This window comes from Neopararhizobium haloflavum, from assembly GCF_002750855.1.
GTDB lineage: Bacteria > Pseudomonadota > Alphaproteobacteria > Rhizobiales > Rhizobiaceae > Georhizobium > Georhizobium haloflavum.
Window position 1 is genome coordinate 169415 of the sequence record NZ_NWUC01000006.1, and the last position, 55935, is coordinate 225349.

Consider the following 55935-nt stretch of genomic DNA (forward strand, 5'->3'; position numbering starts at 1 on the left):
GCAACGAACGCCTTGCGCCGTGCCGCCCGGCCGGCCTGCTCGTCAATCTCGCGGTCCCCGTTCACCATCCGCTCAGCCCCGACCGCGCACGCGACGTACAAGCTGCGTTACATGGTCGGGATCGGCCTGAGGCGTAATCCCATGGCCGAGATTGAAGATCAGCGGTCCCCCGCCAAGCACATCAAGAATTACATCGATCCCCTCATCAAGCGCACGCCCCCCGGCAACCACGCGCATGGGATCCAGATTGCCCTGGATCGGCCCATCCTTCTGGAGGTCGCGCGCAAAGGACAGCGGCACCGACCAGTCAAGACCGATCGCGTCGGCACCTGTCGTCTGGCGGTAGGTCTTCAAGCGAATGCCGGCCCCTTTGGCGAACGCGATGATCTTTGCGGAAGGATGACGCGCTCGCACCGTGTCAACGATGCGTTTGACCGGCCGCGCGGCGAAGGCTTCGAATTCCGTTTCGCCGAGCACACCGGCCCAGGAATCGAAAATCTGGACCGCATCCGCTCCCGCTTCGATCTGGCCGCACAAATAGTCCGCCGACAGATCGGCAAGGATGTCGAGCAAGCGGGCAAAGGCCTCGGGCTCGCGATAGGCGAACAGGCGCGCCGGTGCCTGGTCGGGCGTGCCGTGCCCCGCGATCATATAGGTCGCGACCGTCCAGGGCGCACCACAAAACCCGAGAAGGGTGGTCTCTGCCGGCAATTCGTTGCGAAGCCGCCGCACAGTCTCCATCACCGGTTCCAGATGGCTGCTGACAGGGGCAGGATCAAGCGCTGCGATGCCATCCGCGTCGATCGGGCTCATCAGCGGTCCACGGCCTTCCTCGAACCGCACATCACGCTTCAGCGCGTCGGGGATCACCAGGATATCGGAAAACAGGATCGCCGCATCGAAGCCATACCGGCGGATTGGCTGCAGCGTCACTTCGACGGCGTAGTCAGGCGTGTAGCACAGGTCGAGAAAGCCGCCGGCCTGTTTGCGCACTTCGCGGTATTCGGGAAGATACCGACCGGCTTGCCGCATCAACCAGATAGGAGGCGGAGTGACCGTATCGCCTGCCAGCACTTTCATAAGCCTACGTTCGATCACGCGTTTTCCCTTCATCCCTTAAAATAGGAATCCTATTGAAAAGACTCTTGTTTCTATGAGTCGGTGTGTTCCATGGATCGTTTTTGGTCAACATTTGTTCCCCGCTTCGCCTGCTGGCGCGAAAAACGGGGGGTGAATTCAACGAAGATTGGGGATAGAACGCAAGGATTGAATTTACCATTTGATTTCAGCTAGATGCAGGAACTCCAAAATTTGGATCCTGTGGACAACCTGTCGATTGATTCAGAACAAAGGCAAGTTGTCACATCTGTCCACTGCCTGGGTAGAACATTGTGCCAGCGCACCGTTTTGTGGATAAGGCCTAGGGTTATACGCAGCCTCTGACGCCGCTAAGACGATCAATGCATGTCATGCACCGTCATCAACAGCCCCCGGTGAATCGTGTGGATCAGCCAAAAAACTATTTCCACCTCCACCTGATCTCGGACTCGACGGGCGAGACGCTGATGGCGGCGGGCCGCGCCGCGTCGGTCCAGTTTCAGGATGCCCAGGTCCTCGAACACGTCTATCCGCTGATCCGCAATCGCAAGCAGCTGGCCGCTGTCCTCGATGCGATCGACGGGGCGCCGGGAATCGTCCTCTACACGGTCGTCGATCCTGAGCTGTCGGACATGATCGATACGCGATGCCGCGAAATGGGCGTGCCGTTCGTGTCGGTGCTCGAGCCGATCATGGCGGTGTTCCAGTCCTATCTCGGTTCACCGTCCCGCCGTCGCGTCGGTGCGCAGCACGTCATGGATGCCGAGTACTTTCGGCGGATCGACGCGCTGAACTACACGATGGACCATGACGATGGCCAATTGATCACCGACTATGAGGAGGCCGACATCGTGCTTGTCGGCATCAGCCGCACGTCCAAGACGCCGACGAGCATCTATCTTGCCAATCGCGGCATCAAGACGGCGAATGTGCCCATCGTCATGGGCGCGACCGTCCCCTCCGCCTTGGAAAGTGCGGTCCGGCCGCTGGTTGTCGGCCTCATCGCAACGACCGACCGGATCGCGCAGGTCCGGCAGAACAGGATTCTTGGCGCACCTCAAGGTTTTGATGCCGGCGCCTACGTCGATCGTTCCAGCATATCGGAGGAGCTCAAATTCGCCCGATCGCTCTGCTTGCGCCACAACTGGCCCATGATCGATGTGACGCGTAAGTCGATCGAGGAGACGGCCGCGGCAATTCTTGCGCTCCGTGGGCGCGCACGGTAGCTCTCGCCATGGGCGAAAGCCTTGAATGAACAAGGAGACAGATCTTATGGCGGTGTCGATCGTGCTTGCATCCGCAAGCCCATTTCGGGCGAAACTCCTCAAGGATGCAGGCATCGCTTTTGAGGCGCGTCCGGCCGATCTCGATGAGCGCGCACTGGAAGCCCCGATGGCCGAAAGCGGGGCGGCGCCAGAGGATGTGGCGCTCGTGCTTGCAGAGGCCAAGGCAGTCGCCGTCAGCGAAGAAGCGCCCGGCGCGCTTGTCATCGGTTGCGATCAGACCCTGTCCCTGGGCGACGAGGTCTTTCACAAGCCCCTCGATATGGAAGCTGCCCGCAGCCATCTCCTCAAGCTCGCGGGAAAGACCCACCACCTCAACTCCGCCGTCGTGTTGGCCAGGGACGGTGTCGTTGAATGGCGTCATGTCGCGATGGCGGCGATGACGATGCGGCCGCTCGATCCCGGTTTCATCGGGCGCCATCTCGCGGCGGTCGGTCAGATGGCGCTATCGAGCGTCGGAGCCTATCAGCTGGAAGGTCGCGGCATCCAGTTGTTCGAAAGGATCGATGGCGATTACTTCACCATAATCGGTCTGCCGTTGCTGCCACTTCTGAAACAGTTGCGCGAGCGTGGGGTCATCGATGGATAGGCGGTCGCCGGGCGCCTTCGTCACCGGCTTCCCGATCAGGCACTCGCGCTCTCCGCTGATCCATGGGCACTGGCTCAAGGAACACGGCATTGACGGTCGCTATGATGCGGTCGAGGTTGCCCCGCAGGATTTCGCAGCATTCATCGATCGCCTGCGGCACGGTGAAAGCGCGTTCGTCGGCGGCAATGTGACCCTGCCGCACAAGGAGGCCGCCATCGCGCTCGTCGACGAAGCCGATGAGACCGCCCGCGAGATCGGCGCCGCCAACACGCTCTGGCTGAACGATGGGAAAGTCCATGCGACCAACACCGATGGCTATGGTTTCCTCGCCAATCTCGACGCCGCCGCCGCCGCTTGGGACAAGGATGCATCGGCGCGCTCCGCGGTCGTTCTCGGTGCCGGCGGGGCTAGCCGCGCGGTTATCCTCGCCTTGCGCGACCGCGGTTTCGGCACGATCCATGTGGTCAATCGCACGCCGGAACGCGCACAGGTCCTTGCCGATCGTTTCGGATCACGCATAGAGGCTCACCGGCTCGATGCACTTGCCGAATTGCTTGATGGTGGAGGCTTTTTCGTCAACACATCGTCGCTCGGCATGGATGGGAATGACGCGCCGCCGATCGATTTCACTACCATGGCTGGCGACGCGGTGGTGACCGATATCGTCTACGCGCCTCTCCACACCCCATTCCTCCGGTGGGCGACGGCGGCAGGGCTGCGAACAGTGGATGGACTTGGCATGTTGTTGCATCAGGCAGTGCCTGGCTTTGAGCGCTGGTTCGGTGTTCGCCCGAACGTCAGCGCGCAGCTGCGCCAGGTCATCGTGGATGATCTGGAGGGTGAGCGATGATCGTCATCGGTCTGACGGGATCGATCGGAATGGGAAAGTCGACGACGACGGCGATGTTCGCCGAACGCGGCATCCCGGTCGCTGATTCCGATGCGATCGTGCACGCGCTCTATGCCGGCAAGGCCGCGCCCGCCGTTGAAGCCGCGTTTCCGGGAACGACGGGCCCTGACGGTATAGACCGGGACAAGCTGTCGCGGCGCGTTCTGGGTGATCGTGAGGCGCTTCAGCGCCTCGAGTCGATCGTTCATCCGCTGGTGCGTGAAGCGCAGCGCGCGTTCCTTGATGATGCACGCGCCCAAGGGGCCGACATCGCGCTACTCGATATCCCGCTTCTCTTTGAGAGTAACGGCGCCGAGCGCGTCGATAGCGTTGTCGTCGTCAGCTGTGCTCCCGAAATCCAGCGCGAAAGGGTCATGGCGCGTGCCGGAATGAGCGAAGAAAAGTTCCAGGCCATCCTCGCCCGTCAGATGCCAGATGCCGAAAAGCGGCGGCGGGCCGATTTTGTTGTTGATACCGGCCATGGGCTGGAGGCAGCCAGGGCGCAGGTTGACCAGATCATCGCTAAGCTGAGATCCGGCGGCGAAAAGGACGGCTGAGACCATGCGCGAGATCATATTCGATACCGAGACCACAGGGCTCGACAGCCGCACCGACCGGATCATCGAGATCGGCTGTCTCGAACTGATCGATCACTTTCCGACAGGCCGGACCTTCCACGTCTACATCAACCCCGAGGGTCGCAGCGTACACCCGGATGCGCTGGCCGTTCACGGCATCACCGATGCATTTCTGGCCGACAAGCCGGTATTCTCGGGGATCGTCGACGATCTGATTGCCTTCTTTGAAGGGGCAACGTTGATCGCGCATAACGCGACCTTCGACATCGGCTTCATCAATGCCGAGTTCGACAGGCTCGGACACGCGGCGGTGGAGCGTGATCGGATTCTTGACACGCTGGTGCTCGCCAGGCGGCGGCATCCGATGGGGCCGAACTCCCTCGACGCGCTCTGCCGGCGCTACAGCATCGACAACAGCCATCGCACAAAGCATGGCGCTTTGCTTGATGCCGAGCTTCTCGCCGAAGTCTATATCGAGATGATCGGAGGTCGCCAGACGGCGCTCGGCCTGGAGGTGGAGATCGAGCGTGGTGCGGGCCATGCCGAGATCAGCGTCGAGGTGACCACCTTGAAGCGTCCGAGTCCGCTTCCTCCGCGGCTGAGCGACACGGAACGGGCAGCGCATGCCCGTCTTGTCGAGCGGATCGGCCAGAACGCACTCTGGCGCATATTGCGATAGACCGGCGGGACACCGTCCAGGCAAAAGGCCGGCTTCGAAGCCGGCCCTTCAATTCTGAGTATCGGATCGCGACTGCGATCAGTTGGCCGGCGTGGCGGGTGCCGCAGCTGTCTTGTTGCGCTCGGCGGCCATCCGCTGCTGAAACATCTGCGCGAAGTCGATCGGATCGATCATCAGCGGCGGGAAGCCGCCATTGCGAGAGGCATCGGCGATGATCTGACGTGCGAAGGGGAATAGCATGCGCGGGCATTCGATGAAGAGCAGTGGCAGCATGTGTTCCTTGGGGAAGCCGCTGAGACGGAAGACGCCGCCATAGACCAGCTCGACATTGAAGACGACAGTTTCGCCTTCCTTGGCCGTCGCGTTCAGCGTGAGCACCACGTCGTAATCGGTCTCCGACAGCGGGTTCGCGTTGACGTTCACGTTGATGTTGATCGCCGGCGACTTGTTGCGCTGCGTGATCGCGCGCGGAGCGCCCGGGTTTTCGAAGGACAGGTCCTTCATGTACTGCGCCAGGATATTGAGGCTTGGCGCCTTTCCGTTACTCGCTTTTTCGCCGGAAGCCTGGGCACCGGCGGCTGTATCGGGCGTCTTGTTGTCTTCGGCCATTGGAACTCCTCTCGAAAGCATGGATGCTCGGCCATGCCTGCGCAGGCCGCAAATTCTGCGCGTCGCTAGCATCTCGGCAGAAAAGTGACAACCTCCAAGGCGCGGTTCACCGCGCCGGCGGGTCCCCGTCGGTGCCGTTGCGCCATGGGGAATTTGCGGAAGGATGACGCTGGAAGTCTTCGTCATCGAGATCGATCACCGGTTCGCCGGGTGCTTGGCGGGGGCGCGCGCTTTCGTGGCGCGCGCCCCCGCCACTTGTCATCTGGGACGCGACGATCGTGATGCGTCCCTTGATCAGCTTCCAGCCGAAATCCCGCACGGCCGGAATGAAGAGCAGGAAGCCCATCGTGTCCGTCACGAAGCCTGGCGTCAGCAGCAGGACCCCGGCGATGAGGATCATGACGCCATGAATGAGCTCGCGGCTCGGGACGCGCCCTGCCTTCGCCTCCTCGCTGATGCGTTGGAGCAGGCCCAGCCCCTGTACCCGGAGCAGGATCGACCCCAGAACGGCGGTAAAGAGTATGAGCCCCAATGTCGCCAGCACGCCGATCTGGCTGCCGACCACGATAAACATGGCGATTTCGGCGAGCGGAATGCCCAGGAGCAGGAAAGGAACGAGCGAAAAGGCCATCAGGGTCTTTCTGTCGGTGTGGCGAAGCGTTGTCGGTGCCGCAGGTGATTGAGTTGCATTTCACCCAATATGGTATCGCTGCTGGCAAATTGAATGTTGTGTGTTTGAATGATCTGCGCGCCGGCCTTATATGGAAAGCCAGTGCAGCGACGTCCCGACCGGCAGCAGGGTGGCAATGGGCTCCTTCGATTTCGTAACATTTTTCTTCTTTGTGGCTGCGGTCATCATTTTTCTGCAATTGCGCAGCGTGCTCGGACGCCGCACGGGCAACGAACGTCCCCCCTACGACCCCTATTCCAAGCGTGAGAGCGCCAAGGCGCCTGTTGGCGCAGACGTGAAGGAGGACGGCAATGTCGTCACCCTGCCGCGACGCAATGGGCAGCCGCAGTCTGAAGGCGGCTTCGAAGCGGTCGATGCCTATGCCAAGCCGGGAACGGAACTGAACGCGTCGCTGCGCGAGATCGCAGCGGTCGACCAAAGCTTCGATCCCAAGCAGTTCGTCGAGGGCGCGAAGACCGCTTATGAAATGATCGTCACTGCCTTCGCCGATGGTAACCGCAAGACGTTGAAGAACCTCTTGTCGCGCGAAGTCTACGAAGGATTCGTCGCCGCGATCAACGAACGCGAATCGAAGGGCGAGGAGGTCAAGTCGTCCTTCGTTGGTGTCGAGAAGGCAGAAATCGTCCAGGCCGAGCTCAAGGCGAGCGAGGCTGCGGTAACGATCCGTCTGATCAGTCAGCTCATTTCCGCGACCTACGACAAGAGCGGTGCCGTCATCGACGGGGATGCGGAGAGTGTCGGCGAGGTGACCGATGTCTGGACCTTCGCTCGCGACACGCGCTCGCGCGATCCCAACTGGAAGCTGATCGCGACCGAATCCGACGGCTAGGCCTTTCGCAGAAACAGGAAAGGCTTGCGATGCGCCTGGGTCTTGAGCCAGCATCCTTCGACGACGTTCCGGGATGGTGGGAAGACGATGTCGCGCAGGCCGTTCCCGCACTCCTTCGGTGCGCGGTCCATCTCGCATCCGGTTCAAAGCCATATAACGTCGGCAGTCTCGGCATCACGCCCGACGACTTTGCCGACGCGTTCCGCGCTCTTGCGGCCGCATGTCCTATAGACGATCGGTCCGCCCGACAGTTCTTCTGCGACCATTTCCAGCCGGCGAGGTCTGCGGCCGATACCCCCTCCGGTTTCGTGACGGGCTATTACGAACCGGAGATCGAAGTTGCCGATCGCAAGGGCGGCGCTTTCCTGTACCCATTCTATCGCCGGCCGGACGATCTCGCTTCTCTCGATGCGCAAGGGGACGAAACCGGATTGGCGTCGCGTGGATTCGCTTTTGCAATGAAAACCGATAGCGGCTTTGCGGAATATTTCGACAGGGAGGCCATCGACCGGGGATGTCTCGAAGGCAAGGGGTGGGAACTGGCGTGGGCAAGGGATCGTATCGACGTGTTCTTCGCGCATATCCAGGGGTCGGCGCGTCTCATCCATCGCGATGGTCGCGTCCAGCGGATTGCCTATGCGGCCAAGACCGGACATCCTTTCACGGCGATTGGTCGCGTCCTCATCGATCAGGGCGAATTGGATGGTGGCACCGTCACGATGCAAGCCATCCGCGACTGGCTGGCCAATCATCCTGAACGGCAGGACGAGATCCTGTGGCGCAATCGGTCCTATATCTTCTTTCGGCCCACTAAGGGCGAAGGCCCGATCGGTGCGGCAAAGGTGCCCCTCAGTCCGGGCCGGTCGCTCGCAGTCGATCGCCACATCCATACCTTCGGCATGCCGGTCTTCGTCGATGCGCCTCGCCTGACGCATGTCGGCAATGACCGAGCATTCCAGCGCTTGCTGATCGCGCAGGATACCGGCTCCGCGATCATCGGCCCCTCGCGCGGCGATATATTCATCGGTTCGGGAAGGGATGCAGGCGATATTGCCGGTGCCATCAAGCATTCCGCTGATTTCTACCTGTTGCTCCCGAAGCGCGCTGCCGCGAGATGCCTGCCATGAGCCGCCGAAGGAAGGAACTCACGAACGAGGATCGCTCGCTTTGGGCGTCCGTCGCCAAGACGACCCGGCCTCTTCCCGGCCGAATGGAGCGCCTGATGGCCAGCAGCGCGTCAAGGCCATCGTCCAGCACCGAAGCTTCAGGCGCGGCGAAGGAAGATGCGCCAGCGCCTCTGACGGAAGCGATGCGCAAGGCGTTGGCGCAGTCGTTCCAGTCGCCCCGCGCCGACCAACAGACGTCGCTGGCAAAAGGACCATCTGCAAAGTCCGGTCCGAGCCCGATAGAGCGGCCCGTACAGCGCAAGCTCGCGCGCGGCCGTCTGCCGCTTGAGGCGCGCATCGATCTGCACGGACTCGACCAGGCGACGGCCCATGCCCGGCTGCTCGGTTTCGTCGAACGCGCTCATTCTGACGGCTTGCGCCATGTTCTGGTGATTACTGGCAAGGGCGCGTCCTTCGGAAGTGAAGGGGCATTGAAGCGAAGTGTGCCGCACTGGCTCGCCAAATCCGAATTCTCCCGGCTGGTATCCGGCTACGAACAGGCGTCCCGCGGCCATGGCGGGGAGGGGGCGCTCTACATTCGTCTGAAGAAGAAGCGGAGCGGAATCCGGTGACCCCCTTTGGCCAGGCCGTCCGCCGGCTGCGCGCCGAGCGGCGCATCTCGCAAAAGAAGATGGCGTACGATCTCGGCGTCTCGCCGGCGTATCTGTCGGCGTTGGAGCACGGGCATCGCGGACGGCCCAGCTGGGAATTCGTCCAGAAGGTGCTCGGCTATTTCAACATCATCTGGGATGAAGCGGAGGAATTGCAGCGGCTCGCGCTGGCGTCGAATCCCCGCGTCGAGATCGATACGTCCGGCATGACACCGGCGGCGACAGCCTTTGCCAATCGCCTTGCTTTGATAATTCGCCAGTTGGACGACGAGGCGATCGCACGCCTCGACGCAATCATCAATGAAGCCGATGACAATTGATCGGCCGCGTCGCCTTCAGCTTTCCGGGAAAAGGGCGCGCAGTTCGTCCAGGCGGTCGTTGACCAACCAGCCATAATAATTCTCTTCGGGAACAGCCTGCTTGCCGTTTCGGCTTTTCGAAGCAAGTACGGCGGCGCGCAGATCGGCGTCGCCCACATTGTAAAGCGTTGCCGTAAGACCCGGATTGCCGGAAATATCGAAGTTCGCGACCCGTCGATAAAGCTCGATCGCGTTCGAGATGATCGCCGCCATGTAGGCGAGCGACTGATCGGGGTCCATGATGGCCTGGTAGACCCCGATGGGGTCGTCGGCCGAAACGCGCTTGAACCCGGAAATCCGCGCGACGCGATCGGTCATCTTCAGGGCCGTCAGAGGATTGATCTGGCCAAGGCCGAACGTCTGCCCCGCGAAGAAGGGCTGGAAGAAGACGGCAGAGAACCGGTCATCGGGAAACCGCTGCCCGTTCACGGCGCGGCCACGGAAGGATGTGTCCCATACGCGTTCCCGGCATGACCAGAGCCGATAGGATCCATCGGCGTCGCCGCAGTTGGCGAACTCGCTGCGGGCGACGAAGGTAAGCACATTCTCGCCTTCGAAGCCGAACTGGAAGCGTTCGCCGGCATAGGCCACGGCCTTGACGTAATAGGCCTGCAATCGGTCGTAGGCATCGACATTGTAAGTGTGCTCGCCGACCAGTGCGCCGACCATGTGGATCGGTGCGATGCCGTATTGCCGGGCGACCTTGCGGATCTTGTCACGCAGCGTCTCGTCGCTGGCAAGCAACGCGACAATGCGCTGATACTTGCGCTCGAATGTCGTGTTCGATCCTGCGGTGCGTCGGCTCGATGCGCCGGGCACGGGTGGTTGTTCGGCGTGGCGGTTGCCCTCGGGAACCAGCCTCGGCGCCGCCTCGACCGTCATCACGGCGCTTGACAGGGCAAGCCCCAGGCCGAAGACGACCTTCAGACAGCGACTCAGCATCTCATGCTCCTTGTGGATGCGGAGCATTAGCCGTGGCGATCATCCGCTGTCGAGAGGTTCCGTGCCGCTTGAACCACCCGTTCCAGCAAAAGCCGCTCGGCGATGCGGAAAGATCACAGGATGTAGCGCGACAGGTCCGTGTTCTTGGCCAGATCGCCGACATGCTTGCGCACATACTCGGCATCCACCTCGAAATCGGTTCCGGACTTGTCGGGCGCCTCGTAGGAGATGTCGTCGAGCACGCGCTCCATCACCGTCTGCAGACGCCGTGCGCCGATATTCTCGACACTCGCATTGAGGTCGACCGCCACGTCGGCCAGCGCATCGATCGCATCTTCCGTGAACGACAGCTTCACCTCTTCGGTCGCCATCAGCGCGATGTACTGCTTGATCAGGCTGACCTCGGTCTCGGTCAAGATCCTGCGGAAGTCTTCCTTCGTCAGCGCGCGCAATTCGACACGGATCGGCAGGCGGCCCTGCAGCTCCGGCAGAAGGTCCGAAGGCTTGGAAACGTGGAAGGCGCCCGAGGCGATGAACAGGATGTGGTCGGTCTTCACCGGTCCGTGCTTGGTCGCAACCGTGGTGCCTTCGACAAGTGGCAGAAGATCACGCTGCACGCCTTCGCGCGACACACCGGCGCCCATTCCACCATTCTTGGCTGCGATCTTGTCGATCTCGTCGAGGAAGACGATCCCGTCGTTCTCGACCGCACGCACGGCTTCCCGCGCGATCTGCTCGTCATCGAGAAGCTTGTCGGATTCGTCGTCGATGAGCTGCTGGTAGGACTCCTTGACCGTGGTTTTCATCTTCTTGGTGCGCTGGCCCATGGCCTTTCCAAGCATGTCGGAAAGATTCATGACACCGATGTTGGCACCAGGCATGCCGGGAATTTCGAACGGCATGCCCGAAGATGTATCCGACACTTCGATCTCGATTTCCTTGTCGTCGAGTGTGCCCTCGCGAAGCTTCTTTCGGAAGGAGTCGCGGGTCGCGGGCGAAGCCGTGCTGCCCACCAGCGCATCCAGAACGCGTTCTTCGGCCGAAAGATGCGCCTTCGCCTTGACCTCCTGGCGGCGGCGCTCTTTGACGAGGCCGATGCCGATTTCCACGAGGTCGCGAACGATCTGCTCGACATCGCGGCCGACATAGCCGACCTCGGTGAATTTCGTGGCCTCGACCTTGATGAACGGTGCACCCGCGAGCTTGGCGAGTCGCCGCGATATCTCGGTCTTGCCGACACCCGTCGGCCCGATCATCAGGATGTTCTTGGGCATCACCTCATCGCGCAAATCTTCGTCGAGCTGCTGCCGGCGCCAGCGATTGCGCAGCGCAATGGCCACGGCTCGCTTGGCATCTTTCTGGCCGATGATGAAGCGGTCGAGTTCGGAGACGATCTCGCGCGGAGAAAAGACGGTCATGCAAATGTCCTGTTCGCGGGACTGCCCGCAGTTGTCAGTTCGAAACGGCCTTGAGGCCGATGATGGAGCCGATGAGCAGCGAGATGAAGAAGAGGCGCATCACGGTGGCTGGCTCCTTGAAGACGATCATTCCGAAAATGGCGGTTCCGGCCGCGCCGATGCCTGTCCAGACGGCATAGGCCGTTCCAACGGGGATGGCGACGAGGGCTCGCGACAGAAGATAGAAGCTGATGCCGCCGAAGACGAAGAAGCCAATGGTAGGCATCAACCGCGAAAACCCCTCCGAGGCTTTCAGCGTCAGCGCCATGGCGATCTCGAACAGGCCGGCGATGATGAGCAGGACCCATGCCATCGCGTCAGCTCGCTTCGTCCAGCGTCTCGACGACGACGTTCGCGTTTGTATAGACACAGATGTCTGCAGCAATCGCCATCGCGCGGCGCGCGACCTCCTCTGCGCTCTTGTCGGTGTCCATCAGGGCACGTGCGGCGGCAAACGCATAATTGCCGCCGGAGCCGATGGCCATGGTGCCGTGCTCGGGCTCCAGCACGTCGCCATTTCCGGTAATGGCCAAGGTGATCGAACGATCTGCGACGAGCATCATGGCTTCCAGCCGGCGCAGGTAGCGATCGGTTCGCCAGTCCTTGGCCAGTTCGACCGCAGCACGCATGAGCTGGTCGGGATACTGCTCCAGCTTGGACTCCAGCCGTTCCAGAAGTGTGAATGCGTCCGCCGTGGCACCGGCAAAGCCCGCGATAACGTCGCCCTTGCCGAGCCGCCTGACCTTGCGTGCATTGCCCTTCATGATCGTCTGGCCGAGGCTCACCTGCCCGTCGCCGGCCATCACGACCTGTCCGTCTTTTCGGACGGTGATGATGGTTGTGGCGTGCATGGAGCCGAATGGGTCGTGTTCACTCATGGGGCGGGTCCTGCGTGAATTGATACGGGGGGCGGAGGCGCGAGGATTCGAATTGGCTTGCGGTGTCTGTCCGCCGCTATGTAAGTCTTGACGGCGGCTTTGCAATCATCGGGCTGCTTTCGCTGTATTCAACCATTCTGGATATTTACCCGCCGCCCTGATATGCAGCCGGCGAAGCGAGTTCTGGAGACTGCCGGCATGGCATCGACAATGGCGACTGAGGGCGGTGCACGGCGCGCGGACGTAGCGCGCGGCACCAGTGAGACCGATATCAAGGTTTCAGTGTGCATCGACGGGACGGGGCAGGGCGAAATACGCACCGGCATCGGGTTTTTCGATCACATGCTGCACCAGTTGGCCCGCCACTCCCTGGCGGACATCACCGTCACTGCCGTCGGCGATCTGCACATCGACGACCACCACACGGTCGAGGACACCGGCATCGCGCTTGGCCAGGCATTCGCCCGCGCACTCGGCGAGCGCAAGGGCATCGTGCGCTACGCCTCGCTCGATCTGGCGATGGACGAGGCATTGACGCGGGCGGCGATAGACGTCTCCGGGCGTCCGTTCCTCGTCTGGAACGTACCGTTCCACACGCCCAAGATCGGCACGTTCGACACCGAACTGGTGCGTGAGTTCTTCCAGGCCTTCTCCCAGCACGCGGGCATCACGCTGCATGTGACCAGCCTCGCCGGAATCAACAGCCATCACATCGCCGAGACCTGCTTCAAGGCCGTTGCACGGGTTTTGCGGGTTGCGATGGAGATTGATCCCCGCATTGCGGGACAGGTCCCTTCCACCAAGGGAACGCTGGTCTGATCCCGTTCGCTTTCAGCGGAGACGGAGACTGAAATGGCAAGCTATGTTGTCCTCAAACCGCCTGGAGGCGACCCCGCCGGCGAGGACGCAGTCTTCATCAGGGACGGTTTCGCGTTCCTGGCGCTGGTTCTGCCGATCGTCTGGTTTCTTTGGCACCGCCTGTGGCTTTGGGCGCTGGTCTTTATCGCCCTGGCCATCGCGACCAGCATGATGATGATGACGGACGACTGGTACGCGGCAGGCTTCGCGCTGTCGGTTGCGACGTCCTTGCTCGCCGCGCTGGAGGGACAGAACCTGCGCATCGGCAAGCACCTGTCCAAGGGCTGGGAGCAGGTTGCCGTGATTGCGGCGGACGATGTTGGTACGGCCGAAGCCGTCTATTTCGCAGGCCACGAATCGTACGCGCCTGCCGTGCAAGCGTCGCCACCGGCGGCAAGACCATCCGAGGCGCCGAGGACGCGCCGCAAGCCTGGGACCTACGGGCTTTTTGAATGGAATGGAGAGCGCTAGACGATGCGTGTTGCCATCATCGACTACGGATCCGGCAATCTTCGTTCCGCGACCAAGGCCTTCGAGCGTGCCGCGAGCGAAAGCGGAATTGAGACGAGCATCGAGCTGACGAGCGATCCGGAGATTGTCGCCGCTGCCGATCGCGTCGTGTTGCCGGGCGTCGGCGCCTATGCCGATTGCGCGCGCGGTCTTGCCGCAGTGGACGGCATGAGAGCAGCGCTCGAGGAGGCGGTCGACGTCAAGGGGCGGCCTTTCCTCGGCATTTGCGTCGGTATGCAGCTCATGTCGACGCGAGGCCTCGAAAAGACGGTAAGCCAGGGCTTGGACTGGATTGCCGGCGATGTCGTGGAAATGCGCCCTGACGATCCGGCCCTGAAGATACCGCAGATCGGCTGGAACACCATTTCGCCCTGCAATGGCGGCCACCCCCTCTTGCAGGGTATCGCAACGGGGGAGGATGGGCTGCACGCCTATTTCGTGCATTCCTACCATCTCGCTGCGCGCAATGCGGACGATATCGTCGCCACGACAGACTACGGCGGACCGGTAACGGCCATCGTCGCCAGGGGCAACCGCGCCGGCACCCAGTTTCACCCCGAAAAGAGCCAGGCCCTCGGACTTGCGCTGATCGCCAATTTTCTCAGATGGGCACCATGATTCTCTTCCCCGCCATCGACCTCAAGGACGGACAGTGCGTGCGCCTCAAGCTTGGCGACATGGAACAGGCGACCGTCTACAATTCCGACCCTGCTGCGCAGGCCAGGGCTTTCGAGACACAGGGCTTCGAGTGGCTCCATGTCGTCGATCTCAATGGCGCCTTCGCCGGCGCGAGCGTAAACGGCGATGCGGTCGATGCGATCCTGTCGGCGACGGCGAACCCGGTGCAGCTGGGCGGCGGAATTCGCTCCATGGCCGACATCGAGCGCTGGCTGGACAAGGGGCTTGCGCGGGTCATCCTCGGCACGGTCGCCGTTCGCGATCCGGCCCTCGTCAGGGAGGCTTGTTGCGCGTTTCCCGGCAAGATCGCGGTCGGCATCGATGCCAAGGGCGGCAAGGTCGCCGTTGAAGGATGGGCCGAAGCGTCGGAGCTGTCCGCCAAAGAGCTGGCGCAGCGCTTCGAAGGTGCCGGGGTCGCCGCGATCATCTACACCGACATCGACCGTGACGGCATCCTCGCCGGCATCAACTGGGCGGCAACGCTCGAACTTGCCGACAGCGTCGACATTCCGGTCATTGCTTCCGGCGGACTTGCCTCGATCGCCGACGTCGTGCGCATGACGATGCCGGACGCGGCGCGGCTCGAAGGCGCAATCTCGGGCAGGGCGCTCTATGATGGCCGCATCGATCCGGCAGAGGCGCTGGATGTCCTGCGCGGGAGGGTCTCCTCGTGACCTTGAAATCCCGCGTCATCCCCTGCCTCGACGTCAAGGATGGCCGCGTTGTGAAGGGTGTCAATTTTGTCGACCTGATCGACGCAGGCGATCCGGTGGAGGCGGCCAAGGCCTATGATGCCGCCGGCGCCGACGAGCTCTGCTTTCTCGACATCACCGCGTCCTCCGACAATCGGGATACGATCTTCGACGTTGTGGCGCGCACCGCCGAGCAATGCTTCATGCCGTTGACCGTCGGTGGCGGCGTGCGCACGGTGGCCGATATCCGCAAGCTGTTGCTTGCCGGTGCCGACAAGGCCTCGATCAACACCGCTGCGGTCTCCGACCCCGATTTCGTGACGGCCGCCGCCGACAAGTTCGGCAATCAGTGCATCGTGGTCGCGATTGACGCCAAGAAGGTATCCGGCAATGGCGAAGCCGATCGCTGGGAGGTGTTCACCCATGGCGGACGCCGCCCCACCGGCATCGATGCGGTCGCTTATGCGGTCGATATGGTCGATCGCGGCGCGGGTGAGATTCTGCTGACCTCGATGGACAGGGACGGCACCAAGAGCGGCTTCGATATCGCGCTCACGCGTACCATCGCCGATGCCGTGCGCGCGCCGGTCATTGCCTCGGGTGGTGTCGGCACGCTGGATCATCTGGTGGAAGGGGTGCGCGAGGGTCATGCCGCTGCCGTGCTTGCCGCATCGATCTTCCATTTCGGGACATATTCGATCGGCGAGGCTAAGCGGCACATGGCGGCGGCCGGCTTGGCCATGCGGCTCGACTGACGGGAGAAAGTGCCATGAGCGACTTCACACTGGCCGATTTGGAGCGCATCGTCGCCGACCGCGCCATGGCGTCGCCTGATGAATCCTGGACGGCGAAGCTGGTGGCCAAGGGGCGCAACAAGGCGGCCGAAAAGCTTGGTGAGGAAGCGGTGGAGGCGGTCATCGCGACCGTCACTTCGGATGACGAAGGGCTAATTGGTGAATCCGCCGATCTTCTCTATCATCTGCTCGTCGTTCTGAAGATCGCCGATGTGCCGCTCGCGTCGGTCATGGCGGAACTGGAGCGTCGAACGGGCCGCTCCGGCCTGGAAGAAAAGGCAAGCCGCCCCGGCGGCGTCGAGGGCGCATGAAGCAAGACGTCAGCGTGAACGACGACACGTCGCTCGATCATTTCCAGCCTGGCGGCTATTCGCCATATCGCATCTTTTCGGCCCAGGAATGGTCGAAATTCCGCGCCGATACGCCGCTCACGCTGACCGAGGACGAGGTGCGCCGCCTGCGTTCGCTGAACGACCCTGTCGATCTCGACGAGGTTGCCCGCATCTATCTTTCTGTTTCGCGCCTGCTCTCCGCGCATCTCGAGGCGTCGCAGCTCCTGTTTCGCCAGCGCACGCATTTCCTCAATGCCGAAAACGCGACCAAGACGCCATTCGTCGTTGGCATCGCCGGCTCGGTGGCCGTCGGCAAGTCGACCACGGCGCGCATCCTGCAGGAGCTTCTGAAACGCTGGCCTTCGAGCCCGAAGGTGGATCTCGTCACGACGGACGGCTTTCTCTACCCCAACGCGGTCTTGCGCCGGCACAATCTCATGGAACGCAAGGGTTTTCCCGAAAGCTACGATATAGGCCAGCTCCTGCGCTTCCTGTCAGCCATCAAGGCCGGGCAGCCCGATGTGCAGGCGCCGCTCTATTCGCACATGACCTATGATGTTCTGCCAGGCGAGTTTCAGACGATCGACCGGCCGGATATCCTCATCTTCGAGGGAATCAACGTGCTGCAGGTCCGAGACCTGCCTGCAGACGGCAAGATCGTGCCCTTCGTCTCGGACTTCTTCGATTTCTCGATCTATATCGACGCGCCGGAAGATCTGATCCACAGATGGTATGTCGAGCGCTTCATGCGCCTTCGCGAAACGGCCTTCAAGAACCCGCAATCTTTCTTCAATCGCTACGCGACGATCTCGCACGACGCTGCCCGCGCCGTCGCCGAAGGCCTCTGGCAGAACATCAACCTGAAGAACCTGCGCGACAACATCCTCCCAACCCGCCCCCGCGCCAATCTCATCCTGAAAAAGGGCGAAAACCACCTGATTGAGCAAGTGGCATTGCGGAAGTTGTGAGAGCTGCGACAAGCCTCACTCGTCCACGCGTCCGCGCATCTTCTTCACCCCGGATCGTTCCGATTTCGCCTTCAGCCGGCGTTCGATGGCGCCGCGGCTCGGTCTGGTCTTCTTGCGTGGCGGGGGAGGCGGCGCGGCCGCCTGCCGGATGAGATCGGCGAGCCGCTCGCGGGCGTCTTCGCGGTTGCGTTCCTGTGTGCGATGACGGTTGGCCTCGATGACGATGACGCCATCCTTGGTGGCGCGCCGGCCGGCACGCTTCAAGAGACTGGCTTTGACGCGTGCCGAGAGCGACGGCGAGTTGGCCGCATCGAACCGGAGTTGAACGGCGGTCGCCACCTTGTTGACGTTCTGGCCGCCCGGCCCGCTGCCATGGATGAACTGTTCGGTCAGCTCCCATCCCGCGATCGCGATGGAACTGGTAACGTAAAGAGTGTCGCTGGGCATTTCGGCAATGTGGCGAAGCCGAACGCAAAAGAAAAGCCCGCGATCGCAAGGATCACGGACTTTCAGGACGCATGGGAGTGATGGGCTATTCCGCAGCCACCGCGAGACGCGGCGCGGCGCCCAGAACGTCGCCGCCCACATGCTCCTCGAACTTGGCGAAATTGTCGATGAACATCGACACCAGCCGTTCGGCCTGCGCGTTGTAGGCGTCGCCGTCGGCCCAGGTGCGGCGTGGGTCGAGGATGGTGGTTTCCACGCCCGGCACGGCCAGCGGAACTTCGAAGCCGAAATTCGGATCGGTGCGGAACTGGGCTTCGTTCAGCGAACCGTCGAGCGCGGCCGACAGCAGAGCGCGCGTTGCCTTGATCGGCATGCGCGAGCCGGTGCCGTAGGCGCCGCCGGTCCATCCGGTATTGACCAGCCAGCAAGTCACGCCGTGGCGTGAGATGAGGTCGCGCAGCAGATTGCCGTATTCCGAGGGATGGCGCGGCATGAACGGTGCGCCGAAGCAGGTCGAGAAGGTCGCTTCCGGTTCGGTGACACCCTTTTCGGTGCCGGCGACCTTTGCCGTGTAGCCGGAGAGGAAGTGGTACATCGCCTGCGCCGGTGAAAGCCGGGCGATCGGCGGCATGACGCCGAAGGCGTCGGCGGTCAGCATGATGATGTTCTTCGGATGACCGGCCGTGCCGCTGGCGCTTGCATTGGGAATGAAATGCAGCGGGTAGGCGCAACGGGTATTCTCAGTCAGAGAATCGTCGTCGAAATCAGGCACGCGCCGTTCGTCGAGAACGACATTCTCCAGCACGGTACCGAAGCGCTCGGTCGTGGCATAGATCTCCGGCTCGGCCTCGCGGGACAGACGGATTGTTTTGGCGTAGCAGCCGCCCTCGAAGTTGAAGATGCCGTTTTCGCCCCAGCCATGCTCGTCGTCGCCGATCAGCGTGCGCGTCGGATCGGCCGAAAGCGTCGTCTTTCCCGTGCCGGACAGGCCGAAGAAGATCGCCGCGTCGCCGTCTGGACCGACATTCGCGGAGCAATGCATGGGCATGACGCCGCGCTCGGGAAGAAGGTAGTTGAGGACCGTGAAGACCGACTTCTTCATCTCGCCGGCGTAGGACGTGCCGCCGATCAGCACGATGCCGCGTGTAAGGTCGGCTGCGATCACCGTATCCGTGCGCGAACCGTGTCGCGCGGGGTCGGCGCGGAAGCTCGGCAGGTCGATGATGGTCAATTGCGGGGCGAAACTGTCCAGCGCATCGAGCGGCGGGCGGATCAAGAGATTGCGGATGAACAGCGAGTGCCAGGCATATTCGGTGATGACGCGCGTTTCGATCCGATTCTCGGCATCGGCGCCGCCAACCAGATCCTGCACGTAGAAGGACCTGCCCTTCGCGTGTTCGAGGAAGTCGGCATGCAGTTGATCGAAATGCGCGCGCGACATGGGTTTGTTGTTGTCCCACCAGATGACGCCGTCCGTCCGGTCGTCACGGACGATGAACTTGTCCTTGGCCGAGCGCCCGGTGTGCTGGCCGGTCAGCGCCCGCAGGGCGCCGTGGACGGTCAGTTCCGCTTCTCCGCCGACAATCGCCTGTTCGCACAGTTCCGCTTCGCTCAGATTGTAGCGTACGGCATTCGCCTGAAGGCCGATCGTTTCGATGTCATGCGCGGCATTGCGTCTACCGACGATGGTCATGTTTCACCTGTGTTTGCGGGAGAACCCTTTTTGAACGTGGCCGGAGGGTAGAGACGGCAAATTGGCTTGGCAACAAGAAAAATCAAAAAAGCCAAACGATATCAAAGTATTAATCGATTTAAACAATTTCGTGACAGCTTAAATCGTTTAAATCGCCTTGCTTCGCCGTCGCAATTTTCACTCTCGCGGACTGCGACATGACCGCCCGATGACATTCCCTTCGATCCGTGCCACACTTTGTTCTTACTTTATACACAAGTAGGCGCGGGCTTGCGGTTTGATCGCTCCGCGCCGTTTCGGTGTGTGTGCAAAGACCGCGTTGCTCAGGGGCTGGTTGGGGCTGATGACCATGACCTGGAGCCGAAGGGACGCGCCGAATGTCAACGGAGACTTTGTCAATGCAAACCATCGCGCTTGTCGACGATGACCGCAACATTCTCACTTCCGTGTCGATTGCCCTCGAATCGGAAGGCTATCGCGTCGAAACCTACACCGACGGTGCTTCGGCCCTCGACGGGCTCGTCGCCCGGCCGCCGCAACTCGCGATATTCGATATCAAGATGCCGCGTATGGACGGCATGGAGCTGCTGCGCAGGCTGCGGCAGAAGTCCGATATTCCCGTCATCTTCCTGACCTCCAAGGACGAGGAGATCGACGAGCTTTTCGGCCTGAAGATGGGCGCGGACGATTTCATCACCAAGCCGTTTTCCCAGCGCCTGCTGGTCGAGCGGGTCAAGGCGATCCTGCGCCGCGCGAGCACACGCGATGCGGCCGCTACCACCAAAACCGGCCCGGCTCAGACGAAAACACTGGAACGCGGTCTTCTGGTCATGGACCAGGAGCGACACACCTGCACCTGGCGCACCGAGCCTGTGACATTGACGGTCACCGAGTTCCTGATCCTCCAGTCTCTCGCCCAGCGTCCCGGCGTGGTGAAGAGCCGCGATGCGCTGATGGACGCCGCCTACGACGAACAGGTCTATGTCGATGACCGCACCATCGACAGCCACATCAAGCGGCTGCGCAAGAAGTTCAAGATGGTCGACGACGGCTTCGACATGATCGAGACGCTCTACGGGGTCGGCTACCGGTTCCGGGAAATGCCGGCCTGATCGGCCGGCCCGAAGGGGAGGCGACGTGACCGACGATGGTCGCTGAGACGGAGGACCGAACGGCCGTTCGCCGCGCCCCGCCCGCCAGGGCGCGGCGGGTTGGTTCGCGGCCGCTCGGTCTGCCGTTCACGCTGATACGTCGCATCTTCGGCAATGTCGTCTTTTCCAGCCTGACGCGGCGGATTCTCTTCCTCAACCTTGCCGCGCTGCTCGTTCTGGTCTTCGGCATCATGTATCTCAACCAGTTCCGTGAGGGACTGATCGATGCGCGCGTGGAAAGCCTGCTGACTCAGGGAGAGATCATCGCCGGAGCCATCGCCGGCTCAGCCACCGTCGAAACCAATTCGATCACGATCGACCCCGAAAAGCTGCTCGAACTCCAGGCCGGCGAGAGCGTGGCGCCGAACGATTTCGAGGAGAATCTCGACTTTCCGATCAACCCCGAACGCGTTGCGCCCGTGCTGCGGCGCTTGATTTCTCCGACACGCACCCGCGCACGCATCTATGACAGCGAAGCCAATCTGCTTCTGGATTCGCGTTATCTCTATTCTTCCGGCCAGGTGCTGCGCTACGACCTGCCGCCTGTGTCTTCGGAGGATATCGGCCTTCTCGATCGGGTCACCAACGTCGTCAACCGAATGCTCCAACAGCGCAATTTGCCGACCTATCGCGAGGAGCCCGGCGGTGACGGCTCGATTTATCCGGAGGTCGTCAATGCCCTGACCGGTGGGCGCGGGGCGGTGGTTCGTGTCACAGAGCATGGCGAGTTGATCGTCTCCGTCGCGGTTCCGGTGCAGCGTTTCAGGGCTGTTCTCGGTGTGCTTCTGCTGTCGACGCAGGCGGGTGATATCGACAAGATCGTCCACGCGGAGCGACTCGCGATCGTGCGCATCTTCGGCGTCGCGGCGACGGTGTCGATCGTCCTGTCGCTGCTTCTGGCAAGCACCATCGCCAATCCGCTGCGCCGCCTGTCCGCTGCCGCCGTCCGCGTCAAGCGTGGGGTCAAGGCGCGTGAAGAGATCCCCGATTTCTCCGCGCGCCAGGACGAGATCGGCAATCTTTCGGTGGCACTGCGCGACATGACCAACGCGCTCTATGACCGCATCGATGCGATCGAGCGCTTCGCTGCCGACGTCAGCCACGAACTGAAGAACCCGCTCACCTCGCTGAGAAGCGCGGTGGAAACGCTGCCGCTGGCGCGCACCGCGCAGAACAAGGAGCGGCTGCTGGAGATCATCCAGCATGATGTGCGCCGGCTCGACCGGCTGATCAGCGATATTTCGGATGCCTCGCGTCTGGATGCCGAGCTGGCACGCCAGGACGCCGGACGGGTCGACATGGTGAAACTGCTCAGGGATCTCGTGGCGCTGTCGCTGGACGTGCGGGCCGGCGCAAAGCAGGTTCCCGTGGAACTTGAGGTCCGCCTTGAGGCCGGTGCCACCGCTTTCGTCAACGGCCACGATCTGCGCCTCGGCCAGGTGATCACCAACCTCATCGAAAACGCCCGCTCCTTCGTCCCGGAAAAAGGCGGCCGCATCGTCGTTCGACTGGAACGGGCACGCGACGGTTTCCGGGTCCTCATCGAGGACAACGGACCGGGCATACAGGCCGAAAACATCGATCGCATCTTCGAACGCTTCTATACCGATCGGCCGGCCGGTGAGGATTTCGGCCAGAATTCCGGCCTCGGCCTGTCGATCAGTCGGCAGATCGTGGAGGCCCATGGAGGGTCGCTCGTCGCGGAGAATATCCGGGATGGGAAGTCGGATGCGATCCGTGGTGCCCGCTTCGTCATGCGCCTGCCTGCGGAGACACGGTGACTGCGTCCGCCGATCGCGCGGTTACGGTGCTGCCGAACCGGCATGGAACGGCACTGGTCGTCGGCCGAACCGGGCTTCTGATCACCGGCCCCTCCGGTTCCGGCAAGAGCGAACTGGCGCTCCGGCTTCTGACCTCGGCATTGTTGAGCGGGCGGTTTGCCGGGCTGGTCGCCGACGATCAGGTGTTGATCGATGTCCGACACGGCCGCGTCATCGCCAGAACCCCGCCGGCGATCGCAGGTCAGATCGAGGTGCGTGGATCAGGCATCGTCCGCGTGCCCCATCTGACGGCCTGCGTCCTCCATCTTGCCCTTGCGCCAGGCGAGGCAAGCGGCGCCGATCGGATACCTGCCGAGGGAGAAAGGTGTGAGCTCGAAGGGGGAATTTCACTTCCTGTTCTCAGAATGCGATATTCCGCGCAGCGTGACCCCTTCGCAACCTTGGAGTTCATTCTTGGGTCGCTCTAGCTGAAATCGACGCGCGAATCTCGAATTCGGCGCCCAAGTGTGACGTTTTTGTGCTTGCACTCGGGCGTTCACTCGACAAGATGTGCGCCACTGTCCGAGTGGGGCACTGGCCGGCAAGCGTGCGGGGTCGGGATCGGAGTTGACGGGAGCCATTTGATGATCGGTCTTGTGCTTGTCACGCACGGCAGGCTCGCGGAAGAGTTCAAGCACGCGCTCGAACATGTCGTCGGCCCGCAAGAGGCGGTGGAGACCGTCTGCATCGGGCCGGAAGACGACATGGACCAGCGCAGGCTCGATATCGTCGATGCGGTCGGTCGTGCCGATGACGGCAGCGGCGTCATCATCCTCACCGATATGTTCGGCGGAACACCCTCAAATCTGTCAATTTCCGTCATGGACGGCGGACACATCGAAGTGATTGCCGGCGTCAATCTGCCTATGCTCATCAAGCTTGCCGGTGTGCGCGGCGATGGCAATATGGAACGTGCCCTTGAAGAGGCTCAGGATGCCGGACGCAAATATATCAATGTCGCAAGCCGCATCCTCAGCGGAAAGTGATGAATGAGCGAAGCCGCCGCAAACCCGACTAGCCGTAAACTGTCGATCGTCAACAAGCGCGGCCTGCATGCGCGTGCATCCGCAAAATTCGTCCAGACCGTCGAGCGCTTCGACGCGGAGGTCACGGTTGCCAAGGACGGCATGCGCGTCGGTGGCGGATCGATCATGGGGCTGATGATGCTGGCGGCGAGCCCGGGCTGCAGCATCTGCGTGGAAGCGACGGGACCGCAGGCCCAGGAGGTGCTGGCAGCGCTGGAGGACCTCGTGAGTTGTCGCTTCGGGGAAGAGTGCTAGCGCAGTTTCTTCCATTCTGACATATAACGACATAAAGACTTCTTTATATGATGGTTGATGCGACGATGGAAGCCTGCTAGACCAAACTCCATGAATGATGCGGGGCGCGCGCATGCGCAGCCCCCTTTTGCGTGGAGACAATGATGAGCACAGCCCAGACTGCAGCCGCGGTGACGGCAGACGACTATGTGGTTGCCGATATCGCGCTGGCCGATTATGGCCGCAAGGAAATCACCATCGCCGAGACCGAGATGCCGGGCCTTGTCGCCTGCCGTGAGGAATTCGGCACCGACAAGCCGCTCAAGGGCGCAAGGATTTCCGGCTCGCTGCACATGACGATCCAGACGGCGGTGCTGATCGAGACGCTGACGGCGCTCGGGGCGGACGTTCGCTGGGCCTCTTGCAACATCTTCTCGACGCAGGATCATGCCGCCGCCGCCATCGCCGCGTCGGGCGTGCCGGTCTTTGCCGTGAAGGGTGAATCGCTGGAGGAATACTGGACCTATACGGACCAGATCTTCCAATGGGCCGATGGCGGCGCATCGAACATGATCCTTGATGATGGCGGCGACGCCACGATGTATATCCTGCTCGGCGCACGGGCCGAGGCCGGTGAAGACGTTCTTTCCAATCCTGGCTCGGAAGAGGAAGAGGTTCTTTTCGCTCAGATCAAGAAGCGCATGGCCGCTTCGCCGGGCTTCTTCGCCAAACAGCGCGATGCGATCAAGGGCGTCACCGAAGAAACGACGACTGGCGTCAACAGGCTCTATCAGCTGCAGAAAAAGGGCCTGCTTCCCTTCCCCGCCATCAACGTCAATGACAGCGTCACCAAGTCGAAATTCGACAACAAGTACGGCTGCAAGGAATCGCTGGTCGATGGTATCCGCCGGGCAACCGATGTGATGATGGCCGGCAAGGTGGCTGTTGTCTGCGGCTATGGCGATGTCGGCAAGGGCTCCGCCGCGTCGCTGAAGGGTGCCGGCGCGCGCGTCAAGGTGACGGAAGTCGATCCGATCTGCGCGCTTCAGGCCGCCATGGACGGCTTTGAGGTGGTAACGCTCGAAGATGTCGCGCCGACGGCGGACATCTTCATCACCACGACCGGCAACAAGGACGTGATCCGGCTCGAGCACATGCGCGAGATGAAGGACATGGCCATCGTCGGCAACATCGGCCACTTCGACAACGAGATCCAGGTCACGTCGCTCAAGAACTACAAGTGGGATAACATCAAGCCGCAAGTCGACATGATCGAGTTCCCCGGCGGCAAGCGCATGATCCTGCTCTCGGAAGGCCGATTGCTCAATCTCGGCAACGCCACGGGCCACCCGTCATTCGTCATGTCGGCCTCCTTCACCAATCAGGTTTTGGCGCAGATCGAGCTTTTCGCGCGCGGCGAGAACTACAAGAACGAAGTCTACGTGCTGCCCAAGCAGCTCGATGAGAAAGTTGCCAAGCTGCATCTCGAAAAGCTCGGTGCCATCCTCACGCAGCTGTCGGAGGAGCAGGCATCCTATATCGGTGTGGAAACAACCGGGCCGTTCAAGCCGGAGCACTACCGCTACTAGTAGAGCGAAACCACTACCGCTAGATATAGTAGCCGCGCGGCCACCAGGTCGCGCGGCTATATTTTTGAGACGCTCCCTTCCCGGTGAATCGTTAAAATTGTACCCTTTTCTCATCGATTCGCGTGAACCCGATGGGGACTGACGGCGTGCGCGCAGGGCAGATGAATTGGCCCGGAATCTGAGAATGTCCAGTCAACAGGCGGCGAAGAGGACGACGACATGCCGGGGCCCAGCCTGTCTCGTGGCGCGGACCGATGGGGGATCGCCGCAGCCGCGAAATCGTTTCGATCTTTCCGCAGGCACTTGCGGCGCGCACTGCTGACAGGCGCCGCCTGGGTTGCGATGCCCGAGGTCGTCCGTGCCGATGAACACCTTGCCCTCCCGTTCGGACTTGCGCTGTCGACCATAGAAGTCGTCAATCTGGCGCTGGTGCTTGGCGCCGTATCCGCCGCGCTTATCTCGGCCATCTGGTTGATCCGGGAACGTGCCAAGATCGACGCGGAGAACACCGAACTGCGAACGCTGCTTTCCGATGCCAACGCGCGCGTCGACCGCTACCATGCGTTGATCATCGACAAGGACCGCCGCATCGTGGTGTGGGACGGCATTGGTGAGAGCCCGGAAGTTCTCGGGGAATTGCCGGTGGAGGCCGGCGCGCCGGACGCAAAATCCGCTTTCCTCGCTTTCGGCCGCTGGCTGGACACGCGTTCGGCCGCGCGGCTGGAAAAGGCGATCGACCTTTTGCGTGCCAGCGGACAGCGCTTTGACTTCGTCATCGAGACCCAGCGGGCCCAGGTGCTGGAAGCGCAAGGCCGCGTTTCTGGAGGGCGGGCCTTCGTCCGCTTCGTCGCGCTCGGTGATATGCGCGCCCGCATGGCCGAAACGACAGCCGAGCGCGATCGTCTCGTTGGTGCTGTGGAAACGCTCCAGACCCTTCTCGACGCGTTGGACACGCCCGTCTGGCTGCGCGGGCCCGATGGCCGGCTGCGTTGGGTCAACGAAGCCTATGCGCATGCCGTCGAAGCGTCCTCGGGCGAAGTGGCCGTTGAGCGGGGGAGCGAATTGATCGGCACCCATGCGCGCGAGAAGATCCGTGCGGCGACGCTGACGGATCGGCCGTTCAGCGACAAGGTATCGACCGTCGTCCGGGGCAACCGGACGATCTACGATCTCGTCGATGCCAGGACCGCCACCGGCTCTGCCGGCATTGCGACGGACGTCAGCGAGATCGAGAGCGTGCGCGAGGAACTGCAGCGCACCATCCGCAGCCATTCCGAGACACTGGACCATCTCGCGACGGCCGTCGCCATATTCGGCAACGATCAGACGCTCCAGTTCTACAACCAGGCTTTCCAGAAGCTCTGGGCGCTGGACATGCCATTCCTGGAGAGCCGTCCCACCAATGCGGAATTCCTCGAGCGCCTGCGCGCCGACGGCAAGCTCTCCGAGCAGCACTCGTGGCGGGATTGGAAAGACGGCATGCTGGCCGTCTACCGCAGCGTCGAGCCGCAACAGAATTTCTGGTATCTTCCCGATGGCCAGACATTGAACGTATTCGCCACCGCGCATCCGCAGGGCGGTGCGACCTGGGTCTTCGAGAACCTCACCGAGCAGGTGGATCTGGAAGCGCGTTACAACACATTGGTGAAGGTGCAGGGCGAGACGATCGACCACCTCGCGGAGGGCGTTTGCGTCTTTGGTGCGGATGGCAAGCTCAAACTGTCCAACCCGGCGTTCCGCGCGCTCTGGGGCATCACGGAACTGGATGCAGCGCCGGGAACGCACATCAATGCCGTGGAAATGCTGTGCCGCAAGGCTTACGCAGAAGAAGATGGCTGGCGCCGCTTCGCGACCATCATCACCAGCCTTGATGACGAACGGCGCACCTATGAGGGCCGCTTCGAGCTTCTAACCGGCCTCATCCTCGACTATGCGGTCGTGCCGCTGCCCAACGCCCAGACGATGCTGACCTTCGTCAACAGCACCGACAGCGTCAGCGTCGAACGCGCATTGACGGAGAAGAACGACGCCTTGCAGCGGGCGGATGCGCTGAAGAACGATTTCGTCAAGCATGTCTCCTACGAACTCCGCACGCCGCTGACCAACATCATCGGTTTTGCCGATCTGCTGAAAACGCCGATGACCGGCGATCTGAATGAGCGCCAAGCAGAATATGTCGACCATATCGCGACGTCGTCATCCGTGTTGCTGATGATCGTCAACGACATCCTGGATCTCGCCACAGTCGACGCCGGCATCATGAAGCTGGAATTGAGCGAGGTCGACATCGCGGAGATCCTGGCGGAAGCCGAAGCGCAGATGAGCGACCGCTTGAAAGAAGCCGATCTGGCGCTTTCCATCGACGCTCCGCCCGGGCTCGGTCATTTCGTGGCGGATCGGCAGCGCGTGCGTCAGATTCTGTCGAAGCTCCTGAGCAACGCGGCGAACCATGCGCCGGAAGGCTCGCGCATCCGGCTGACCTGCCACCGCGAGATTGACAGCATCGTCTTCTCGGTGTCCGACGAGGGGCCGGGCATTCCCTCGCATATGTTGAAGTCGATCTTCTCGCGCTTTGAAACGCACGGTCCTGGCGGTCGCCGCCGGGGCGCTGGGCTCGGGCTCTCGATCGTCGACAGTTTCGTCAGCCTGCACAAAGGCACTGTCGAGATCGACAGCGTCGAGGGACGCGGAACCACCGTGACCTGCCGATTGCCGGCACACCGCACGATCCGCACGGAGGCGGCCGAATAACCGTGCAGCGGGAGACGCGCGTCATAGAAATCCCCGACGAGGCCGCCATGCGCCGCCTGGCGGAAGACGTGGCGATCATCGTCAGGCCCGGTGATGTATTCGCGCTCTCGGGCGAGCTTGGTGCGGGTAAGTCCACTTTTGCCCGCGCACTGATCCGTGCCGTCGCGAATGACGACGCGCTGGAGGTGCCAAGCCCCACTTTCACCCTCGCGCAACTCTACGACGCGCGGGTCCCGATCGCCCATTTCGATCTCTATCGCCTTGCCGATCCGGGTGAACTCGTCGAACTCGGGTTCGACGAGGCAATCGAGGCAAGCGCGGTTCTGATCGAGTGGCCCGAACGCGCAGGCGACGCATTGCCCGCCGACGCAATCCGGTGGCGCATAGCCGATGCGAACGGTCCGAATGCAAGGATCGTGGCGATCGATGCCCCCGCGCACTTCATGGCGCGGCTCGCACGCTCGCTTGAAATCCGCGCGTTCTTGAGCCGTGTCGGTAGAGAAAGTGCGAGGCGGCGTTACCTGCTCGGCGATGCGTCGACACGCGCTTATGAGCGGCTGTCGATGGGGGAGGGCTGGGCGACGATCCTGATGAATGCGCCCGCCATGCCTGACGGCCCGCCGATCAGGGATGGCAAACCTTATTCCCGGATCGCTCATCTTGCCGAGGATGTGGTGCCGTTCGTCGCGATCGGCCGATGGCTGAGACATGAAGGCTTTGCCGCCCCCGAAATTCTGGAAGCGGATCTGGCCAAGGGCATTCTCATTGTTGAGGACCTGGGCGCGGACGGCATCCTGTCGCCAGAGGGCATGCCGGTGCGTGATCGCTATGCGGCGGCCGTCGGTGTTCTCGTCGACCTGCATCGTAGGTCGGTACCGGATTTGCTCGCTGTAAAGTCTGGTGTCGATTATCGCCTGCCAAGATACGATCGCGACGCCATGATGATCGAGGCGGAGCTTCTGGTGGATTGGTATGTCCCTTACAGGCTCGGGCGGGCGGTGAGCGAAGGGGATCGCGCTGATTACATTGCGCTCTGGGGCGGCGCGATCGAGCGCCTCGCCAGTGCGGAGAAGAACATCGTTCTGCGCGACTATCATTCGCCGAATATCATCTGGCGCGCCGAGCGCCAGGGAAACGACCGGATCGGCATCATAGATTTCCAGGATGCGATGCTCGGCCCGTCCGCCTATGATGTGGCGTCTCTTCTTCAGGATGCGCGCGTCACCGTTCCGCGGCAGATGCGGCAGGAATTGCTGGCGGACTATGTCGAGGCGCGGCGCGACGACGACAACTTTGAGCCGGACTCCTTCCACACGGCCTATTCGATCATGGCCGCGCAACGCGCGTCCAAGATTCTCGGAATTTTCGTCCGCCTCAAGCAGCGCGACGGCAAGCCGGGCTATCTGCGTCACCTTCCGAGGATCGAAGCCTATCTGGCCGAAGCGCTCGCGCACGACGCTTTGACAGATCTGCGCGCTTGGTATCAAAGATCAGGACTCGTCGAGGCCTGAAGGGAGACCGCAGCATCGTGGGCAAGCAAGCGATCGACAGGGCGATGATTCTCGCGGCCGGGCTCGGTACGCGCCTGCGGCCGATCACCGATACCATCCCGAAGCCGCTGGTCGAAGTTTCAGGCAAGGCGCTGATCGATTACGGTTTCGATGCCCTGCGCACCGCAGGCATCAAGCGCGCGGTGGTCAACGTGCACTATCGCGCCGACCAGCTTCGCGCGCATCTCAAGACCGTCGCCGGCATGCAGATCGATGTGTCGGACGAGACGGCCCAATTGCTGGATTCGGGAGGCGGGGTGGTCAACGCGCTACCGTTCTTGGGAAGCGCGCCCTTCGTGATCCTGAACGCCGACACTTTCTGGCTCGAGGCGCCATCGGCCGTGCAGAGCAATCTCCAGCGCATGATCGAAGCCTTCGACGAACGCTCGATGGATATCCTGATGCTGACTGTTTCGCCGGACAGGGCGACGGGACATGACGGCGGCGGAGATTTCACGATGGATGCCGATGGCCGATTGACACGCTTCGACGGCAAGGGTGATGGCATGATCTACGCCGGGGCGCTGATCGTCCACCCACGCATATTCGACCACAGTCCCAAGGGGCCGTTTTCGCTCAACGCATGCTTCGACAGGGCGCTAGTCTTGGATCGAATGCGAGGGCTTGCACTGGCGGGGCACTGGCTGACGGTGGGGACGCCTCAAGCCATCGGCGAGGCGGAGCGTGCGATTGCCCGCTGCGAGGCCGGCGTGCATCAGCCCGTCTGATGGCTGGGACACGGACACCGCGGCTTTTCACCATTGCGCCCGGCGTGCCGTTTCTGCCGACCTTGGTGCGCGCCCTGTGCGACGGGGACCTCGTTCCGGGCTTTCGCTTTGATCGGGCCGATCCACTCGCCTTGTCACGCGCAACCATATACGTGCCGACGCGCCGCGCGGCGCGCGCCCTTCGCTCCGAATTCGTGGATCATATCGGCAGGACCAGCGCCATCCTGCCGACGATCCGCCCCCTGGGCGAGACAGATGATGATGCGGGATATTTCGATCTCGCCGAACCGTCGATGGATCAACAGCTACCGGTCGGCAAGGTCGAGACGCTGCTGGAACTCGCCAGTCTCGTGCAGCGCTGGAAGAACAAGCTGCCGCAAGCCGTGAGTGGTTTTCATCGCGGCAGTCCGTTGATCGCGCCGGCAAGCCCGGCCGACGCGATCTGGTTGGCGCGGGGCCTTGCCGACCTCCTCGACGCAATGGAAACGCATGATTGTCCATGGCAGCGGCTGGATTTGCTGCAGGCAGCCGATCATGCCGAATGGTGGCAACTGACGCTCGAATTTCTCAAGATCGCCTCCGCCTTCTGGCCGGCAAGGCTGCGGGAGATCGACCGCGTCAGCGCAGCCAGCCATCGCAATGCCGCGCTCGCAGCCGAGACCCGCCGGCTGGCGAGCATGCCCGAGAAAGGCCCGATGATCGTCGCCGGGTCGACCGGCTCCATCCCGGCAACGGCCGCGCTGATGCAGGCAATCGCCGGCCTGGACCAGGGCGCCATCGTGCTGCCCGGACTCGATACACGCATCCCGCCCGACGTCTGGCCGCTAGTCATGCGTGCCGGTGCCGACGAAACGGATCCGGCTGTCCTGACCCATCCGCAATATGGTCTGGCGCTTCTCTTGAGCCGTTTCGGTGCTGCCCGCGAGGATGTGGTGCCGTTGGGCGAGGAGCAGCCGGTGCTTGCCGCGCGCAACGCCGCCATATCGATGGCGCTTCTTCCGGCACGGGCGACGGCGCTGTGGGCTGCAGCACCGTTTGCTGGGTCGCCGCAGGGCTTTGGCGATGTCAGCCTGATTGAGACGTCAAGCGAGCGCGAGGAGGCCGCCGCCATCGCCGTCGCAATGCGCATTGCGGGCGATGACCCCAAGGCCCGCGTTGCGCTGGTGACACCGGATCGCAGATTGGCGCGCCGCGTTTCCGTTGAACTCGTCCGGTACGGCATCGAAGCCAACGATTCCGGCGGGGTGCCGCTTGCCTCGACGCAGCCTGCGACCTTGCTGCGCCTTCTTCTCGATGCGGTCATGCAGCCCGGTGATCCGGTGGCGCTCACCGGTCTTCTCAGTCACCCGCTCGCCCGCTTCGGCCTGTCGATGCACGAGGCGCGCAGAGCGGCGCACCTTTTCGAACTCCTCGCACTGCGCGGACGCATGGGAGAGGTGGATGTCTCCCAGCTTTCCGCCCTTCTGGAATCCGGCCTGCGAGAAGACGGCGAAGCCCGGCATATCCCTGAATGGCGGCGCAGGCTCTCGCAGGACGACATCGCGCTGGCGCGGCGTCTTGCCCTTGAGGTCGAGACACGGGTGGAGCCGCTGACCGGGCGGTTCATCCGCTTCGCATCCGCAGCGAGCGGCCGTATGACTGATCACGCGCCGATCTCGGCGTGGGCACGCGATACGATCGACGTCGCAGAGGCCGTGACGGGCGACCCGGATACCGGTGTGTCCGGTCTTTGGGGCGAAGAAGCAGGTGAGGCGCTTGCCGCGCTGTTTGCCGATATGCTGGCATCGAGAGCCGACCTGCCGGCAAGCGGGGCTGAGTGGGCGGACATCGTCGCGGCACTGATTGCCGGAGAAACGGTGAAACCGCGCGCAACGACCCACCCGCGAATCTTCATATGGGGAGCATTGGAGGCGCGCCTTCAGGACGTCGATACGCTCATCCTGGCGGGTCTCAACGAAGGCAAGTGGCCAGGCCAGACGGCCAATGACGCGTTCTTGTCGCGCCCGATGAAGATGACCGTGGGGCTGGAGCCGCAGGAGCGTCGGATCGGTCTGGCGGCGCATGATTTCCAGATGGCCATGGGCGCGTCCAAGGTCATCCTCAGCCGATCGACGCGCGCGGACAAGGCCCCGACAGTCGCTTCACGGTGGCTGCAGAGGCTACTGGCAGTGGTTGGTGATGAGGGCGCGCTTGCAATGCGCCGGCGCGGCGATGCATTGCGTCTTGCCGCCGAGGCTGCCGACCAGAAGCCGGAACGCCCCTTGGCGAACCGGCCGGAGCCAAAGCCACCGCTTGTGGCGCAGCCGAAGCGCTACAGCTTTTCCGAAATTCGCACGCTGCGCCGCGATCCCTACGCTGTCTATGCCCGTCGGGTATTGCGTCTCAGTCCGCTGGACGGCCTCATTCGCGACCCGGGCGTTGCCGAGCGAGGCACGCTCTATCATGCGATCGTCGAGCGGTTCATCGCCGAAGGCGCTGAAGTCGCTTCGGCCGATGCCGCCGAGCGGCTGGAGGCGGTCGCGAAGGCTCTTTTCGATCGTGAGGCGCTGCCTCATCACATCGAGGTGCTGTGGCATCCACGTTTTCGTCGCATTGCGGCACTGTTTCTTGATTGGGAGCGCCAACGCGACGGCGATGTTGCCGAGCGCTACACCGAACTGCGCGGGTCTGTTCCGATTCTGTCGACCGGCGTCACCCTGTCGGGCATCGCCGATCGTATCGACCTGATGCGCGATGGAAGCGCCGAGATCATCGACTTCAAGACGGGCGGCATGCCGACCCGCGCTCAGGCGCGTGCGCTGCTCGATCCGCAACTGCCGCTCGAAGCGGCGGCCTTGATGGCCGGCGGCTTTGGCGATCTGGGGCGAAAAACTCCATCCTCTCTCAAATATGTCCGTCTGAAGGACGCCGAAATCATGCCCGTGGACAGCCTTGAAGGGGCGGACAGGGCCGGCCGGGACGATGGCAGCGTGAAGAGCGCTGCCGATCTCGGGTCGGAATCGCTGTCCCGCCTCGCCGGCTTCATCGAATTGTTGGCAAGCGGCCGCCGCGGGTTTGCTTCGCGCATCATACCGGCCAGTGCGCGTGAATTCGGCGGCGAATACGATCATCTGGCGCGCGTCGCGGAATGGGCGAGCGCCGATGTCGGGGGTGATGAAGGGGATGCCTCGTGACCGAAGCGCCCATCTTCGATCTTGACTGGACAACCCAGCAGCAATTGCGCGCGTCCGACCCGAAAGCTTCGGCCTGGGTCTCGGCCAACGCCGGATCGGGCAAAACGCATGTGCTGTCACAAAGGGTTATCAGGCTTTTGTTGGAAGGCGCCAAGCCTTCGGCAATCCTGTGCCTCACCTACACGAAGGCGGCAGCCTCGGAGATGTCGAACCGGGTTTTCGCCCGGCTTGCCCAATGGGCGACACAGCCGGACGACAGACTGTTTGCCGACCTTTCGGGCCTCGACGGTCAGCTACCCTCACCAGCGCGCCTGGCGTTTGCGCGTCAGTTGTTCGCCCGCGCCCTAGAGACACCGGGCGGGCTGAAGATCCAGACAATCCACGCGTTCTGCGAAGCCGTGCTGCACCAGTTTCCGCTCGAAGCCAACGTGGCCGGGCACTTCACGGTGATGGATGACGGGCAGTCCGCCAGCCTTATCGCGGAGGCGCGCCGGTCTCTTCTGACCGCCACTGGTACGGAAGACGATATCTCGTTGGCCCATGCGTTCGCCACGGTTCTCGGAGACGCGGGAGAAGCGGGGCTGGAAACCCTGCTCGATGACCTCGTTGCGCAGCGAGGGCCGGTTCAGCGCTTCCTGGAAACTTCCGGGGGTGCGGAAGGTGCTCGGCAGATCGTTTCGACTGCTCTCGGATTGGATCCGGCAGAGGACGAAGGGTCGATCAAGGCGTCTGTCTGGCCGATCCCGACATTGCCGCCGCATATCATCGCGGCCTATGCGGATGCCGCTTCTGCTGCCTCGGCCAAGAAGGCGCGCAGCTATGCCGACGCGCTGCAGGCGGCAGCCGGCGCCGACACGGTGGAGGAGCGGTGGAGACATCTGGCCGGCCTTTTCCTGCGTGCCGACGGCAAGACGCGAAGCCTTTCGCAGGCCGGTGCCGGCAAGATCGACGCGACGCTTCCCGACATCCAGGATCGCATCGCGGCCGCCACCACCCATTTCGAGGAAGCGCTGGACCGGCTGGCGCGCTGGCGCATGACGCGGGCGACGGGTGCCGCCCTGACACTCGCCCGACGCCTTCTTGGCGACTATGAGCGCCTGAAGCGGCTGCGCGGCAACTTGGATTTCGAGGATCTCGTCGAGCGAACGGCAAGCCTTCTTGCCCGCGGCGGCGCCAGTGCGTGGGTCCACTACAAGCTGGACCAGGGCATCGATCACGTCCTCGTCGACGAGGCTCAGGACACCAGCCCGGCGCAGTGGCAGATCATTCGTCAGCTCGCCGACGAATTCTTCGCCGGCGACCAGGCAGGCCGGCGCAGAACGCTGTTTTCGGTGGGCGACGAAAAGCAGTCGATCTATTCCTTCCAAGGTGCCCGACCCGAAAGGTTTCGACAGGAGGGGCGCTCGGTCGAAAGCGCTGCATCGGCAAGCGAGACCCGCTTCGAGGGCGTCGAACTCAAGCTGTCCTTCCGCTCGACATCCGATGTTCTCAAGGCCGTCGACAGGGTTTTTGAAGATGCCGAGGCGCGGCGCGGGCTCGGAGAACCGGGCGGCGATATCATCCACGAGTCGGTGCGAGGGCGCGAGCCGGGTCTGGTCGACGTCTGGGAAATGATCGCCAAGGAAAAGCGCGTTGACGAGGAGGACTGGACGGCCCCTTTCGACGACACGCCCGAGCATGATCCGAAAACGCGGCTTGCCAAGCGCATTGCCGGAACGATCCGCCAGTGGATCGGCGATGGTCACCGCGTGGTGAAGGGCCGGAGTGTTCCGATCACCGCCGGCGACATCCTCGTGCTCGTGCGCAAGCGTGATGGCTTCGTCAATGCGTTGATGCGTGAACTCAAGCATCACCCGGCGATTCCCGTCGCCGGCGCCGACCGCCTGGTGCTGACAGACCATATCGCGGTCAAGGACCTGATGGCGCTCGGGCGTGTGCTTTCCCTGCCGGATGACGATCTGTCGCTTGCGTCACTGCTCAAATCGCCCTTGTTCGAACTCGACGAGGACCAACTGTTCACGCTGTGTCATGGGCGCGAGCCCACGTCCGGCGTCGAGGCCGAGTTGACGCGCCTGGCCGAGGCGGGCGAGCAGCCCTTCATGGATGCCAAGCGCAAGCTGGACCGCTACGCCGTTGTCGCGGCTGAGAGCTCTGTCCACGATTTTTACGCGCATGTGCTTGGCCCTCTTGGCGGGCGGGCGGACTTTCTGGCGCGGCTCGGCAACGAAGCGGCGGACGTCCTGGATGAATTTCTCGCCTTTGCGCTCGATCACGAGGCGGCCGGCCTACCCGGAATGCAGTCCTTTCTCGCCGTCCTCGACCAGCAGTCGCCCACGATCAAACGCGAGCTGGAGCAGGATCGTGACGAGGTCCGCATCATGACGGTGCATGCATCCAAGGGCCTCGAGGCGCCCGTGGTGTTTCTCGTCGATTCCGGCGGCGAGGCTGCGCGGGGCCAGAACGTCTCGCGCCTGCGCAGTCTCGATATATCCGGGATGGAGTGTCCCGTTCCGCTCTGGGTCCCGTCCAGGGCGCATGAAAACAGCGTCTCGCTGGATCTCAAGAATAGGATGATGCGTGCGGCTGAGGAGGAATATCGCAGGCTCCTTTATGTCGGCATGACCCGTGCTGCCGATCGGCTTGTGGTCTGTGGCTATCATGGGCTTAACCCTCCCAGGGGCCCGCATTGGCTCTCGATGGTGCGGACCGCTCTGGAGCGCGGTGACGCGGAGCCAACGACGTTCCAGGCGGGCGGAATGACCTGGGATGGCTTTCGCTTCTCGCGTGCGAAGGCCACGCCGACGCCCACTGACGGAGCGCCCGCGCCCGCCGCGCCCGTCGATCGCGTTGATATTCCGACCGCGCCATTGCCGCCGCCCGAGCGCCCGCCGCGCCCGCTCACGCCGTCCGGCACGCATGCTGTCATCGACGATGAAGTACAAAGCGGCCCGATACGCTCTCCCTTCGCCGGCGCAGCGGCAGGTGACGATGGCGCTCTCGTCAGAGGGCGGATCATCCATCGGTTCCTCCAGATCCTGCCGGACCTGGCGGCAACGGACCGGTCCGCTTCGGCTTTGCGCTATCTTGAGCGCGCCGCACCGCACTGGCCTTCACAAACCCGGGAAGAACTCGTTGCCTCCGTGATGACGATCATCGAAACACCCGGCTTTGCCACGGTCTTCGCACCGGGCAGCGAGGCGGAAGTGGCGATCATGGGTACAGTCCGGCTTGGCGATCGCGAGCACGTCGTATCCGGCAGAATTGACCGTCTCGCCGTCGGTCCGGACCGGGTGCGGATCATCGACTACAAGACAAACCGCCCGCCGGCGCGTTCGCTGGCGGATGTACCAGCCGTTCATACGGCACAACTGGCGCTCTACCGTGAATTGCTGCGGCCGCTCTATCCCGATCGGCAGATCGAAGCGGCCCTGCTGTTCACCGAAGCGCCGGTGCTTATCGAAGTGCCTCCGGCCGCTTTGGACGGCGCCCTTGCGGCACTCACGACAAAATGAGTATACCCGACATTGAATGATGCGGCGGTGATGCGCACATAGCGGGCAACTGCGCGAGCGCCCTGCTCCGCCCGATATCAAATGAAGGAGTGCCGAAATGGCCACCGTCAAGGTCGACAATAACAACTTCACGAGCGAAGTGCTGGAGAGCGCCGAGCCGGTCGTCGTGGATTTCTGGGCTGAATGGTGCGGCCCTTGCAAGATGATCGCGCCCAGCCTCGAAGAGATTTCGAACGAGTTGGCTGGCAAGGTAAAGGTGGCCAAGGTCAACATCGATGAGAATCCGGACATCGCCGCGCAGTACGGTGTACGCTCGATCCCGACGCTTGCGATGTTCAAGGGCGGTGAAGTGGCCGATATCAAGGTTGGCGCGTCTCCCAAGACCGCGCTTTCATCCTGGATATCCGGCGCTGTGTCCTAAAGCCGCGGCCGAAACCTTACAGACAAAAGGGCCCGGATCGCTCGATCCGGGCCCTTTTTGCATTCTTGCTGGAGGCCTTATGACGGAGGCGTGCCATTGAGCGCCAGGACGTCCCCCACCAGATAGAGCGACCCGCAAATGAGAATTCGAGGCGGCCGTTCGCTCGCCGTCATCCGCGCGACGATCATTGTCAGAGCTTCGGTGACGCTCGCCATGGGCTCGGCGTTAAGGCCGGCATCAATGGCGTCATCGGCCAGAACCAGCGGGTCGATCCCGGCATCCGACCCTTCGATCGGCACTGCGTAGACGTGCCGCGCCAGACCGGCGAATGCGTGAAAATAGCCGACGGGATCCTTGGTCGAGATCATGCCGGTCACGAGATGCAGCGGCCGCGGGTCGCGCTCCTCAAGATTTGCGAACGCTTCGGCAATGACCTGCCCGGCGCCTGGATTGTGGCCACCGTCCAGCCAGATTTCGGTTCCCTCCGGAACCAGCGACATCAAGGCGCCATCGCTCACCCGTTGCATGCGTCCGGGCCATGCCGCATCGCGAATGCCGGCCTCGACGGCGCCGTCGGTCAAGAGGAAGCCGGCCGCCTTGACCACTCGGATTGCCGACGCAGCGTTGGCATGCTGATGGCGCCCCGGAAGACGAGGCAGCGGAAGGTCCAGAAGGCCGAACTCGTCCTGATAGACCAGGCGTCCATGCTCTTCATGTGCCGAGAAATCCTGACCGTATATCGTCAGTGGCACGCGCATGCGATCGGCGATGGCGATGATGGCGTCGAGCGCGGCGTCCTCGGGCTGGTGCCCGATTACGACCGGAACATCATGCTTGATGATGCCGGCCTTTTCCGCCGCGATCAGCTCGACGCGATCGCCGAGATAGGCCTGATGGTCGAGCGATATCGGCATGATCAGGCAGGCGGCGGGGCGCGTCATGACGTTCGTCGCGTCGAATCGGCCTCCGAGCCCGACTTCAATGATCGCGGCATCGGCGGGATGCTCGGAAAAAAGGACGAAGGTGACGGCCGTCAGCAGCTCGAAGACAGTGATGGTCTCGTTCGCGTTCGCGGCCGCGACGCGCCGGATGGCATCGGCCAGTGTCTCATCGTCGACCAGCGCGCCGGGGCGGCCCGTTTGTCCGATCCGATAGCGTTCATGCCAATCGACAAGATGCGGCGAGGTGTGGACATGCACCGCAAGTCCCGCAGCTTCGAGGATCGCCCGGCAGAACGCCGAGGCGGAGCCTTTGCCATTCGTGCCGGCAACGTGGATGACGGGCGGGAGCCGGTCCTGCGGATCACCGAGGCGCTGCAATAGCCGGCGGATGCGATCGAGCGACAGGTCGAAGCCTTTGGGATGCAGTGCCAGAAGCTTGTCTATTTCGGCGGCAGCGGCGCTTTTCGTCCCGGTCGTTGCCATCGTGCCGTATCCCGTCGATCGTGGCTGCTTGGCCAGGCCGCGGTCGGCCAAGCCATTGCGATTAACTCTGCGAGAGCGCTCGGCGTCAATGGGCCGTCGGCGACCGTTCGCTCGTGTTCGCCGTGTCATCGTCCGGTGCTTCGTCTATGGCATCCTCGATGATCGCCGCGACGACGGCGTCTGGATCTTCGCCGTTCGGCTTCGCGCCGTTCAGCGCAAGCTTGGCATCGGACGTCTCCAGCGCCGGTTCCTTCATCAGGATGCGCAAAAGCCGTGCCACGGTTTCGGGAATATCCTTGCGATTGACGACCATGTCGACCATGCCGTGTTCCAGCAGGTACTCCGCCGTCTGAAAACCCTCCGGCAGCTGCTGTCGGATGGTCTGCTCAATGACGCGGCGCCCGGCAAAACCGATCTCGGCTCCCGGTTCGGCAAGGTGGATGTCGCCCAGCATGGCGTAGGAAGCGGACACGCCGCCTGTCGTCGGGTTTGTCAAAACGACGATATAGGGAAGGCCCGCTTCCTTCAGCATCTCCACCGCTACGGTCGTGCGCGGCAATTGCATCAGCGAGAGGATACCCTCCTGCATGCGCGCGCCGCCGGACGCCGGAAACATGACGAGTGGGCAGTTCCGTTCCACGGCGGCCTCGAAGGCCGCGATGATGGCTTCGCCCGCCGCAATGCCCAGCGACCCGGCGATGAAACTGAAATCATGCACACAGGCGACCACCGGCACGCCGCCGACCTTTCCGATGCCGGCAAGAACGGCGTCTTCGAGTTCGGTCTTGTTGCGGTGTTCGCGCAGCCGGTCGACATATTTCTTCGTGTCGCGGAATTTCAGCGGATCCTGCTGGACCTTCGGCTGCGGAAGAGCCGTGTAATCACCCTCATCGAAGAAGTAGGAAAGACGGCTCTTGGCCGAAATCTTCATGTGATATCCCGATGTCGGGATAACCCACTGATTGTCTTCCAGATCCTTGTGAAAGACCATCTCGCCGGTTTCGGGACATTTGATCCAGAGGTTCTCGGCGACTTCCCGACGGCCGAACATCGAATTGATCTTCGGACGAACGTAGTTGGTGATCCAGTTCAAGGCGAAAGCTCCTGATCGTTCCCGATCCCCGCATATGGGGGTTCTATTCGGCCGCGTCGAGCCGTGCGGCGCGGGCGCCGCTGGCCAGCCCCTGCACCATGGTGGCGACGCTTTCGACTGTATCGGCCGTCGCGCGGCCTTCGCTGTCCAGTGTGTTCGCGATCTGGTTGACGATGGCCGTGCCGACCACGACCCCATCCGCCGCCGCCCCGATCAACCGCGCATGTTCAGCCGTCTTCACGCCGAAGCCGACGCAGACCGGCAGGTTGGTGTGACCCTTGATGCGCTCAACGGCTCCGGCCACGCGGGACGGATCGGGCAGCGCCGAGCCCGTGATTCCTGTCATTGAGACGTAATAGACGAACCCGGACGTGTTCTTCAGCACGGTCGGCAGACGCTTGTCGTCCGTCGTCGGCGTCGCCAGGCGAATGAAGTTGATGCCTTTTGCAAGCGCGGGCAGGCACAGTTCCTCATCCATCTCCGGTGGCAGGTCGACGACGATGAGGCCGTCGATGCCGGCTTCCAGTGCGTCGCTGAGGAACCGGTCGACACCATAGACATAGATCGGATTGTAATAGCCCATCATGACGATCGGCGTCGTCTGATCCTCCTTTCGGAAGTCCTTGGCTAGATCGAGCGTGCGGGCAAGCGTCTGCCCACCCTTGAGCGCCCGTCGGCCGGCCATCTGGATCGCCGGCCCGTCGGCCATCGGGTCCGAAAACGGCATGCCGAGCTCGATCACGTCGGCGCCAGCGCGCGGCAGCGCCTTCATGATGCCGAGCGAGGTCGAATAATCCGGATCACCGCCCATGAAATAGGTGACTAGGGCCGGCCGGCCTTCGGATTTCAGATCCGCGAACCGCTGCTCCATACGCTTCGTCATGATCAAAGCTCCACGCCAAGCGCCTTGGCGGCGGTAAAGACATCCTTGTCGCCGCGGCCGCACAGGTTCATCACGATGATCTGGTCCTTGTCCATGGCAGGGGCGCGCTTGATCACTTCGGCCAGCGCATGCGCTGGCTCCAGCGCCGGAATGATCCCTTCCAGCTTGGTCAGCAACTTGAATGCATCCAGAGCTTCCCTGTCGGTGATCGGAACATAGTCGACCCGGCCGGAATCCTTCAGCCAGGAATGCTCCGGACCGATGCCGGGATAGTCGAGCCCGGCCGAGATGGAATGACCATCCTCGATCTGTCCGTCCGCGTCCTGCAGCAGATAGGTGCGGTTGCCGTGCAGAACACCGGGCGAGCCCGCCGTCAGGGAGGCACAATGCTCGTCCGTATCGAGCCCTTTGCCCCCGGCCTCGACGCCAACGATCCCGACATCCTCATCGTCCAGGAACGGGTGAAACAAGCCGATCGCGTTCGATCCGCCGCCAACGGCTGCCACGAGAAGATCGGGCAAGCGCCCTTCGCGCTCCATGATCTGCTCGCGGGCTTCGCGGCCAATGACGGACTGGAAGTCGCGAACCATCTCGGGGTAGGGGTGCGGCCCGGCCGCCGTGCCGATCAGGTAGTAGGTGCTCTCGACGTTGGTCACCCAGTCGCGCAGCGCTTCGTTCATCGCATCTTTCAGCGTGCCCTGCCCCGAAGTCACAGGCTTCACCTCGGCGCCCAGCAGCTTCATGCGGAAGACGTTCGGTGCCTGCCGCTCGACATCCGTTGCACCCATATAGACGACGCAAGGCAGGTCGAAGCGTGCCGCGACCGTCGCCGCGGCGACGCCATGCTGGCCCGCTCCGGTTTCGGCGATGATCCGCGTCTTGCCCATCCGCTTGGCCAGCAGGATCTGGCCGAGGCAATTGTTGATCTTGTGGCTGCCCGTATGGTTCAGCTCGTCGCGCTTGAAGTAGATTTTCGCGCCGCCGAGTTCGCTGGTCAGCCTTTCGGCGAAATAAAGCGGGCTCGGCCGGCCGGTATAATGGGTGTTGAGCGCCTCGAGCTCGGCCTTGAACGCATCGTCGGACTTCGCCTTGTTCCACTGCTCCTGGAGATCGAGGATCAGCGGCATCAACGTCTCGGCGACGAAACGGCCACCGAACTTGCCGAAGCGGCCTTCCTCATCGGGACCGGCGCGAAACGAATTGGGCTTGAGCGGCTGATTCACGAGGCACTCCTTGCGGGGGCGGGCTGGTGTTGCGGGTCGAGAGCATGGACCTTGGCGAGGAAATCGCGGATCAGGCCGATATCCTTCACGCCAGGCGCACGCTCCACGCCCGAAGAGACATCGATGCCGCGCGCTGAGGTTTGCCTGAGCGCTTCGGCGATATTGCCTGCGTTCAGGCCTCCGGAAAGCATGTAATCCACAGCGTCGTCAAGCGCGCCGAGCACGGTCCAGTCGAAAGCGATCCCGTTGCCGCCGGGAAGGGCGGATCCCGCCGGCGCCTTTGCATCGAAGAGAAAACGATCGGCAACGCCGCGATAGGGCTCCATGAGGGCGAGATCGCTTGCCTCGCGGATCGCCAGCGCCTTCATCACAGGCAGCCCGTATCGCTCTTTCACGGCGGCCACGCGCTGCGGCGTCTCCCCCCCGTGAAGCTGCAGCATGTCGGGCGCAACCCGCTTGACGATCGCGTCGAGCGCGCGGTCATCCGCATTGACGCTGACCGCGACCCGCCTCGCGCGCCCGCGCGCCGACATCGACAGGCGTTCCGCCGTCTCCAGCGCGACGTGACGCGGGCTTTTATCGAAGAAAATGAAGCCGATATGGCTGGCGCCGCCGTCGATCGCAGCGTCGACCGCCTCTTCCGTCGAAAGGCCGCAGATTTTGATATCCGGTATCATGGCGCTCAGGTGCCATGAAATCCCGGCGAAGTCGAGACGCCGGTCAATCGCCGCATCTCAACTGAAGTCCACGGCGTGCAGCAGCGTGCCATGCCGCTTGAGCCAGGACTTCGCCTCGTCCATCTGCGGGCAGAGCTCGGCACACAGCGCCCAGAAGCGCGGGCCGTGGTTCATTTCCTTGAGATGCGCGACCTCGTGGGCGGCGAGATAGTCCAGAACGTCGGGCGGCGCCATCACGATGCGCCATGAAAAGGACAGCGCCCCATCGACGGTGCACGAGCCCCAGCGCGAGCGCGTGTCCTTCAGCGCGATCGAAAGCGCTTTGCGGCCGAGCGCACGACAATGGCGTTTAACGGCGGCTTCCAGATCGGCCTTTGCTTCACGCTTGAGGAAATCGCGCACGCGGCGCGAAAGATGCTCCGGCGCCCCGCCCACTTCGAGAACGGCCTCGCCCTCGTCAAGCACCGCGCGCGTCAGGCCGCGCGCCTCGCCGGTCCGCCGGATTCGATGCGGCACACCGCGCAGAGAAATGCTGCCGCCCTCGGCGAGAGTGCCGGATGCTGGAAAGCGTGCGAGCCGTGTCAGGAGCCAGCCCTGCTGGCGTTCAAGGAACCGGTCGATCTCCTCGGTGGGAAGACCGCGTGGCACTGTCATCTTGAGTCCCCGCCCGCCGGGCTCGATCCGCAAGGTCAGCCGCCGGCAACGCGGATTTTCCGAAACCACCAGCGGCAGGGCGCGGCCGGCCACCATCACGTCGCGCCGCTGCTGGCGAGCGGTCCGGGCTGCAGTCTTGTTGCGTGTCAGCAGGCGGCTAAGCATCGTGTCGAGATATCAGATTCGCGGTTGACCTGTCGTGTGAACTTGGCACACAAAAATGGCGGCGCCTCGTGTGGGTGAGGCGCCGCCGACGCGGATACGGCATGTTATCGGATGGGGCAGGGGAAGCTTAAGCCGATACGCCGTGGACTTGATTACTCCGCGTCAATCGTCGGGCCGTCGCGGTTGCTGTCGCGTGGCTTGCGATTGGCCATGAAGCGGTCGAATTCTTCCTTGTCCTTGGCACGCCGCAATTCGCGCGCATAGTCCTCGAATTCGTCCCGCATTTCTTCCAGCCGGGCCCGCTCCGCTTCGAGGCGTGCAAGTTCCGCCTCGCGCCAGTCATCAAAGGCAACGTTTCCAGTGCGCGCGCGCATGGATTGGCTGGCACCGCCGCGCACGCTGGAAAAGACGGAGTCGGTGGCGCGGTTGAGATCGCGTTTCAGAACGGGAAGCCGGTCACCCCAGATGATGTAGGCGAGCATCGCCAGGCCCAGCGGCCAGAATACGATGAAGCCGAGAACCATGAGGCCGATCGTCGCCGGCGTCCAATCCGGGCGGATGGCCGGCTTGCATGACCGGGCGGCATGTACATGGGAAGTCGTCATCAGCTCAAACCCTCGTCGTGAAAAGGTCGGCACCTTGCCGTCCCTTAACATCGAGTTGGGTAGAGAAATAAGGCGGTTCAAGAACACCCGCCCGCGATTCTGCTAATGCATTGGAATCTCACGCGGGAATTGGCGCGTTACTTGATAGTTGAATGCTCAGGCGGACTTTCCGCCCCGGATCACCTTGCGCACCGGTCCGGCCGCCTTCCTGCCTGCCTGGCTGTGCGTTGCGATGAAGTCCAGAATCCGCGGCGCGATCTCGGAGCGATAGCGCGATCCGTTGAAGACCCCGTAATGGCCGACGCGCGGCTGCATGTAGTGATGCCTTTTGTCCTCGGGGATATTCGGGCAGATCTTGTGCGCGGCTTTCGTCTGGCCGAGCCCGGAAATGTCGTCGTTTTCACCTTCAATCGTCAGCAGGGCGACATTGCGGATCGCCGTCGTATCCACGGGTTGCTCGCGATGCATCATCTCGCCTTTCGGTAGCGCGTGCTGGATGAACACCGTGTCGACGGTCTGCAGATAGAATTCCGCCGTCAGGTCCATCACCGCCAGGTATTCGTCGTAGAATTCGCGGTGCTTCTCGGCGGAATCACCGTCGTTCTCCACCATGTGCCAGAAGAACTCCTTGTGCGCGATCATGTGCTTGTCGAGGTTCATCGACATGAACCCCGACAGCTGCAGAAAGCCGGGATAAACGTCGCGCGTGAAGCCTGGATGGGGAAATGGCACCTGCATGACGACGTTGTCTTCGAACCAGGAAAGCGGCTTGTCCTGGGCGAGTTCGTTGACCGCGGTCGGGTTCTCGCGGGTATCGATCGGCCCGCCCATCAGCGTCATGGTCGAGGGCGCCATCGCGTCGCCGCGTGCCTCCATGATCGCCACAGCTGCCAGCACCGGCACCGAAGGCTGGCAGACGGCCATCACATGAGTGTCCGGCCCGAGCTTGTGCAGCATCGAGATGACGTAGTCGATGTAGTCGTCGAGATCGAAGCGGCCGGCCGTCACCGGCACCATGCGCGCGTCGATCCAGTCGGTGATGTAGACCTCCGCCTTGGGCAGCAGCGCCTCAACCGTTCCACGCAGCAGCGTTGCGTAGTGGCCGGACATCGGTGCGACGATCAGGATCTTCGGGTCTTGGCGGTGGTTCGCCGGCAGCGATCGTTCGAAATGGATCAGGTTGCAGAACGGGCGCGACCACACGGTCTTTTCGTGAACCGACACCGCGCCGCTGTCCAGCGTCGTTTCGTTGAGCCCGAATTCCGGCTTGCCGTAGCGTCGCGTCGTGCGTTCGAACACTTCGAGGCCACCGGCCATCGCTCGGCCGAATGGCGTCTGCGAAACCGGGTTCAGCGGATTGCGATAGGCAAGGCGCATCATGTCCGCGCCGGCGCGCCATGGCGCCATGGCCGCATGGCTCATTTCATAGAGCTGGTAGAACATTCCGCGAGAGCCCTTTCAACGGGACTCGGGATGAGGGGAATTCTCAGGCTCTTTCCGGTCGCGGCGCAAATCGCCGCATGCCGCTCCTGCCCAGCCCCAGGCACGCCGCCCCGGCGCACCGTCGGAATTCACCGCTGACCCCGAATCATGTGTAGTTATTGTGACAGCGATTTCACTGTAACGACGTTAACACGGTTTTGCTGCCCTGCAACAAAGCCACCTAGCACTTTAGAATAAGCCAAAGGCATGAATCCTGTGAGGAAATCGTCCATAGGCCATCACACGCCCGGCCGTTGCAGCGCGAAAAAGTCCGCGCAATCCACAAAGAAAGGCCGTTGACAGGGCCGGGCATGCCCCTTAAATCGGCACCCGTTGCCCAGATGGCGGAATTGGTAGACGCGCCAGCTTCAGGTGCTGGTACTCGCAAGGGTGTGGAGGTTCGAGTCCTCTTCTGGGCACCAATCGCATTTAAAGGCCCCATGGTGGCCCTGCTTCCACTCCCGCACATATCGCGTGACAAGCGCTGCCGGTAAGCTGCCAGTCTCGGTTCAGTGGCCAGGCGCGATGCGCTCGATCTGGCCGCTTGTCCTCGCAACCTTTTTCGGCTCCCGTCGTTTCCCCGCGTCAACTTGGGAGACGCGATCATGACGATCACACGAATTCTGGCACTTGTTCTGGCGCTGGCGGCGCCGCTTACCCTTGCCGCTTGCGGTGACGACGCGGGGGAAGTCGAAGTTGAGGAAAATGGCGAAGTCGAAGCGGATTGAGACTTTGCGGTGACCTGTCCAAAGCCCGCCCGATCCACGATCGGCGGGCTTTTTCTTGTCCAGCGCCGACAGTCAGGCCCGCGGCCGGTTTGCCTCGCGCGCTCCGGGCCGCTATAGCCGGCCCCATCCAACACTGACGAAGAGGCGATCGATGGCGGGTAAGATCAGGCTGCACAAGGGCGACATCGCGGCGGACGACGCGGCACGCTATGCTGGCGAAATCGCGATCGACACGGAAACGCTGGGTCTCGTCCCGCGCCGTGACCGGCTTTGTGTGGTGCAGCTTTCGCCGGGCGATGGATCGGCCGACGTTATCCAGATCGCGGCCGGCCAGCGCGATGCGCCCAACCTGGTGGCGCTACTCGCCAATCCGGCCCTGCCGAAGATCTTCCACTTCGGGCGTTTCGACATCGCGGTGCTCTACCATGCTTTCGGCGTCACCTGCGCGCCGGTGTTCTGCACCAAGATCGCCTCTCGGCTGACGCGGACCTATACCGACCGGCACGGCCTGAAGGACAATCTGAAGGAGCTGCTGGAGATCGACATCTCCAAGCAGCAGCAGTCGTCGGACTGGGCGGCCGAGACGCTTACCGACGCCCAGCTCGAATATGCCGCCTCGGACGTTCTGCATCTGCACGCGCTGAAGGCGCGCCTGACGGAGCGGCTGGAGCGCGAGGGGCGCGCGAGCCTTGCCGAGGCATGTTTCGAGTTCCTGCCGACCCGCGCCAAGCTCGATCTCATCGGCTGGGACGAGATCGACATTTTCGCTCACAGCTGATCGATGGGCCGCGCCTTGGACTGTGCGGTGCTCTTGCGCTCCGCCATCGCCTGGCCGACGATCTGAAATGACGACGTCAGGAAAAGGCCGGCCATGATCGCCGCGACGATCAGGTCCGGCCAGGCCGTCGCCGTACCCCAGACGCCCGCTGCGGCGAGCATCACGGCGACGTTGCCGATGGCGTCGTTGCGCGAGCAAAGCCAGACGGAGCGCACATTGGCGTCGCCATCCTTGTAGGACATCAGGAGGAGGACGCTGGCGAGATTGGCGAGCAGCGCCAGAAAGCCGATGATGCCCATGACCGGGGCTTCCGGCACGCCTGTCACGAAGACACGGTAGATCGTCGAGCCGAAGACCCAAAGACCCATTACAAGCAGACTGTAGCCCTTGACGAGCGCGGCGGTCGATCGTGTGCGCAGGCTCGCCCCGATGACCGCCAGCGAGATCCCGTAGGTCGCCGCATCGGCGAAAAAGTCGAGCGCATCGGCCTTGAGCGCCTGGGAGCCGGCCATCTGCCCCGCTGCCATCTCGACCGCGAACATCACCGCATTGATCGCGATGACCATCCAGAGCCGCTTCCTGTATGTCTCCGAAACCCCGTCGAATGTTCCGTGGTCGTGGCCGCATCCTGCGCTCATCGGTCTGATCCCTTGCATCCCTGATGCGCCCTACCTAATTGCTCTAGTGACTAGAGGTTCAAGAGGTGAGTTCATGTTCTCCATCGGGGAATTGGCAAAGCGCACAGCCGTCAAGGTGCCGACCATCCGCTACTACGAGCAGATCGGTCTCATCGATCCGCCGCATCGTTCCGAAGGCAACCAGCGGCGTTACGAGCCGGACACACTGGACCGCCTCTCCTTCATCCGCCACGGCCGCGACCTTGGCCTGTCGCTGGAGGCGATCCGAGATCTCATCGAGCTCAGCCACCATCCAGAACGCCCCTGCGGCCGCGCCGATGCCATCGTGGCAGAGCAGCTCGCGGCGGTGCGTGCGCGGATCGCCAGGCTTAAGCGTCTGGAGAGGGAGCTGGACCGGATGAGCGGATGCGGCGGCGGACACACCGTCGGCGATTGCTATGTGCTGCGCTCGATCGCCGACCACGATCTGTGCGCGAGTGATCACGACTGAGAGCATTGCCGTTCAAGAAAAAGGGCCCGCGGAAATGCTCCCGCGGGCCCCAATTCTTGCGAAGCCGTAAGTCGGCTTACTTGTCTTCGCCCTGCTTCTTCAGCGCGGCGCCGAGAATGTCGCCGAGCGAAGCGCCCGAATCGGACGATCCGAACTGTGCCACGGCTTCCTTCTCTTCGGCGATTTCCAGCGCCTTGATCGAAAGCGTGACCTTGCGGTCCTTCTTGGAGAAGTTCGTCACGCGGGCGTCGATCTTCTGGCCGACCGAGAAACGCTCGGGGCGCTGCTCGTCGCGGTCCCGCGCAAGATCGGACCGGCGGATGAAGGACGAGACGTCTTCGTGATCCACCAGCTTGACTTCGAGGCCACCATCGTTGACGGCGGTGACTTCGGCTGTGACGACGGCATTCTTGCGCAGTTCGCCCGAAGCCATCGCATCGCCGACGGCATCCTTGCCAAGCTGCTTGATGCCGAGCGAGATGCGCTCCTTGTCGACATCGACGTCCAGAACCTGTGCCTGGACAACGTCGCCCTTGTTGAACTCCTCAATGACCTGCTCGCCCGGACGCGTCCAGTCGAGGTCGGACAGGTGCACCATGCCGTCGACATCGCCGTCGAGACCGATGAACAGGCCGAATTCGGTCTTGTTCTTGACCTCGCCTTCGACGACGGAGCCGACCGGATGCTTCTGGGCGAAGACTTCCCACGGATTTTCCAGCGTCTGCTTGAGACCAAGCGAGATGCGGCGCTTCTGCGGGTCGACTTCCAGAACGACCACGTCGACTTCCTGGGTTGTCGACAGGATCTTGCCAGGATGGACGTTCTTCTTCGTCCAGGACATTTCCGAAACGTGGATCAGGCCTTCGATGCCCGGCTCCAGCTCGACGAACGCACCGTAGTCGGTGATGTTCGTGACGGTACCCGTGATGCGCTTGCCGGTCGGGTACTTGGTGCCGATGCCGTCCCACGGATCCGCTTCCAGCTGCTTCATGCCCAGCGAGATGCGGTGGGTTTCCTGGTTGATGCGGATGATCTGGACCTTGACGGTCTGGCCGATCGACAGGATTTCCGTCGGATGGTTGACGCGGCGCCATGCCATGTCGGTGACGTGCAGGAGACCGTCGATGCCGCCGAGGTCGACGAACGCACCGTAGTCGGTGATGTTCTTGACGACGCCTTCAACGACCTGACCCTCTTCGAGGTTCTGGACGATTTCCGAACGCTGCTCGGCACGCGACTCTTCAAGAACCGTGCGGCGCGAAACGACGATGTTGCCGCGGCGCTTGTCCATCTTGAGGATTTCGAAGGGCTGCGGGTTGTGCATCAGCGGCGTGACGTCGCGGATCGGACGGATGTCCACCTGGCTGCGCGGCAGGAAGGCCACGGCGCCGTCGAGGTCGACCGTGAAGCCGCCCTTGACCTGGTTGAAGATCACGCCTTCGACGCGCTCTCCGGCTTCGAATTTGGCTTCGAGCTTGACCCAGCTCTCCTCGCGGCGCGCCTTTTCGCGCGACAGGACCGCTTCGCCGAGTGCGTTCTCGATACGCTCGACATAAACCTCGACTTCGTCGCCAACGTTCATCTGGCCGTCGCGGCCCTTGGCGCCGAATTCCTTCAGCGGGACGCGGCCTTCGACCTTCAGGCCGACGTCGATGATGGCCATGTCCTTTTCGATCGCCGTGACTTTGCCCTTAGCGACGTAACCTTCGGCGATATCGTTTCCGCTAAAGGATTCTTCGAGGAGGGCTGCGAAGTCCTCCCGCGTGGGATTGGTAACTGACATAAGTGCTCCTGGATGCCCGGACCGGATCGATGTCGACGGTCGGGGCGGCGCCGGTGGTTGTTTGTTGCGTTCGTTCCTCGACCGATCGAGGTCGCCTCTTGGGCGACCGCAAGATCCGGCGCGGCGATCGTGCGAGGAACGGCTTCAGTCTGCCTGTTTTCGCCGCATGGCCTCTTCGATGAGAGCTTTGGCGGCAAGAAACGCGGTCTCTATACTCATTTCGCTCGTGTCAAGCAAGTGCGCGTCGGCAGCGGGCCTGAGCGGTGAATCGCTGCGGCCCATATCGCGCGCGTCGCGGCGTCGGATGTCGGCCAGCACCGCCTCGTAGGTCGCCGTCTCGTCGTCGCGCAGGATTTCCTGCAGGCGCCGTCCGGCCCTGACGTCCGGCGAGGCCGTGACGTAAAGCTTGAGATCGGCCTTCGGACACACAACGGTGCCGATGTCGCGGCCATCGAGCACCGTGCCGGGCGGCTGTCCGGCGAACCGGCGCTGAGCGTCCACCAGGGCACGACGCACCGCAGGCATAACCGCGACCCTGGAGGCTGCCTCGCCGATCCCGTGGGCCGAAAGCACGGCGCGATCGAGATGCGCAAGATCGACCGTGCCAGCCAGACGCGCGGCTGTCGCCTCGTCGTCCAATGGCAGTTTTTCGTCGATCAGCGCCTTGGCCGTCGCCCGGTAGGTCAGGCCTGTATCGAGGTGGTGAAAACCGTATTTGCGCGCGATCTGCCGCGCCAGCGTGCCCTTGCCCGAGGCTGCCGGGCCATCGATGGCGATCGTGAAACTCATGACCGGAGCGGGTCCGCAGCCATCTCGATCGCGCCGCCAAGGCCCGTCATCAAGTTGACGAATTCGGGAAAGCTCGTCGCGATCATGCGCGAATCGTCGATCGTGACGGGGTGTTCGCTCGCCAGCCCCATGACGAGGAAGCTCATGGCGATGCGGTGGTCGAGATGGGTTGCGACCTCGCCGCGCGAGGGATTGCCGAGCCCCTTGCCGCCGGGCTGGCCGGTGACCTTGAGCGTTGCTTCGCCTTCCTCGCACAGAACACCGTTGAGCTTCAGTCCCGCGGCGGTGGCGGCGAGGCGATCGCTTTCCTTCACACGAAGCTCCTCCACGCCTTCCATCACGGTGATCCCCGACGCGAAGGAGGCGGCGACCGCCAGGACAGGGTATTCGTCGATCATGGAGGCGGCGCGCTCGGGCGGTACCGTCACGCCGGTCAGTTCGCTGTGACGCACCCTTAGGTCCGCCACGTCTTCGCCCCCGGCGGAGCGGCGATCGAGAAACGTGATCGACCCGCCCATCTCAAGGAGTGTGGTGATCAGCCCGCAGCGCGTCGGGTTCATCAGAACGTTCTCGATCGTGACGTTGGAACCCGGCACGATCAGCGCCGCCACGATGGCGAAGGCGGCCGACGAAGGATCGCCCGGCACGTCGATCGCCTGGCCGGTCAGTTTGCCCTGGCCCTCCAGCCGGATGCGACGTGTGCCGTCGGAATCGGTCTCCACTTCGATCTCGGCGCCGAAGCCCTTCAGCATCTTTTCGGTGTGATCGCGCGTCATCACCTTTTCCGTCACCGTCGTCACGCCCGGCGCGTTGAGTCCGGCAAGAAGGACAGCCGACTTCACCTGGGCCGATGCCATTGGCACAGTGTATTCGATCGGCGCTGCCATGCGCGGCCCGTGCAGCGTGACGGGCAGACGCCCGCCCTCGCTGGCCTCGACCTGCGTTCCCATCAGTTTCAGCGGATCGAGCACCCGGTTCATCGGCCGGGAGGACAACGACGGATCGCCGGTGAACACCGTCTTGAAATCATATGTCCCGACAAGACCCATCGTCAGGCGGCAGCCGGTGCCGGCATTGCCGAAATCCAGCGGTGCCTCTGGCGCCAGCAGACAGCCATTGCCGGTGCCTTCGATAATCCAGGTGTCGGCATCCTTGCGGATCTGCGCGCCCATGGCGCGCATTGCCTTTCCGGTATTGATCACATCCTCGCCTTCGAGCAGGCCGGTGATGCGTGTCGTGCCTGCAGCCAGTCCGCCGAACATGAAGGCGCGGTGCGAGATCGACTTGTCGCCGGGCACGCGGATCGTGCCGCTGAGAGCGCCCGACCGGCTGGCCGTAGCGGGTTTCGGGGCAACCCCATGCACCATGTCAGATGTCCGTCCCTTGGCTGTCGCTGCTGGGCAAGCGCACTAGCACAGCCCCGAGCGAGCGTCATCTGCCGATGCCGAAAAACATCGCTCCGGGTTGGCGCGCCAACGGCCGGAGATAGGCTTTGACACAGGCCGGCAAGATCATTATGGGGACCGGCACACCGAATTTGACGAACCGGCCCAAAGACCGGCAGACTTTGTCGCATTGAACGCTGAAGGCCATTCAAGGGGTTGTTGACCGTGGCGAAACCGGAACTTGGAACCAAGCGCGTTTGCCCGGAGACGGGCCGCAAATTCTACGATCTCAATCGCGATCCGATCGTCTCGCCCTACACCGGCAAGACGTATCCGCTGTCCTATTTCGAGGATACGGCCGCTCAGTCGGCGACCGAGAAGGACGAGGAAGAGGATGTACAGGAGCTGGATGCTGAGGCGAGCGAAGTCGAGGCGCCGGTCAAGGAAGACGCCGACGGCGACGACGACAGCGGTGACAAGGACGACCTGCCCGATCTCGAAGGCGACGATGAGGTCGAGATCGATGACGATGACGACGATACCTTCCTGCCCGACGACGACGATGATGAAGACGACGACATGAGCGACATCATCGGCGGCGTAAACGAGGACGAGGAAGAAAGCTGAGACCTAGCCCGGCCGCGGCAGCCGGGCCTTGAAAAAAACTCTCGCGGATCGTCTTGATCTTGCGGGAAAGCGGACGTAAGAAGCCGACCACCAGCGCCGACGCGGCGCGCCGGGAAACCGGCGGAAATGATGGGGCCATAGCTCAGCTGGGAGAGCGCCTGCATGGCATGCAGGAGGTCAGCGGTTCGATCCCGCTTGGCTCCACCAATCACCAAATCTCAGCGAGACACGCAAGGCCGCCCCGTTCGGGCCGGCCTTATATCCTGAAATGTCCTTGCCGGCTGATCAAGCCTCTGCGAATGCCGTCTGCCGCCCCTGGAAGGGATAGCGCGGATCGCTGTGTCCCGGCGCCGGCGTGTGACCGGAAGCACAGAGCGTGTTGAGGAAGGTTTCGTCGGCAGCGCTATAGGACGAGGCAGGCGAGCCGAGATAGGCGTCGAGTTGTGACAGCGACTTCGGACCCATGAGGACGCTCGTCACGGCCGTGTTGGCGAGTAGCCAGTTGATCGCCAGGTGAACCGGCTCCCGGTGGCTCGCTTCGGCATGATCGGCCGCTCGGCGGGCGCTTTCCAGTGTCTCGGGCCGAAACTCCGTTTCCATGAAGCGCTTGTCCTGGCGGGCGCCGCGGGATGCCTCCGGCGTCCCGTTGCGGTACTTGCCGGTCAGCACGCCGCGACCAAGCGGCGAATAGGTGACCGTTCCGATACCGAAATGCGCGCAGGCGGGGAGTGTCTCGGCTTCGGCGGCGCGATTGAGCATGTGATAGTAAGGCTGACACGCAAGCGGGCGCGCCACGCCCAGCCTGTCGGCGACCCGCACCATTTCAGCGATCTTCCACGCACGAAAGTTGGAAAAGCCCCAATGCCGGATATGCCCCGCATTGAGGAGGTCGCCGAGCGCGCCGATGGTCTCGTCGAGCGGCGTGCGGTTGTCGTCGAGGTGCAGGTAGTAAAGGTCGATATGGTCGCGCTTGAGCCGCTCCAGCGACATCGCCGCGCCCTTGGCGATCCAGTCCGGCGTCAATCCGCCGGAACCTTCGACACCCTTGACCGGATTGCCGACTTTCGTCGCGAGAAAACAATCGGGCTTGTCGGCCATCAGGCGGCCGAGCATGCGCTCGGATTCGCCGCCGCTGTAGGAATCAGCCGTATCGACGAAATTGCCGCCAAGCGAGAAGTAGCGCTCCAGCATCCGTTTTGCTTCGTCGTCGCCGGTCTGGTCGGCGAACATCATGGTGCCAAGGCAAAGCCTCGAAACGTCCGGCCCGCCTCTCCCAAGTGGAGCCCTGGACAATTGCTCGTTCATCGCCTCGTCCTCCATGTTGATGTCAACGCGAGCCGCCGGCTCGCCCGGCCGATGCCGGTGCCGCTTCGAGTTCGGCCAGGATCTCTTCGGTATGCGCGCCGAGTGCCGGCGCGGGAAGCCGTGCCTGGCACGGTGTCTGGCTCAACTTGACGGGAAAGCCCAGCATGGTGACCGCGCCATGCCCCGGATGATCGATTTCGATCACCATCTCCTGTGCCCGCAGTTGCGGATCGGCGAAGGCCTCCGCCATCGACTGCACGCGCCCGCAGGGCACGCCGGCGGCGTTGATGCGGGCGATCCAGGCATCCTGCGTATCGTGGACGAGACGGGCGTTGATCAGTGTGTTGAGTTCGCGGCGCAAGGCAAAGCGCTTGTCATTGGTGTCGTAACGCGGATCGGCCATCAGATCGGGCAGCCCGATCACGTCGAGAAAGCGCTTCAGGATCACGTCGTTGGACGGTGCGACGGCGATCTCTCCGTCGGCGGTCTTGAAGAGGCCATAGGGGGCGACAAGTGGGTGGTCGTTACCCGTCCGCACCGGCTCGCGTCCCGTGACGAAGAACTCCGATGCCAGATATGCCATCATCGAAACAGCACTGTTGACCATCGCGGTTTCGACGTGCTGGCCGGCATTGTTGATATCGCGCGCCCGCAACGCGCTGACGATGCCGAAGGCGCAATAGAGGCCGGCGAGCAGGTCGGTAATCGGCTGGGCGACCCGCATCGGTTCCGCGCCTTCCGCCCCGTTGACGCTCATCAGTCCGCTCATCGCCTGGGCGATGAAGTCGAAGGCGGGCCGGTCGACATAAGGTCCGCTGCTTCCATAACCGTTGACGTTGGCGGTGACGAGATCCGGCTTCAATGCCTTCAGCCGCTCGGGCGGGAAGCCCATCTTCGCCATGACGCCGGGCCGGAAATTGTCGACCACTACGTCAGCGGTCTGGATCAGCTTCGCCAGGGCATCGCGCCCTTCGACGGTGTAAAGGTCGAGCACGACCGATTTCTTGTTGCGATTGAAGGCGGCATAGTACCAGGAGAGTCCGTCCTTCATCGCGCCTTGCTCGCGGATCGGATCGCCTTTGGCGGGCTCGATCTTGATCACGTCGGCGCCCATGTCGCCGAGCAGCATGGTGCAGAACGGGCCGGAAAGGACGCGTGTCAGATCGATCACGCGCACGCCGTGAAGCGGTGGCCGGGCTCCCTCGGCAATATCGGGAATGATCCGCTCCACGCTCAGCCGTTCGCGGTGGCGACCGCGTCCATGCTGTGCACTTCGAGCCGCGGACCGGCCTTCATCAGCTGACCCGGCAGCATATGGCCCACACTGTCTTCTGCCTTCCTGGAAACGGCGATCAGCTGCGCCAGATCGACGCCGGTCTCGATGCCGCATTCGTCAAGCATGTAGACGAGATCCTCCGTGCAGATGTTGCCGGTCGCCTTGGGCACGAACGGGCAGCCACCGAGGCCACCGATGCTCGATTCGAACCGGGTGACGCCTTCCTGAAGACCCGCATAGACGCAGACGAGTCCGACGCCGCGGGTGTTGTGGAAGTGCAGCGCGATGTCGGTCTCCGGCACCGCATCGGCAAGCGCCCGGCACCGCTCCTGCACGAGGCGGGGTG

57 protein-coding genes and 2 tRNA genes (2 of these 59 only partly in view) are annotated in these 55935 nt (G+C 62.9%); 34 read left to right on the forward strand and 25 right to left on the reverse strand.

The features are described from left to right. Together hemJ and hemE are read right to left on the reverse strand one after the other, a co-directional pair. Positions 1-68, reverse strand: partial view of a protoporphyrinogen oxidase HemJ gene (hemJ, locus tag CN673_RS14285; RefSeq protein WP_099867045.1) — the 5' portion only. 478 nt of this gene lie to the left of the window's left edge; 68 of the gene's 546 nt are visible here — the first part of the coding sequence; it begins with the start codon at positions 66-68; its stop codon lies beyond the left edge, outside the window. Positions 69-72: 4 nt separating this feature from the next. Beyond that, positions 73-1080, reverse strand: a complete 1008-nt coding sequence (gene hemE / locus CN673_RS14290; protein ID WP_099867046.1) for a uroporphyrinogen decarboxylase — start codon at positions 1078-1080, stop codon at positions 73-75. A gap of 389 nt (positions 1081-1469) precedes the next feature. Between hemE and CN673_RS14295 the strand changes: the two genes are divergently transcribed. Genes CN673_RS14295 through dnaQ form a run of 5 tightly spaced genes read left to right on the forward strand, consistent with a single transcriptional unit; the run spans position 1470 to position 5116 of the window. After that, a complete protein-coding gene (locus tag CN673_RS14295) occupies positions 1470-2324 on the forward strand; it encodes a pyruvate, water dikinase regulatory protein (RefSeq protein ID WP_370853049.1) in 855 nt (284 codons plus the stop codon). A gap of 46 nt (positions 2325-2370) precedes the next feature. Then, positions 2371-2970 carry a Maf-like protein gene (locus CN673_RS14300; protein WP_099867191.1) on the forward strand — a complete coding sequence of 200 codons (600 nt, stop codon included), beginning with the start codon at positions 2371-2373 and terminating at the stop codon, positions 2968-2970. Continuing rightward, positions 2951-3820: a shikimate dehydrogenase gene (locus tag CN673_RS14305; RefSeq protein ID WP_370853050.1), complete on the forward strand. Its 870-nt coding sequence runs from the start codon at positions 2951-2953 to the stop codon at positions 3818-3820. The genes CN673_RS14300 and CN673_RS14305 overlap by 20 nt, the downstream gene beginning before the upstream one ends. Beyond that, positions 3817-4416, forward strand: coding sequence for a dephospho-CoA kinase (coaE, locus tag CN673_RS14310; RefSeq protein WP_099867049.1), 600 nt, complete (start codon positions 3817-3819; stop codon positions 4414-4416). The genes CN673_RS14305 and coaE overlap by 4 nt, the downstream gene beginning before the upstream one ends. A 4-nt stretch (positions 4417-4420) precedes the next feature. Next, positions 4421-5116, forward strand: a complete 696-nt coding sequence (dnaQ, locus tag CN673_RS14315) for a DNA polymerase III subunit epsilon (protein WP_099867050.1) — start codon at positions 4421-4423, stop codon at positions 5114-5116. A gap of 78 nt (positions 5117-5194) precedes the next feature. Here dnaQ and secB read toward each other — a convergent pair whose 3' ends face one another. Beyond that, complete coding sequence (secB, locus tag CN673_RS14320; RefSeq protein ID WP_099867051.1) at positions 5195-5725, reverse strand: protein-export chaperone SecB; 531 nt, start codon at positions 5723-5725, stop codon at positions 5195-5197. A gap of 106 nt (positions 5726-5831) precedes the next feature. Next, positions 5832-6356 (reverse strand): FxsA family protein, encoded by a 525-nt coding sequence (locus CN673_RS14325; RefSeq protein ID WP_099867052.1) that lies wholly within the window; start codon positions 6354-6356, stop codon positions 5832-5834. A 175-nt stretch (positions 6357-6531) separates the two neighbouring features. Here CN673_RS14325 and CN673_RS14330 point away from each other — a divergent pair, with 175 nt between their 5' ends. From CN673_RS14330 to CN673_RS14345, 4 genes are read left to right on the forward strand one after another with little or no spacing between them, the layout of a single operon-like run. Then, positions 6532-7245 (forward strand): Tim44/TimA family putative adaptor protein, encoded by a 714-nt coding sequence (locus CN673_RS14330; RefSeq protein WP_099867192.1) that lies wholly within the window; start codon positions 6532-6534, stop codon positions 7243-7245. A gap of 29 nt (positions 7246-7274) precedes the next feature. Beyond that, positions 7275-8372, forward strand: a complete 1098-nt coding sequence (gene mltA, locus CN673_RS14335; protein WP_099867053.1) for a murein transglycosylase A — start codon at positions 7275-7277, stop codon at positions 8370-8372. After that, on the forward strand, positions 8369-8983 hold the full coding sequence (locus CN673_RS14340) for a Smr/MutS family protein (protein ID WP_099867193.1): 615 nt from the start codon (positions 8369-8371) through the stop codon (positions 8981-8983). The genes mltA and CN673_RS14340 overlap by 4 nt, the downstream gene beginning before the upstream one ends. Beyond that, positions 8980-9342 carry a helix-turn-helix domain-containing protein gene (locus CN673_RS14345; RefSeq protein ID WP_099867054.1) on the forward strand — a complete coding sequence of 121 codons (363 nt, stop codon included), beginning with the start codon at positions 8980-8982 and terminating at the stop codon, positions 9340-9342. The genes CN673_RS14340 and CN673_RS14345 overlap by 4 nt, the downstream gene beginning before the upstream one ends. Positions 9343-9357: 15 nt before the next feature. Here the strand turns inward: CN673_RS14345 and CN673_RS14350 are convergent, their stop codons facing one another. The 4 genes from CN673_RS14350 to hslV form a co-directional block, all read right to left on the reverse strand. After that, positions 9358-10323 (reverse strand): DUF1402 family protein, encoded by a 966-nt coding sequence (locus CN673_RS14350; RefSeq protein ID WP_370853051.1) that lies wholly within the window; start codon positions 10321-10323, stop codon positions 9358-9360. A gap of 113 nt (positions 10324-10436) precedes the next feature. Further along, a complete protein-coding gene (gene hslU / locus CN673_RS14355; protein ID WP_099867055.1) occupies positions 10437-11741 on the reverse strand; it encodes an ATP-dependent protease ATPase subunit HslU in 1305 nt (434 codons plus the stop codon). Between the two features lie 34 nt (positions 11742-11775). Further along, entirely contained in the window at positions 11776-12093 is a 318-nt protein-coding gene (locus CN673_RS14360; RefSeq protein WP_099867056.1) for a DMT family transporter, read from the reverse strand. A gap of 4 nt (positions 12094-12097) precedes the next feature. Beyond that, positions 12098-12658: an ATP-dependent protease subunit HslV gene (hslV, locus tag CN673_RS14365; protein WP_099867057.1), complete on the reverse strand. Its 561-nt coding sequence runs from the start codon at positions 12656-12658 to the stop codon at positions 12098-12100. A gap of 210 nt (positions 12659-12868) precedes the next feature. Between hslV and hisB the strand changes: the two genes are divergently transcribed. From hisB to coaA, 7 genes are read left to right on the forward strand one after another with little or no spacing between them, the layout of a single operon-like run. Continuing rightward, on the forward strand, positions 12869-13477 hold the full coding sequence (hisB, locus tag CN673_RS14370; RefSeq protein ID WP_099867195.1) for an imidazoleglycerol-phosphate dehydratase HisB: 609 nt from the start codon (positions 12869-12871) through the stop codon (positions 13475-13477). A 33-nt stretch (positions 13478-13510) separates the two neighbouring features. Further along, positions 13511-13987: a DUF2628 domain-containing protein gene (locus CN673_RS14375; protein WP_099867058.1), complete on the forward strand. Its 477-nt coding sequence runs from the start codon at positions 13511-13513 to the stop codon at positions 13985-13987. Between the two features lie 3 nt (positions 13988-13990). Next, positions 13991-14644, forward strand: coding sequence for an imidazole glycerol phosphate synthase subunit HisH (hisH, locus tag CN673_RS14380; RefSeq protein WP_099867059.1), 654 nt, complete (start codon positions 13991-13993; stop codon positions 14642-14644). Next, the gene (hisA, locus tag CN673_RS14385) at positions 14641-15378 is read left to right on the forward strand and encodes a 1-(5-phosphoribosyl)-5-[(5-phosphoribosylamino)methylideneamino]imidazole-4-carboxamide isomerase (protein ID WP_099867196.1); all 738 of its coding nucleotides are present in this window, start codon (positions 14641-14643) and stop codon (positions 15376-15378) included. The genes hisH and hisA overlap by 4 nt, the downstream gene beginning before the upstream one ends. Then, positions 15375-16151: an imidazole glycerol phosphate synthase subunit HisF gene (hisF, locus tag CN673_RS14390; RefSeq protein WP_099867060.1), complete on the forward strand. Its 777-nt coding sequence runs from the start codon at positions 15375-15377 to the stop codon at positions 16149-16151. Before hisA ends, hisF begins: the two co-directional genes overlap by 4 nt. A 14-nt stretch (positions 16152-16165) precedes the next feature. After that, complete coding sequence (locus CN673_RS14395; RefSeq protein ID WP_099867061.1) at positions 16166-16501, forward strand: phosphoribosyl-ATP diphosphatase; 336 nt, start codon at positions 16166-16168, stop codon at positions 16499-16501. Continuing rightward, entirely contained in the window at positions 16498-17490 is a 993-nt protein-coding gene (coaA, locus tag CN673_RS14400; protein ID WP_099867062.1) for a type I pantothenate kinase, read from the forward strand. The genes CN673_RS14395 and coaA overlap by 4 nt, the downstream gene beginning before the upstream one ends. 15 nt (positions 17491-17505) lie before the next feature. Here coaA and arfB read toward each other — a convergent pair whose 3' ends face one another. Continuing rightward, on the reverse strand, positions 17506-17937 hold the full coding sequence (gene arfB, locus CN673_RS14405; RefSeq protein ID WP_099867197.1) for an alternative ribosome rescue aminoacyl-tRNA hydrolase ArfB: 432 nt from the start codon (positions 17935-17937) through the stop codon (positions 17506-17508). Positions 17938-18022: 85 nt separating this feature from the next. Beyond that, on the reverse strand, positions 18023-19630 hold the full coding sequence (locus CN673_RS14410; protein ID WP_099867063.1) for a phosphoenolpyruvate carboxykinase: 1608 nt from the start codon (positions 19628-19630) through the stop codon (positions 18023-18025). A 398-nt stretch (positions 19631-20028) separates the two neighbouring features. Here CN673_RS14410 and CN673_RS14415 point away from each other — a divergent pair, with 398 nt between their 5' ends. From CN673_RS14415 to trxA, 12 genes are all read left to right on the forward strand, one after another. Continuing rightward, positions 20029-20742 carry a response regulator transcription factor gene (locus tag CN673_RS14415; RefSeq protein ID WP_099867064.1) on the forward strand — a complete coding sequence of 238 codons (714 nt, stop codon included), beginning with the start codon at positions 20029-20031 and terminating at the stop codon, positions 20740-20742. 35 nt (positions 20743-20777) lie between these two features. Next, complete coding sequence (locus tag CN673_RS14420; RefSeq protein ID WP_099867065.1) at positions 20778-22562, forward strand: sensor histidine kinase; 1785 nt, start codon at positions 20778-20780, stop codon at positions 22560-22562. After that, positions 22559-23029 (forward strand): HPr kinase/phosphorylase, encoded by a 471-nt coding sequence (locus CN673_RS14425; protein ID WP_099867066.1) that lies wholly within the window; start codon positions 22559-22561, stop codon positions 23027-23029. The genes CN673_RS14420 and CN673_RS14425 overlap by 4 nt, the downstream gene beginning before the upstream one ends. A gap of 156 nt (positions 23030-23185) precedes the next feature. Then, positions 23186-23587 carry a PTS sugar transporter subunit IIA gene (locus tag CN673_RS14430; protein ID WP_099867067.1) on the forward strand — a complete coding sequence of 134 codons (402 nt, stop codon included), beginning with the start codon at positions 23186-23188 and terminating at the stop codon, positions 23585-23587. Positions 23588-23590: 3 nt separating this feature from the next. Then, positions 23591-23881, forward strand: coding sequence for an HPr family phosphocarrier protein (locus tag CN673_RS14435; RefSeq protein ID WP_099867068.1), 291 nt, complete (start codon positions 23591-23593; stop codon positions 23879-23881). A gap of 143 nt (positions 23882-24024) precedes the next feature. Next, positions 24025-25449 carry an adenosylhomocysteinase gene (gene ahcY, locus CN673_RS14440; RefSeq protein ID WP_099867198.1) on the forward strand — a complete coding sequence of 475 codons (1425 nt, stop codon included), beginning with the start codon at positions 24025-24027 and terminating at the stop codon, positions 25447-25449. A 219-nt stretch (positions 25450-25668) separates the two neighbouring features. Then, positions 25669-28200, forward strand: coding sequence for a sensor histidine kinase (locus CN673_RS14445; RefSeq protein WP_099867069.1), 2532 nt, complete (start codon positions 25669-25671; stop codon positions 28198-28200). Beyond that, positions 28197-29711: a tRNA (adenosine(37)-N6)-threonylcarbamoyltransferase complex ATPase subunit type 1 TsaE gene (tsaE, locus tag CN673_RS14450; protein WP_370853057.1), complete on the forward strand. Its 1515-nt coding sequence runs from the start codon at positions 28197-28199 to the stop codon at positions 29709-29711. The genes CN673_RS14445 and tsaE overlap by 4 nt, the downstream gene beginning before the upstream one ends. 17 nt (positions 29712-29728) lie before the next feature. Further along, complete coding sequence (locus CN673_RS14455; RefSeq protein WP_245409916.1) at positions 29729-30478, forward strand: nucleotidyltransferase family protein; 750 nt, start codon at positions 29729-29731, stop codon at positions 30476-30478. Next, a complete protein-coding gene (addB, locus tag CN673_RS14460; RefSeq protein ID WP_099867070.1) occupies positions 30478-33651 on the forward strand; it encodes a double-strand break repair protein AddB in 3174 nt (1057 codons plus the stop codon). Before CN673_RS14455 ends, addB begins: the two co-directional genes overlap by 1 nt. Next, entirely contained in the window at positions 33648-37163 is a 3516-nt protein-coding gene (addA, locus tag CN673_RS14465) for a double-strand break repair helicase AddA (RefSeq protein WP_099867071.1), read from the forward strand. Before addB ends, addA begins: the two co-directional genes overlap by 4 nt. Before the next feature lie 97 nt (positions 37164-37260). Then, positions 37261-37584: a thioredoxin gene (gene trxA, locus CN673_RS14470; protein WP_099867072.1), complete on the forward strand. Its 324-nt coding sequence runs from the start codon at positions 37261-37263 to the stop codon at positions 37582-37584. 77 nt (positions 37585-37661) lie between these two features. Here the strand turns inward: trxA and CN673_RS14475 are convergent, their stop codons facing one another. From CN673_RS14475 to CN673_RS14510, 8 genes are all read right to left on the reverse strand, one after another. After that, a complete protein-coding gene (locus tag CN673_RS14475; protein WP_099867201.1) occupies positions 37662-39008 on the reverse strand; it encodes a bifunctional folylpolyglutamate synthase/dihydrofolate synthase in 1347 nt (448 codons plus the stop codon). 85 nt (positions 39009-39093) lie between these two features. Continuing rightward, positions 39094-40101, reverse strand: coding sequence for an acetyl-CoA carboxylase, carboxyltransferase subunit beta (gene accD / locus CN673_RS14480; protein WP_099867073.1), 1008 nt, complete (start codon positions 40099-40101; stop codon positions 39094-39096). A gap of 43 nt (positions 40102-40144) precedes the next feature. Then, positions 40145-40984, reverse strand: coding sequence for a tryptophan synthase subunit alpha (gene trpA, locus CN673_RS14485; RefSeq protein WP_099867074.1), 840 nt, complete (start codon positions 40982-40984; stop codon positions 40145-40147). Between the two features lie 2 nt (positions 40985-40986). Then, on the reverse strand, positions 40987-42207 hold the full coding sequence (gene trpB / locus CN673_RS14490) for a tryptophan synthase subunit beta (protein WP_099867075.1): 1221 nt from the start codon (positions 42205-42207) through the stop codon (positions 40987-40989). Further along, positions 42204-42884: a phosphoribosylanthranilate isomerase gene (locus CN673_RS14495; protein ID WP_099867076.1), complete on the reverse strand. Its 681-nt coding sequence runs from the start codon at positions 42882-42884 to the stop codon at positions 42204-42206. The genes trpB and CN673_RS14495 overlap by 4 nt, the downstream gene beginning before the upstream one ends. Before the next feature lie 57 nt (positions 42885-42941). Further along, the gene (locus CN673_RS14500) at positions 42942-43703 is read right to left on the reverse strand and encodes a M48 family metallopeptidase (RefSeq protein WP_099867077.1); all 762 of its coding nucleotides are present in this window, start codon (positions 43701-43703) and stop codon (positions 42942-42944) included. A 152-nt stretch (positions 43704-43855) separates the two neighbouring features. Beyond that, positions 43856-44308 carry a DUF2852 domain-containing protein gene (locus CN673_RS14505; RefSeq protein WP_099867078.1) on the reverse strand — a complete coding sequence of 151 codons (453 nt, stop codon included), beginning with the start codon at positions 44306-44308 and terminating at the stop codon, positions 43856-43858. Positions 44309-44464: 156 nt separating this feature from the next. Then, positions 44465-45751, reverse strand: a complete 1287-nt coding sequence (locus CN673_RS14510) for a polyhydroxyalkanoate depolymerase (RefSeq protein ID WP_099867079.1) — start codon at positions 45749-45751, stop codon at positions 44465-44467. Positions 45752-46125: 374 nt separating this feature from the next. Between CN673_RS14510 and CN673_RS14515 the strand changes: the two genes are divergently transcribed. The 3 genes from CN673_RS14515 to CN673_RS14520 all read left to right on the forward strand — a co-directional run bounded on the left by CN673_RS14515 (position 46126) and on the right by CN673_RS14520 (position 47296). Then, positions 46126-46212: transfer RNA gene (locus CN673_RS14515), tRNA-Leu, on the forward strand. Between the two features lie 183 nt (positions 46213-46395). After that, positions 46396-46518 carry a hypothetical protein gene (locus CN673_RS21465; protein WP_280951187.1) on the forward strand — a complete coding sequence of 41 codons (123 nt, stop codon included), beginning with the start codon at positions 46396-46398 and terminating at the stop codon, positions 46516-46518. 151 nt (positions 46519-46669) lie between these two features. Next, positions 46670-47296, forward strand: a complete 627-nt coding sequence (locus tag CN673_RS14520) for a ribonuclease D (RefSeq protein ID WP_099867080.1) — start codon at positions 46670-46672, stop codon at positions 47294-47296. On the opposite strand, the gene CN673_RS14525 is transcribed toward CN673_RS14520, so the two are convergent. Next, positions 47287-47934 (reverse strand): cation efflux transmembrane domain-containing protein, encoded by a 648-nt coding sequence (locus tag CN673_RS14525; RefSeq protein WP_099867081.1) that lies wholly within the window; start codon positions 47932-47934, stop codon positions 47287-47289. The two genes, CN673_RS14520 and CN673_RS14525, sit on opposite strands and share 10 nt — an antisense overlap. 73 nt (positions 47935-48007) lie before the next feature. On the opposite strand from CN673_RS14525, the gene CN673_RS14530 reads away from it, so the two are divergent. Then, positions 48008-48424 (forward strand): MerR family transcriptional regulator, encoded by a 417-nt coding sequence (locus tag CN673_RS14530; RefSeq protein ID WP_099867082.1) that lies wholly within the window; start codon positions 48008-48010, stop codon positions 48422-48424. 76 nt (positions 48425-48500) lie between these two features. Here the strand turns inward: CN673_RS14530 and rpsA are convergent, their stop codons facing one another. The 3 genes from rpsA to aroA form a co-directional block, all read right to left on the reverse strand. Continuing rightward, positions 48501-50207, reverse strand: coding sequence for a 30S ribosomal protein S1 (rpsA, locus tag CN673_RS14535; RefSeq protein WP_099867083.1), 1707 nt, complete (start codon positions 50205-50207; stop codon positions 48501-48503). Positions 50208-50351: 144 nt separating this feature from the next. Further along, positions 50352-50996 carry a (d)CMP kinase gene (cmk, locus tag CN673_RS14540; RefSeq protein ID WP_099867084.1) on the reverse strand — a complete coding sequence of 215 codons (645 nt, stop codon included), beginning with the start codon at positions 50994-50996 and terminating at the stop codon, positions 50352-50354. Next, positions 50993-52363, reverse strand: a complete 1371-nt coding sequence (gene aroA, locus CN673_RS14545) for a 3-phosphoshikimate 1-carboxyvinyltransferase (protein WP_099867085.1) — start codon at positions 52361-52363, stop codon at positions 50993-50995. Before aroA ends, cmk begins: the two co-directional genes overlap by 4 nt. Positions 52364-52606: 243 nt before the next feature. On the opposite strand from aroA, the gene CN673_RS14550 reads away from it, so the two are divergent. Both CN673_RS14550 and CN673_RS14555 read left to right on the forward strand, forming a co-directional pair. Further along, entirely contained in the window at positions 52607-53008 is a 402-nt protein-coding gene (locus tag CN673_RS14550) for a TIGR02300 family protein (protein WP_099867202.1), read from the forward strand. 131 nt (positions 53009-53139) lie between these two features. Beyond that, positions 53140-53215 (forward strand) — tRNA-Ala (locus CN673_RS14555). A 78-nt stretch (positions 53216-53293) separates the two neighbouring features. Here CN673_RS14555 and CN673_RS14560 read toward each other — a convergent pair. The 3 genes in view from CN673_RS14560 to CN673_RS14570 are tightly spaced (at most 22 nt apart) and all read right to left on the reverse strand, a layout consistent with a single transcriptional unit that may run on beyond the window. Then, positions 53294-54313, reverse strand: coding sequence for an aldo/keto reductase (locus tag CN673_RS14560; RefSeq protein WP_099867203.1), 1020 nt, complete (start codon positions 54311-54313; stop codon positions 53294-53296). 22 nt (positions 54314-54335) lie between these two features. Continuing rightward, positions 54336-55544, reverse strand: coding sequence for a CaiB/BaiF CoA transferase family protein (locus tag CN673_RS14565; protein ID WP_280951188.1), 1209 nt, complete (start codon positions 55542-55544; stop codon positions 54336-54338). Between the two features lie 2 nt (positions 55545-55546). Then, positions 55547-55935: the end of a hydroxymethylglutaryl-CoA lyase gene (locus CN673_RS14570; protein WP_245409918.1), read on the reverse strand. Its footprint extends 577 nt past the window's final position; only the last 389 of its 966 coding nucleotides appear in the window; its start codon lies off the right edge, out of view; it ends in the stop codon at positions 55547-55549.

Bases quoted from the DNA above. Each gene is read 5' to 3' on its own strand.
- trxA (WP_099867072.1), top strand. From the start codon at position 37,261: ATGGCCACCGTCAAGGTCGACAATAACAACTTCACGAGCGAAGTGCTG.
- hisB (WP_099867195.1), top strand. From the start codon at position 12,869: ATGGCGACTGAGGGCGGTGCACGGCGCGCGGACGTAGCGCGCGGCACC.
- CN673_RS14330 (WP_099867192.1), top strand. From the start codon at position 6,532: ATGGGCTCCTTCGATTTCGTAACATTTTTCTTCTTTGTGGCTGCGGTC.
- CN673_RS14530 (WP_099867082.1), top strand. From the start codon at position 48,008: ATGTTCTCCATCGGGGAATTGGCAAAGCGCACAGCCGTCAAGGTGCCG.
- CN673_RS14340 (WP_099867193.1), top strand. From the start codon at position 8,369: ATGAGCCGCCGAAGGAAGGAACTCACGAACGAGGATCGCTCGCTTTGG.
- CN673_RS14525 (WP_099867081.1), bottom strand. From the start codon at position 47,934: ATGAGCGCAGGATGCGGCCACGACCACGGAACATTCGACGGGGTTTCG.
- CN673_RS14325 (WP_099867052.1), bottom strand. From the start codon at position 6,356: ATGGCCTTTTCGCTCGTTCCTTTCCTGCTCCTGGGCATTCCGCTCGCC.
- CN673_RS14520 (WP_099867080.1), top strand. From the start codon at position 46,670: ATGGCGGGTAAGATCAGGCTGCACAAGGGCGACATCGCGGCGGACGAC.
- CN673_RS14445 (WP_099867069.1), top strand. From the start codon at position 25,669: ATGCCGGGGCCCAGCCTGTCTCGTGGCGCGGACCGATGGGGGATCGCC.
- rpsA (WP_099867083.1), bottom strand. From the start codon at position 50,207: ATGTCAGTTACCAATCCCACGCGGGAGGACTTCGCAGCCCTCCTCGAA.
- CN673_RS14350 (WP_370853051.1), bottom strand. From the start codon at position 10,323: ATGCTGAGTCGCTGTCTGAAGGTCGTCTTCGGCCTGGGGCTTGCCCTG.
- CN673_RS14360 (WP_099867056.1), bottom strand. From the start codon at position 12,093: ATGGCATGGGTCCTGCTCATCATCGCCGGCCTGTTCGAGATCGCCATG.
- CN673_RS14395 (WP_099867061.1), top strand. From the start codon at position 16,166: ATGAGCGACTTCACACTGGCCGATTTGGAGCGCATCGTCGCCGACCGC.
- CN673_RS14505 (WP_099867078.1), bottom strand. From the start codon at position 44,308: ATGACGACTTCCCATGTACATGCCGCCCGGTCATGCAAGCCGGCCATC.
- CN673_RS14415 (WP_099867064.1), top strand. From the start codon at position 20,029: ATGCAAACCATCGCGCTTGTCGACGATGACCGCAACATTCTCACTTCC.
- CN673_RS14375 (WP_099867058.1), top strand. From the start codon at position 13,511: ATGGCAAGCTATGTTGTCCTCAAACCGCCTGGAGGCGACCCCGCCGGC.
- hslU (WP_099867055.1), bottom strand. From the start codon at position 11,741: ATGACCGTCTTTTCTCCGCGCGAGATCGTCTCCGAACTCGACCGCTTC.
- coaA (WP_099867062.1), top strand. From the start codon at position 16,498: ATGAAGCAAGACGTCAGCGTGAACGACGACACGTCGCTCGATCATTTC.
- hisH (WP_099867059.1), top strand. From the start codon at position 13,991: ATGCGTGTTGCCATCATCGACTACGGATCCGGCAATCTTCGTTCCGCG.
- CN673_RS14510 (WP_099867079.1), bottom strand. From the start codon at position 45,751: ATGTTCTACCAGCTCTATGAAATGAGCCATGCGGCCATGGCGCCATGG.
- ahcY (WP_099867198.1), top strand. From the start codon at position 24,025: ATGAGCACAGCCCAGACTGCAGCCGCGGTGACGGCAGACGACTATGTG.
- CN673_RS14500 (WP_099867077.1), bottom strand. From the start codon at position 43,703: ATGCTTAGCCGCCTGCTGACACGCAACAAGACTGCAGCCCGGACCGCT.
- CN673_RS14560 (WP_099867203.1), bottom strand. From the start codon at position 54,313: ATGAACGAGCAATTGTCCAGGGCTCCACTTGGGAGAGGCGGGCCGGAC.
- mltA (WP_099867053.1), top strand. From the start codon at position 7,275: ATGCGCCTGGGTCTTGAGCCAGCATCCTTCGACGACGTTCCGGGATGG.
- CN673_RS14410 (WP_099867063.1), bottom strand. From the start codon at position 19,630: ATGACCATCGTCGGTAGACGCAATGCCGCGCATGACATCGAAACGATC.
- CN673_RS14420 (WP_099867065.1), top strand. From the start codon at position 20,778: ATGGTCGCTGAGACGGAGGACCGAACGGCCGTTCGCCGCGCCCCGCCC.
- CN673_RS14495 (WP_099867076.1), bottom strand. From the start codon at position 42,884: ATGATACCGGATATCAAAATCTGCGGCCTTTCGACGGAAGAGGCGGTC.
- arfB (WP_099867197.1), bottom strand. From the start codon at position 17,937: ATGCCCAGCGACACTCTTTACGTTACCAGTTCCATCGCGATCGCGGGA.
- dnaQ (WP_099867050.1), top strand. From the start codon at position 4,421: ATGCGCGAGATCATATTCGATACCGAGACCACAGGGCTCGACAGCCGC.
- hemE (WP_099867046.1), bottom strand. From the start codon at position 1,080: ATGAAAGTGCTGGCAGGCGATACGGTCACTCCGCCTCCTATCTGGTTG.
- CN673_RS14475 (WP_099867201.1), bottom strand. From the start codon at position 39,008: ATGGCAACGACCGGGACGAAAAGCGCCGCTGCCGCCGAAATAGACAAG.
- cmk (WP_099867084.1), bottom strand. From the start codon at position 50,996: ATGAGTTTCACGATCGCCATCGATGGCCCGGCAGCCTCGGGCAAGGGC.
- CN673_RS14435 (WP_099867068.1), top strand. From the start codon at position 23,591: ATGAGCGAAGCCGCCGCAAACCCGACTAGCCGTAAACTGTCGATCGTC.
- aroA (WP_099867085.1), bottom strand. From the start codon at position 52,363: ATGGTGCATGGGGTTGCCCCGAAACCCGCTACGGCCAGCCGGTCGGGC.
- trpA (WP_099867074.1), bottom strand. From the start codon at position 40,984: ATGACGAAGCGTATGGAGCAGCGGTTCGCGGATCTGAAATCCGAAGGC.
- CN673_RS14295 (WP_370853049.1), top strand. From the start codon at position 1,470: ATGCACCGTCATCAACAGCCCCCGGTGAATCGTGTGGATCAGCCAAAA.
- hslV (WP_099867057.1), bottom strand. From the start codon at position 12,658: ATGAGTGAACACGACCCATTCGGCTCCATGCACGCCACAACCATCATC.
- hisA (WP_099867196.1), top strand. From the start codon at position 14,641: ATGATTCTCTTCCCCGCCATCGACCTCAAGGACGGACAGTGCGTGCGC.
- CN673_RS21465 (WP_280951187.1), top strand. From the start codon at position 46,396: ATGACGATCACACGAATTCTGGCACTTGTTCTGGCGCTGGCGGCGCCG.
- CN673_RS14300 (WP_099867191.1), top strand. From the start codon at position 2,371: ATGGCGGTGTCGATCGTGCTTGCATCCGCAAGCCCATTTCGGGCGAAA.
- addB (WP_099867070.1), top strand. From the start codon at position 30,478: ATGGCTGGGACACGGACACCGCGGCTTTTCACCATTGCGCCCGGCGTG.
- secB (WP_099867051.1), bottom strand. From the start codon at position 5,725: ATGGCCGAAGACAACAAGACGCCCGATACAGCCGCCGGTGCCCAGGCT.
- coaE (WP_099867049.1), top strand. From the start codon at position 3,817: ATGATCGTCATCGGTCTGACGGGATCGATCGGAATGGGAAAGTCGACG.
- CN673_RS14430 (WP_099867067.1), top strand. From the start codon at position 23,186: ATGATCGGTCTTGTGCTTGTCACGCACGGCAGGCTCGCGGAAGAGTTC.